The organism is Desulfitibacter sp. BRH_c19, from assembly GCA_001515945.1.
Classification (GTDB): Bacteria; Bacillota; DSM-16504; order Desulfitibacterales; family Desulfitibacteraceae; genus Desulfitibacter.
In genome coordinates, this window is sequence record LOER01000036.1 from 115,343 (window position 1) to 173,013 (window position 57,671).

The 57,671-nt window shown below is 35.4% G+C and carries 56 protein-coding genes and 1 other annotated feature (2 of these 57 running past the window's edge); of the genes, 43 read left to right on the forward strand and 13 right to left on the reverse strand.

From position 1 onward, the window contains the following. On the forward strand, positions 1–88 hold the 3' portion of the coding sequence (locus tag APF76_00820; protein ID KUO49819.1) for a flavodoxin. It extends 413 nt beyond the left edge of the window; the window shows 88 of its 501 coding nt (coding positions 414–501); its start codon lies off the left edge, out of view; it ends in the stop codon at positions 86–88. An 85-nt stretch (positions 89–173) separates the two neighbouring features. Here APF76_00820 and APF76_00825 read toward each other — a convergent pair whose 3' ends face one another. After that, positions 174–761, reverse strand: a complete 588-nt coding sequence (locus APF76_00825) for a hypothetical protein (protein ID KUO49820.1) — start codon at positions 759–761, stop codon at positions 174–176. Between the two features lie 264 nt (positions 762–1,025). On the opposite strand from APF76_00825, the gene APF76_00830 reads away from it, so the two are divergent. From APF76_00830 to APF76_00890, 13 genes are all read left to right on the forward strand, one after another. Continuing rightward, complete coding sequence (locus APF76_00830; protein KUO49884.1) at positions 1,026–1,229, forward strand: 4Fe-4S ferredoxin; 204 nt, start codon at positions 1,026–1,028, stop codon at positions 1,227–1,229. Beyond that, positions 1,222–1,410 (forward strand): hypothetical protein, encoded by a 189-nt coding sequence (locus APF76_00835; GenBank protein ID KUO49821.1) that lies wholly within the window; start codon positions 1,222–1,224, stop codon positions 1,408–1,410. The genes APF76_00830 and APF76_00835 overlap by 8 nt, the downstream gene beginning before the upstream one ends. A gap of 90 nt (positions 1,411–1,500) precedes the next feature. After that, positions 1,501–2,577, forward strand: coding sequence for a hypothetical protein (locus APF76_00840; GenBank protein KUO49822.1), 1,077 nt, complete (start codon positions 1,501–1,503; stop codon positions 2,575–2,577). Continuing rightward, on the forward strand, positions 2,574–3,629 hold the full coding sequence (locus APF76_00845; GenBank protein ID KUO49823.1) for a hypothetical protein: 1,056 nt from the start codon (positions 2,574–2,576) through the stop codon (positions 3,627–3,629). The genes APF76_00840 and APF76_00845 overlap by 4 nt, the downstream gene beginning before the upstream one ends. Then, complete coding sequence (locus APF76_00850; protein ID KUO49824.1) at positions 3,601–4,923, forward strand: hypothetical protein; 1,323 nt, start codon at positions 3,601–3,603, stop codon at positions 4,921–4,923. The genes APF76_00845 and APF76_00850 overlap by 29 nt, the downstream gene beginning before the upstream one ends. Further along, a complete protein-coding gene (locus APF76_00855) occupies positions 4,920–5,570 on the forward strand; it encodes a hypothetical protein (protein ID KUO49825.1) in 651 nt (216 codons plus the stop codon). The genes APF76_00850 and APF76_00855 overlap by 4 nt, the downstream gene beginning before the upstream one ends. Continuing rightward, positions 5,567–6,967 (forward strand): radical SAM protein, encoded by a 1,401-nt coding sequence (locus APF76_00860; GenBank protein ID KUO49826.1) that lies wholly within the window; start codon positions 5,567–5,569, stop codon positions 6,965–6,967. Before APF76_00855 ends, APF76_00860 begins: the two co-directional genes overlap by 4 nt. Further along, on the forward strand, positions 6,958–8,280 hold the full coding sequence (locus APF76_00865; protein ID KUO49827.1) for a radical SAM protein: 1,323 nt from the start codon (positions 6,958–6,960) through the stop codon (positions 8,278–8,280). The genes APF76_00860 and APF76_00865 overlap by 10 nt, the downstream gene beginning before the upstream one ends. Positions 8,281–8,426: 146 nt before the next feature. Continuing rightward, complete coding sequence (locus APF76_00870) at positions 8,427–9,788, forward strand: radical SAM protein (GenBank protein ID KUO49828.1); 1,362 nt, start codon at positions 8,427–8,429, stop codon at positions 9,786–9,788. Positions 9,789–9,833: 45 nt separating this feature from the next. Then, positions 9,834–11,039: a hypothetical protein gene (locus APF76_00875; protein ID KUO49829.1), complete on the forward strand. Its 1,206-nt coding sequence runs from the start codon at positions 9,834–9,836 to the stop codon at positions 11,037–11,039. A gap of 3 nt (positions 11,040–11,042) precedes the next feature. Continuing rightward, positions 11,043–11,585 carry a hypothetical protein gene (locus tag APF76_00880; GenBank protein ID KUO49830.1) on the forward strand — a complete coding sequence of 181 codons (543 nt, stop codon included), beginning with the start codon at positions 11,043–11,045 and terminating at the stop codon, positions 11,583–11,585. Between the two features lie 144 nt (positions 11,586–11,729). Beyond that, positions 11,730–12,953 carry a proteinase IV gene (locus APF76_00885; GenBank protein ID KUO49831.1) on the forward strand — a complete coding sequence of 408 codons (1,224 nt, stop codon included), beginning with the start codon at positions 11,730–11,732 and terminating at the stop codon, positions 12,951–12,953. 121 nt (positions 12,954–13,074) lie between these two features. Further along, positions 13,075–13,452 carry a hypothetical protein gene (locus APF76_00890; protein ID KUO49832.1) on the forward strand — a complete coding sequence of 126 codons (378 nt, stop codon included), beginning with the start codon at positions 13,075–13,077 and terminating at the stop codon, positions 13,450–13,452. A gap of 465 nt (positions 13,453–13,917) precedes the next feature. Here APF76_00890 and APF76_00895 read toward each other — a convergent pair whose 3' ends face one another. Further along, positions 13,918–15,483, reverse strand: a complete 1,566-nt coding sequence (locus tag APF76_00895) for a hypothetical protein (GenBank protein ID KUO49833.1) — start codon at positions 15,481–15,483, stop codon at positions 13,918–13,920. A gap of 359 nt (positions 15,484–15,842) precedes the next feature. On the opposite strand from APF76_00895, the gene APF76_00900 reads away from it, so the two are divergent. Together APF76_00900 and APF76_00905 are read left to right on the forward strand one after the other, a co-directional pair. Further along, complete coding sequence (locus tag APF76_00900; protein KUO49834.1) at positions 15,843–16,334, forward strand: hypothetical protein; 492 nt, start codon at positions 15,843–15,845, stop codon at positions 16,332–16,334. 124 nt (positions 16,335–16,458) lie between these two features. Continuing rightward, positions 16,459–17,325 (forward strand): radical SAM protein, encoded by an 867-nt coding sequence (locus tag APF76_00905; protein KUO49835.1) that lies wholly within the window; start codon positions 16,459–16,461, stop codon positions 17,323–17,325. Between the two features lie 44 nt (positions 17,326–17,369). On the opposite strand, the gene APF76_00910 is transcribed toward APF76_00905, so the two are convergent. The 4 genes from APF76_00910 to APF76_00925 all read right to left on the reverse strand — a co-directional run bounded on the left by APF76_00910 (position 17,370) and on the right by APF76_00925 (position 22,715). Then, a complete protein-coding gene (locus APF76_00910; GenBank protein ID KUO49836.1) occupies positions 17,370–18,287 on the reverse strand; it encodes a hypothetical protein in 918 nt (305 codons plus the stop codon). A gap of 141 nt (positions 18,288–18,428) precedes the next feature. Next, positions 18,429–19,985 (reverse strand): heme ABC transporter ATP-binding protein, encoded by a 1,557-nt coding sequence (locus APF76_00915; protein ID KUO49837.1) that lies wholly within the window; start codon positions 19,983–19,985, stop codon positions 18,429–18,431. A gap of 224 nt (positions 19,986–20,209) precedes the next feature. Continuing rightward, the gene (locus APF76_00920; protein ID KUO49838.1) at positions 20,210–20,677 is read right to left on the reverse strand and encodes a CarD family transcriptional regulator; all 468 of its coding nucleotides are present in this window, start codon (positions 20,675–20,677) and stop codon (positions 20,210–20,212) included. Positions 20,678–20,909: 232 nt separating this feature from the next. Further along, positions 20,910–22,715 (reverse strand): multifunctional 2',3'-cyclic-nucleotide 2'-phosphodiesterase/5'-nucleotidase/3'-nucleotidase, encoded by a 1,806-nt coding sequence (locus APF76_00925; GenBank protein KUO49839.1) that lies wholly within the window; start codon positions 22,713–22,715, stop codon positions 20,910–20,912. A 461-nt stretch (positions 22,716–23,176) separates the two neighbouring features. On the opposite strand from APF76_00925, the gene APF76_00930 reads away from it, so the two are divergent. Both APF76_00930 and APF76_00935 read left to right on the forward strand, forming a co-directional pair. After that, the gene (locus APF76_00930; GenBank protein ID KUO49885.1) at positions 23,177–24,130 is read left to right on the forward strand and encodes a trimethylamine methyltransferase; all 954 of its coding nucleotides are present in this window, start codon (positions 23,177–23,179) and stop codon (positions 24,128–24,130) included. 99 nt (positions 24,131–24,229) lie between these two features. After that, positions 24,230–24,622 (forward strand): trimethylamine methyltransferase, encoded by a 393-nt coding sequence (locus tag APF76_00935; GenBank protein KUO49886.1) that lies wholly within the window; start codon positions 24,230–24,232, stop codon positions 24,620–24,622. Positions 24,623–24,672: 50 nt separating this feature from the next. On the opposite strand, the gene APF76_00940 is transcribed toward APF76_00935, so the two are convergent. Continuing rightward, positions 24,673–24,888: a hypothetical protein gene (locus APF76_00940; protein KUO49840.1), complete on the reverse strand. Its 216-nt coding sequence runs from the start codon at positions 24,886–24,888 to the stop codon at positions 24,673–24,675. A 236-nt stretch (positions 24,889–25,124) separates the two neighbouring features. Between APF76_00940 and APF76_00945 the strand changes: the two genes are divergently transcribed. The 11 genes from APF76_00945 to APF76_00995 all read left to right on the forward strand — a co-directional run bounded on the left by APF76_00945 (position 25,125) and on the right by APF76_00995 (position 35,755). Continuing rightward, positions 25,125–25,310 carry a hypothetical protein gene (locus tag APF76_00945; protein KUO49841.1) on the forward strand — a complete coding sequence of 62 codons (186 nt, stop codon included), beginning with the start codon at positions 25,125–25,127 and terminating at the stop codon, positions 25,308–25,310. An 18-nt stretch (positions 25,311–25,328) separates the two neighbouring features. After that, the gene (locus tag APF76_00950) at positions 25,329–25,526 is read left to right on the forward strand and encodes a hypothetical protein (protein KUO49842.1); all 198 of its coding nucleotides are present in this window, start codon (positions 25,329–25,331) and stop codon (positions 25,524–25,526) included. Positions 25,527–25,847: 321 nt separating this feature from the next. Further along, positions 25,848–27,749 (forward strand): hypothetical protein, encoded by a 1,902-nt coding sequence (locus APF76_00955; GenBank protein KUO49843.1) that lies wholly within the window; start codon positions 25,848–25,850, stop codon positions 27,747–27,749. 207 nt (positions 27,750–27,956) lie between these two features. After that, positions 27,957–28,829, forward strand: coding sequence for a phosphate-binding protein (locus APF76_00960; GenBank protein KUO49844.1), 873 nt, complete (start codon positions 27,957–27,959; stop codon positions 28,827–28,829). A gap of 207 nt (positions 28,830–29,036) precedes the next feature. Beyond that, positions 29,037–29,942, forward strand: a complete 906-nt coding sequence (locus tag APF76_00965) for a phosphate ABC transporter permease (GenBank protein KUO49845.1) — start codon at positions 29,037–29,039, stop codon at positions 29,940–29,942. After that, positions 29,939–30,781, forward strand: coding sequence for a phosphate ABC transporter permease (locus tag APF76_00970; protein ID KUO49846.1), 843 nt, complete (start codon positions 29,939–29,941; stop codon positions 30,779–30,781). The genes APF76_00965 and APF76_00970 overlap by 4 nt, the downstream gene beginning before the upstream one ends. A gap of 74 nt (positions 30,782–30,855) precedes the next feature. Beyond that, positions 30,856–31,560 (forward strand): phosphate ABC transporter ATP-binding protein, encoded by a 705-nt coding sequence (gene pstB / locus APF76_00975; GenBank protein ID KUO49887.1) that lies wholly within the window; start codon positions 30,856–30,858, stop codon positions 31,558–31,560. Between the two features lie 68 nt (positions 31,561–31,628). Then, positions 31,629–32,381, forward strand: coding sequence for a phosphate ABC transporter ATP-binding protein (gene pstB, locus APF76_00980; GenBank protein KUO49888.1), 753 nt, complete (start codon positions 31,629–31,631; stop codon positions 32,379–32,381). Positions 32,382–32,476: 95 nt separating this feature from the next. Then, on the forward strand, positions 32,477–33,133 hold the full coding sequence (locus APF76_00985; GenBank protein KUO49847.1) for a PhoU family transcriptional regulator: 657 nt from the start codon (positions 32,477–32,479) through the stop codon (positions 33,131–33,133). Between the two features lie 108 nt (positions 33,134–33,241). Then, positions 33,242–33,934 carry a hypothetical protein gene (locus APF76_00990; protein KUO49848.1) on the forward strand — a complete coding sequence of 231 codons (693 nt, stop codon included), beginning with the start codon at positions 33,242–33,244 and terminating at the stop codon, positions 33,932–33,934. Positions 33,935–33,937: 3 nt separating this feature from the next. Beyond that, on the forward strand, positions 33,938–35,755 hold the full coding sequence (locus tag APF76_00995; protein KUO49849.1) for a hypothetical protein: 1,818 nt from the start codon (positions 33,938–33,940) through the stop codon (positions 35,753–35,755). A gap of 33 nt (positions 35,756–35,788) precedes the next feature. On the opposite strand, the gene APF76_01000 is transcribed toward APF76_00995, so the two are convergent. The 6 genes from APF76_01000 to APF76_01025 are packed head-to-tail and all read right to left on the reverse strand — an operon-like array spanning position 35,789 to position 43,319. Next, a complete protein-coding gene (locus APF76_01000; GenBank protein ID KUO49850.1) occupies positions 35,789–36,586 on the reverse strand; it encodes a hydrogenase in 798 nt (265 codons plus the stop codon). A gap of 13 nt (positions 36,587–36,599) precedes the next feature. After that, a complete protein-coding gene (locus tag APF76_01005) occupies positions 36,600–38,183 on the reverse strand; it encodes an NADH dehydrogenase (GenBank protein KUO49851.1) in 1,584 nt (527 codons plus the stop codon). Positions 38,184–38,188: 5 nt separating this feature from the next. Beyond that, on the reverse strand, positions 38,189–39,661 hold the full coding sequence (locus APF76_01010) for an NADH-ubiquinone oxidoreductase (protein KUO49852.1): 1,473 nt from the start codon (positions 39,659–39,661) through the stop codon (positions 38,189–38,191). 4 nt (positions 39,662–39,665) lie between these two features. Continuing rightward, complete coding sequence (locus APF76_01015) at positions 39,666–40,322, reverse strand: hydrogenase (protein KUO49853.1); 657 nt, start codon at positions 40,320–40,322, stop codon at positions 39,666–39,668. Between the two features lie 2 nt (positions 40,323–40,324). Beyond that, the gene (locus APF76_01020) at positions 40,325–41,272 is read right to left on the reverse strand and encodes a formate hydrogenlyase (GenBank protein ID KUO49854.1); all 948 of its coding nucleotides are present in this window, start codon (positions 41,270–41,272) and stop codon (positions 40,325–40,327) included. Positions 41,273–41,297: 25 nt separating this feature from the next. Beyond that, positions 41,298–43,319, reverse strand: coding sequence for a formate hydrogenlyase (locus APF76_01025; GenBank protein KUO49855.1), 2,022 nt, complete (start codon positions 43,317–43,319; stop codon positions 41,298–41,300). A gap of 146 nt (positions 43,320–43,465) precedes the next feature. Here APF76_01025 and APF76_01030 point away from each other — a divergent pair, with 146 nt between their 5' ends. From APF76_01030 to APF76_01095, 14 genes are all read left to right on the forward strand, one after another. Further along, positions 43,466–44,311, forward strand: a complete 846-nt coding sequence (locus tag APF76_01030) for a hypothetical protein (GenBank protein KUO49889.1) — start codon at positions 43,466–43,468, stop codon at positions 44,309–44,311. Between the two features lie 71 nt (positions 44,312–44,382). Continuing rightward, positions 44,383–44,637: a sequence feature (T-box leader), on the forward strand. Positions 44,638–44,674: 37 nt separating this feature from the next. Beyond that, entirely contained in the window at positions 44,675–46,222 is a 1,548-nt protein-coding gene (locus tag APF76_01035) for a 2-isopropylmalate synthase (protein ID KUO49856.1), read from the forward strand. 150 nt (positions 46,223–46,372) lie between these two features. Next, positions 46,373–46,921 (forward strand): hypothetical protein, encoded by a 549-nt coding sequence (locus APF76_01040; protein ID KUO49857.1) that lies wholly within the window; start codon positions 46,373–46,375, stop codon positions 46,919–46,921. A gap of 1 nt (position 46,922) precedes the next feature. Further along, the gene (locus tag APF76_01045; protein KUO49858.1) at positions 46,923–47,408 is read left to right on the forward strand and encodes a hypothetical protein; all 486 of its coding nucleotides are present in this window, start codon (positions 46,923–46,925) and stop codon (positions 47,406–47,408) included. Then, on the forward strand, positions 47,392–48,219 hold the full coding sequence (locus tag APF76_01050) for a hypothetical protein (GenBank protein ID KUO49859.1): 828 nt from the start codon (positions 47,392–47,394) through the stop codon (positions 48,217–48,219). Before APF76_01045 ends, APF76_01050 begins: the two co-directional genes overlap by 17 nt. Next, entirely contained in the window at positions 48,201–49,121 is a 921-nt protein-coding gene (locus APF76_01055) for a hypothetical protein (GenBank protein ID KUO49860.1), read from the forward strand. The genes APF76_01050 and APF76_01055 overlap by 19 nt, the downstream gene beginning before the upstream one ends. A 223-nt stretch (positions 49,122–49,344) precedes the next feature. Next, positions 49,345–50,265, forward strand: coding sequence for a bacitracin ABC transporter ATP-binding protein (locus APF76_01060; protein ID KUO49861.1), 921 nt, complete (start codon positions 49,345–49,347; stop codon positions 50,263–50,265). Next, the gene (locus tag APF76_01065) at positions 50,258–51,010 is read left to right on the forward strand and encodes a hypothetical protein (GenBank protein ID KUO49862.1); all 753 of its coding nucleotides are present in this window, start codon (positions 50,258–50,260) and stop codon (positions 51,008–51,010) included. The genes APF76_01060 and APF76_01065 overlap by 8 nt, the downstream gene beginning before the upstream one ends. Before the next feature lie 226 nt (positions 51,011–51,236). After that, positions 51,237–53,426: a DNA topoisomerase III gene (locus APF76_01070; GenBank protein ID KUO49863.1), complete on the forward strand. Its 2,190-nt coding sequence runs from the start codon at positions 51,237–51,239 to the stop codon at positions 53,424–53,426. A 109-nt stretch (positions 53,427–53,535) separates the two neighbouring features. Beyond that, positions 53,536–54,804, forward strand: a complete 1,269-nt coding sequence (locus APF76_01075; GenBank protein KUO49864.1) for a (Fe-S)-binding protein — start codon at positions 53,536–53,538, stop codon at positions 54,802–54,804. 38 nt (positions 54,805–54,842) lie between these two features. Beyond that, positions 54,843–55,322 (forward strand): aminoacyl-tRNA deacylase, encoded by a 480-nt coding sequence (locus APF76_01080; GenBank protein ID KUO49865.1) that lies wholly within the window; start codon positions 54,843–54,845, stop codon positions 55,320–55,322. Positions 55,323–56,173: 851 nt separating this feature from the next. Further along, entirely contained in the window at positions 56,174–56,380 is a 207-nt protein-coding gene (locus tag APF76_01085; GenBank protein KUO49866.1) for a hypothetical protein, read from the forward strand. A 129-nt stretch (positions 56,381–56,509) separates the two neighbouring features. Beyond that, on the forward strand, positions 56,510–57,133 hold the full coding sequence (locus tag APF76_01090; GenBank protein KUO49867.1) for a TetR family transcriptional regulator: 624 nt from the start codon (positions 56,510–56,512) through the stop codon (positions 57,131–57,133). A gap of 16 nt (positions 57,134–57,149) precedes the next feature. Further along, a protein-coding gene (locus tag APF76_01095) for an ABC transporter ATP-binding protein (GenBank protein ID KUO49868.1) crosses the window boundary here: on the forward strand, positions 57,150–57,671 show its 5' portion. Its footprint extends 378 nt past the window's final position; the window shows 522 of its 900 coding nt (coding positions 1–522); the start codon lies at positions 57,150–57,152; its stop codon lies beyond the right edge, outside the window.

The following is a 57,671-nucleotide window of genomic DNA, read 5'->3' on the forward strand; positions in this document are numbered from 1 at the left end:
AGAAGATACCTCTACTTTTAATGAAAATGCTATAAAGGATTTTGCTAATAATTTTACTGAGCTGGTAAAGCATAATTCAAAATCTTAAAGGAAATAAGTATTGTATAATGTAAATGAGCCTCATAATGTTTGAGTTAATTCTTATTGGACTCACTCATGGATGAGGCTTAAATCTACTTTATAACAAAGTCGAAATACTGTAAAAGTGATATTGCATCAGGTAACGTAACTATAGTTTTCTTTGTTTTATTATTTAGTGGATTTATTCTATAATCCTTAGCAAAAGAAAAATCTGCCTTTGATAAATTTGAATCACTAAATTTTGTTCCAGTTAAGATTGAATATGTAAAGTTACTTTCTGATAAGTCAGTATTGATGAAGTCACTTTCTAGTATCCTGCATTGTTGAAACATGCTTTTCTTTAAGTTAAGATTAGAAAAATTACAATTTTGAATTAAACAATCCTTGAAGTTTATACCAATAATAAAGGAATCAATCTTGTTAAAGCTTATACCTAATAACTTGCAGTTTTCAAACTCAACATTTCTTAACTTTGCATCTTTAAATTGTGATAAGCTTAAATTACACTCTTTAAATAAGCAATCTTCAAAAAATGCTAAAGAAAAATCTGCATGTGAGAAGTCACAGCTTGTAAATTGACAATTCGCAAATATTTTATTGGTCATATTTTGGTCAATGGCCTTTATACTTGTAAAAGCCATATCGTTATGTTCACTTTCGCATAATAATATATCTATCATTGTTATTCTCCTTTTTGCTTTCGATATCGTTTAGATTACATTTGTTGAAACATATCTCCTGTTAATTATATGATATTGAGTATTTCACCTAATTTTGTAGATCTCCTTTTATTATATACAGTAAACAAAAAAATTGACACCGCCTCGTCTGATCACCTCTAATGGTTTTGTTCCATTCATTGGTTTATCTTCAGGTAATGTTCACGATGGGGCACTTTCGGGTATTCCTGTTTCTATAGTGTGGTGGAAGGAAGTGTGATTGGTATGTCAGCGTTTGTCGTAGAAAAATTGTGCCAAGGTTGCCAGAGATGTATCAATGCTTGCCCAAATTGTGCAATTAGAATGCTTGCGGGCTTGGCAACTGTTGATCCCGAGAACTGTACAGAGTGTGAAGAGTGTATAGAAGTTTGTATGCATGGGGCTATCACATTTCGTAGAGATATAGGAGTTGAACAAAAAAATGGCTAAAAAAGAATTAGAACAATTAGAGAAGGAATTGCAGGAAGTGGAAAATCAATTGAAGGATTTAAAGGCTCGATGGCCTGCCCATTCTTTAAAACCTGTGATGTTTGCTCAGTTAGAGGATTTAGAAGAAGAAAGAGACAGGCTAAAGCGGTTAGTAAAATCTATTAAACTTTACCATAAGTAACGGTGAATTGAGCAGATTAGAGGAGCTTGTAAACCATATATAGAATTACTTATAGGAGCAAAATTTGTCTGTCATACATGAGGTGAAATAGTGGACATAAAAGTTGTTGATAGAAGAGCAATTGGTGAATATTTATCTTTATATAAAGGGGTATATAAAGATAATATCTATTTTAGAGATAGTATGAGCATTGTTTTAAAAGGTATATTGACAGGAAAATCCTTGATATGTAAAAGCAGCATAGTAAAACCGATTATAGTGATGGAATCGGGGAAGGTAGTAGCTGCTTGTATTTTTGCCATAGTTGATCGGATGAAAGATACCTTACAGCTCACCTTTTTTGAAGCTTTATCAAATCAGGAGAATGCGGTAGAGAAAATGATCGATTATGGAAGGAGGCTTGCACGGGAACAGGGTATTAATAAGATTTTAGTAGGATTAAATTTTCATGTTAATTATGGGCTGGGGTTATTGGCCGATAATTATAATTCTTTGCAAGGCTTTGGTACACAATATAATCCTCCCTATTATATTGACTATTTTAAAAAATATGCTACAGAAGAAATCAAACTTGTTAACTATATCGGTAAAATGGATAAATTTGATAGTATTCTTAACCATGAACTGTTAAACAGAATTGAGGATAAATATAGTGTTAGAAAGGCAGATTTTAGAAATATAGAAAAAGATGTGCAAATTTATACAGATCTAAATAATCAAGCCTTTAGTAATCATAAATTCTATTATGGAAGAAGAGTAGAAGAAGATGTCGAGCTATTTAAAGATTTAAGGCTGCTACTAAAAGAAGAAAATCTACTAATATTAGAATATGAAGGAACTCCAATAGGATTTATGCTATGGTATCCTGATTTTAATCAACTTATTAAGCCAGGTGAGCCCATAGGGATTAAAACTGTAATTAAGAATAAATTCTTTTCTCATAAAATAAAAACATTTAAGATTGTAGAATTAGGAGTACTGCCTGAATTTCAGAAAAAGGGAGGCGTACTCGCACTATTTAATAAATGCAGACATTTGGTTAAAGACCGATACGAATTTTGCGAATCAGGATGGGTACTAGAGGACAATCTTGATTCCAAAGGTTTTGGCCTTCGATGGGCGGATAAAGAGTACAAGCATTATAAAGTATTTCTTATTAACTTATGAAAGGCAATGGATATATGTTTAAAGTTTATCATAATGCGAGTAAATTACCCGATATATGGGATGAGATTGTTGCTGAAAACAGAGATGGAGAAAATATTTTTTTAAAAAAGCAAATCTTAGAAAAACTAGAGAAATTCAACCCTTGTGGTCAATTGTATCATCTTAATCTTGGAGAAAGGGTTGTTTTTGTTTCTTATCAGCTTAAGCTGAATATTTTAACCTTTGCTAAGTATCCTTGTATAAATGTCCCAACTAATATTATCGGGTTGCCAATCTCAGTTGCAAAAACAGGGTATTCAATTTGCAAAGAAGATAATACAGATGCTATGGTAGAATATATTAAGTGTCTTAAGGGGTTTTATATCATTCTCAATTCGGATGATATTTTTAATCTTGCTCAAGGCAATACTCTCTCCACCTGTAAAATGGATATTTACTGGAATTCCTTCGAGCAATATCTGTTGAGTATGAGAAGCCACTATAGTTACAGAATTAGGAAAGCCTTGAGAAGATTTTCTAATATAAAGGTGGAAGAGCTAGAGGATAACAATTTATTTGATCAGGCGATGTATCATCTATATGAAGATGTTTATGAGCACTCAAGCGAAAAACTGGAAAAACAGCCTATTGATTTTTTTAAAAAGTTTCCCGCGAAAATTATAAAATTTTCGCTTTGTGGAGATATAATTGCTTTCGTTCAGCTAGTGGAAGATAAGGATGAGTTGATATTTTTATTCGGTGGCTTTAAGTATAGCATGAATAAAAAATATGATTTATATATAAATATGCTTTTGCAAATCATTAGCTACGGTCTTAATAAGAAAGGTATCAAACGGATCGATTTCGGGCAGACGGCAGAGGAGACAAAGCTCAAACTAGGGGCTATACAGCATCCTAAATCTTTATATATTCATCATAGCAACCCCATAATAAATGGGATTTTAAGCAAGGTTGTCCATAAGTTTTCCTATAAACCATATATGATTGAGCATAATGTATTTAACGATTTTGAGGGGGATAGAAATGAAGGTTCTACTAGTGAAATGCCATAAAAAGACTCTTTTCTCTATCTTCGAGCCAATTGTAACGGAACCCTTAGAATTGGAATATCTCTCTGGACTCTTAACAAAGATGGACATCCATCATAGAATATTTAATTCGCTGATGGAGGATAGCACTTTTGAAAAGGTAATGGAAGAATATCATCCAGATGTCTTAGTGTTAACTGGATATATAACTGCAGTGGAAACCATGATTAGTTTCTCCCAATATGCAAAGAGCCTGGACAGGAATATGAAAGTAATCGTTGGCGGTGTTCATGCGGAAATAAATTACGAGGATTTTTTTGTTGAGACAATAGATTTTATTGTCCATTCTGATCCCATTCATACATTCGAGAAGCTGATAAACAATCATTTTTGCAAAGTAGAAGCTGAGAGTATTCAAGGGATAGCGTTTTATGATGGAAAGAAGTGGCAGGTTAACAGTAAGAGTCTAACTAAACTTGAGGATCTTCCATTTCCTAACCGAACTTATTTTAAAAAGTATAAGCATAAGACCAAGTATCTGCAGTATAGCCCGATAGCTATTATAAAAACGGCATTATCTTGTCCATTTCAATGTAATTTTTGTTATTGTAGGTTACTGAATATGGGAACTTATTCTAATAGAACAATTCGATCTGTAGTAGAGGAAATTAAAACTATCGATGCGGAGTATATCTGGATTGTGGATGATACATTTCTTTTGGATAGGGAAAGAATAGTAGATTTTATCCATGAAACAAAAAACCATAAACTTCATAAGAAATTTATTGCCTATTCAAGGGTAGATTTTGTGGCTAAAAATGAGGATATTATAAAGAAATTAGCAGAAATCGGTTTTGTCGAACTAATTATAGGGATGGAAGCCATAGAGGATCAAAAGCTGGAAATGCTTAATAAACAAAGCTCCTCAGATGAAAATATCCGGGCAGTAGAAATTCTTCGAAAATATGGTATTCGATTAACGGCATTGTTCATTGTGGGAATAGATTTTACTTTCACAGATTTTCGGAGACTTAGAAAATGGATTCGAACAATTGGTTTATGCTGTTATGCTGTTTCAATATTCACACCACTTAAGGGGACAGATCTCTATAAGGCTTATAAAGATAAAATTATTAATAATAAGTACGCCAGCTATGATTTTTTACATCTAACAATTAAGCCGACCAAAATACCTGCCGTTATTTTCTGTTTTCTTTTTTATCTGCTTTATGTTGAGCAATTCTTTAGGAGTAGCTATATTAGGGGTGCTATGATGAAAACGTTAAGAAGCATATTTGTTACTGGAGGAAAGCCATGAGTAGGCAGGAAATTTGGGATTTTTGGGCAAAGGCTTATGAAAGTCTATGGGTACAGAAGTACTCTTTAGAACCTACTAGGGGGAAAATTTTGCAGTACTTAAGAGAATATTTAGATCCAGATAAAGCCTATCGAATTCTCGACATTGGTTGTGGTACTGGACAGCTCCTTAGAGAAATAAGGGTAGAGTTTTCAGGATACAAGCTTGAACTACTAGGTATAGATTATTCTAAGCAAATGGTTAAGGTGGCAGAGGAGCATGGTGGAGGAATTGATTACCAACAAATGAATGTTAGCCAGATAGGTAATATATTAGGCAAGTTTGATATTATAATATGTACCCATTCATTTCCATATTATGAGGACCAAGCAAAGGCCATTGTCCAAATTAATGGTCTTCTGGATGTGGGAGGATACTTACTTTTAGCACAAGCTTCGCAAAACAATCTATATGATGGCATTGCCATGTTTTTTGTAAAGCTAACTACTGGTAAGGCAAAATACCTAAGTGTCAAGGAAGTTCAGCATATAACGGAAGAATGCTTTCAATGTGAAGATTTGATTAAGATTAAAGAAAGCCCTTATATGCCGTCTATCTATTTTTTCATATTAGCGAAAAGAGAATTTAAAGGAGACTATAAAGGATGAATGTTCTGCTGATTAGACCTAAACCTGACAAAGAAACTATTGGATTACAACATGTTATGGTCTGTGAACCCCTTGAACTTGAATATTTAGCTGCTAATATGGAACAAACTGATGCAAATATAGAAATTTTAGATATGATCTTAGAGAAAAAGCCTCTAGAATACTTCATGGAAAAATATAAGCCGGATGTTGTAGGGATGAGTGGCTATATTACCCATGTGAATGTTATCAAGGATTATGCATGTAGAATTAAGAGGGTGATTCCTCATTGCAGGATTGTTGTTGGCGGTGTCTATGCTGAAGTGGTGCCTGAGGATTTTATCAGTATCCATATAGACTTTATTGTTGAGGCCAATGGGCCAATAACCTTTAATGCCGTACTAAAACATCTAGATAAGAAAGAGCAAAGCATTGAAAAAAACATAGAGAAAAGCATTACAGATATAGATATCCAGGGGACGTATAAACCAGGGAGAAGGAGCTTAAAGGATACGTCTTTTCTCTATCTTTTCCCAGATCGCCAAAAGGTTGAACGCTATAGGCATAAGTATTATTATATGTTTCATAATCCATGTGCTTTAGTAAAAACAGCTTATGGTTGTCCCTATAATTGCAGTTTTTGCTTTTGCAAAGAGATTACTGATGGCAAGTACTTTACTAGGACCATTGATTCGGTAATTGAAGAACTAAAGGAAATACCCGAACCAGAAATCTATATCGTTGATGATGACTTTCTTTTTTCTAGAGAACGAATTTTAGAGTTTTGCCACAAACTAGCTGAAAATAAAATCAATAAGAAATTTCTTGTTTATGGGAGAACAGATTTCGTTAGCAAGAATGAAGATGTGATAAAAACTTTTCGCGATCATGGCTTGCGTGCTGTTATTGTTGGGCTGGAATCATTTAAAAATGAAGATTTAGATAAATACAATAAAATGACAAGTATCTATGAAAATGAAGCGGCTATTAGCATCTTAAAAAAATATGATATTGAGGTATATGGAACTTTAATACTAGGAATGGACTTTTCAAAAGAAGATTTTGTCCATCTATATCAATGGTTAAAAAAAATTGACATAACCTTTGTTAATTTACAACCACTTACCCCACTATATGGGACAGGAATTTTTCAAGAGTACGAAAAGGATTTAGTTATAGCTCGAGAAGAGTTTGAAAAATGGGATTTGGCCCATCTTGTACTAAAACCTCAGAAGATGAGTGTCCGCAGATATTATTTTGAAATGGTAAAGCTTTATTATAAAATAACCATGCGTCCTAAAAACATACTAAGACTTATTCGTAAATATGGATTATCTGAGGTATTGAAGTTGTCTATAGGTAGTAGTGCTGTGACTATCCAGTATATGCAAAAAATATTAAGAGGTAAATCAAGATGAAAAAACTGCTCCTAATTCAATCGACTCCCTATGATTTAAATAGAAAACCCATAAAAAAGAAAAAGTTATATTTTGTTGGTTTAGCGCTGCCACTTCTAGCTGCATTAACACCCCAAGATTGGCAAGTAGAAATCGTTTTAGAAACCATTGAAGATATTCCATTTGACACAGATGCTGATCTTATTGCTATCGGATCTATGGGCCATGCCATTATCCGTACAATTGATATTGCTGAAGAGTTTAAGAAAAGGGGTAAGACAGTAATCTTAGGAGGATATATGGTTAGCCTCATGGCAGAGGAAGCAGGTAAATACTGTGATAGTGTAGTTATTGGAGATGCTGAGAATGTTTGGGGTAGGGTAATTGAAGATTATCAAAAAGGTGAATTAAAAAGCTCCTATAAAGAAGAATTGACTTGCCTTAAGACTCCACTTCCCAGATTTGACTTGATTCTTAAAAAGAATATTGGTGATTTCCTGCCCATACAGGCAGGTAGAGGATGTCCCAATTCTTGTAGCTTCTGCTCTGTGTACTGCTTATACAAAAACAAGTATCTAAAAAGAGAGATTGCTGATGTTATTCGAGATATTACACAGATAAAGGAACTGGGATTTAGTAAATTTTTATTATTAGATGATAATATTATTGCTGATAGGATGTATCTATTAGAGCTATGTGGAGAAATTAAGAAGCTGAACATGCAGTGGGCATCACAGTGCTCTATAAAAATTGGTGATGATAAAGAATTATTAGAAATTGTTGCTGATAGTGGTTGCCTAGCGTTAAGTTTTGGCCTGGAGAGTATTTCAGTAGAAAGTCTAAAATACATGGATAAATCATGGGCAAAGCCCAAAGAGTACCCCGAACGCATTAAGAATATACAAGCAGCAGGGATTGATGTATCTACAGAAATGGTGGTGGGTGCCGATGGAGACACCCTCCAATCTATTCAGGATACAGCTAAATTTATTAGTGATAATAAAATTGTTATCCCGAGATTTTATATCCTTACTCCTATACCCGGAACTAAATATTATGAGGATTTAAGAGCCCATCATCGAATATATAAAGAGGATATCTATTCCTATAATGGAAGTGAGGCAGTTCATATTCCTAAACATATGACTCCTGAGGAATTAACAAAGGCATATTGGGATTTATACAATGAAGTATTTTCTATTTCATCAATTGCAAAGCGTACACTATTTAGAAAAGATTTTTTTACAAAAATGGACAGATATATATTTTATTTCATGATTAATATATATTACAGATATCAGATTAAGCGAAAGATAACACCGAATATCATATAGAGTGAAACTTCTATCAGTAGGGGGAACTTCATATCCTACTGAAGATTAGTTGAACTAATCGGGGTGTTAGCGTCCGTTATCCACCACTTTAGATATTGAAGTGGGGCCCTTACGAACGATCGCACCGGGATAATGAGGAGAAGTGAATGAAAGTACTTTTAGTAAGACCTCCAAGAATTAAACAAGCAATTACACTAGGAGAATTCATGTATAGTGAGCCTATTGGTCTAGAAATTATCTACGCCATGCTAGAACATAGGCATCAAGTGGAAATTTTAGACCTAATGTCCGATAAAGTGAAAATTGAGGATAAGCTAAAAGAATATAAACCCCAAGTAGTGGGCATCACCACACTATGCATAGATGTTCCAATAGTCAATGCTATAACAGAAGAAGTTAAGAAGTATGACCCAGCCATAGTGACACTCATAGGAGGAACCCAGGCTTTTTTGAATCCTCAGGCATTTTTCATTAGTTCTGTTGATCATGTCATGAAATATACTACTACTAAAAACATAACAGAGCTGTTTTATTATCTTGAAAACTGGGCTAATGTACCACTTATTGACGGTATCTTTAGTCGTGGAAATAATTTCGAAGCTACCAATTCTCAAGGAATTAACGAATACATTCATCCTAACAGGACAGCAACCGCCAAATATAGAAATTACTATTCCTACTTTGGATATAGACCTGCTGCTATTATGGCAACTGCTCAAGGATGCTCGAAAACATGTCGCTTTTGCTTAAGGTGGAAAATTGAAGGACATAGAGAAAAGTATTTTCCTATGGATTTTGTGATGGAAGAAATTCGCAGTATTAAAGAAGGAACTATTATGGTTTTTGATAATGATTTTCTACATAATGCAGATAGGATCAACACACTCTGTGATTTTCTTGAAAGCGAGAATATTAAGAAGAAGTTTATCTGTTATGCTAGTGTGCACAGTATCCTAAAAAATAAAAATATGGTAAGAAGATTCAAAAGCTTAGGCTTAAAGGCAGTATTGGTCGGATATGAATCTTTTAATGATGAAGAAATGCAGAGCTATCAGAAGAAATCAACAATTGAGGATAACTTTGAGGCAAGTAAATTCATGAAATCAATTGGTCTTGATGTATGGGCCTCCTTTATGTTTCATCCCGATTGGACTGGCGCAGATTTCAAAGCATTTAGAAGATATATACAACTCTTAAGTCCTGAGCTTAGTTCTCTTTCACCACTTACACCTTTTCCTAATTTGCCACTATATAAAGAATATAAAGATAGAGTGCTAGTAAAGAAGGAGGACTACGAAAAATGGAGCTTCGGACAAGTTACAATTATACCTTCCAACATGAGCTTAAGAAGATATTATTTTGAAATTTTAAAAACCAACCTATATGTCAATATACCATTAAAGAATGTTGCTTATATGGTGAGAAAATTCGGGTTTTTAACAGTATTTAGGCTCTTTAAGGGATCATCTAACTTATTTATGAGGTATGTTAAGATAATGATTGAATAAAGTCGGTAGCGTAAAAAATTTTCTCTAAGGAGATTACTAAAGAATATGAATATTGATAAAGAATTTAAAATATTACAACCAAAATATTATAGTAGGTTTCAGTGTGACCCAATCAAATGTCATGAGACCTGTTGTGAACGATGGAAGATAATCGTGGATAAAAGTACTTTTGAGAAATATTTCCAGAGTGAAAATGCGACCATTAAAGAGATTGTAAAAACAGGACTTTCTATAAATGAAACATCTATCAATGACGATGACTTTGCCATCATCAATCTAAATAACGAAATGGTGTGTCCGTTTTTAAATCAGAATAATCTTTGCGAAATATTTATCAACATGGGAGAGAGCAGTTTGTCAAAAACATGCAAAAATTACCCTCGAACAATCATCTTAGTAAACGATGTGATGGAACGTGGATTAGAAATGTCTTGTTCGGTTGCTGCTGAACGGGCTTTGCTAGATGAGAATGGTATAGAATTCGAGCACGTTTTGGATACTGTAAAGTTGAATGACATTTATGTAGTTTCACCTAGTATTGAAGACTTGAAGCAAATAGAAATCGTCAAAGAAATCAGAACAACGGTTATTGACCTCTTGCAAACTCGAACAATTGAGTTAAGTGACCGAGTAGCACTTGTAGGTTATTTTTTGAATCAAGTCATAGGTGACATTGATTTTTCAGATCTCCATTACGAAGAAGCACTATTCAGAATAAAAGAGGCAAAACTTCTCATTAACTTGCAAAACAGCCGTCAGTTTCATCATTTAAATACAATACTTTCAATGAAGTTTAAAGAAGGCGACAGTATCAGTTTTTTTTCGAAGCGATACATAGAATGTTTAATGCAAGTCTTAGATGTCTTCGCAAGTGTCAAAGGTAAGGAGTTGGAAAAGCACTATAAGAGAAACTATGAAAAATATCTAAAGCCTTATTTAGATAAAAAATCCTATGTCTTAGAGAACTTTCTTGTAAATTATATTTTTATTTATAGTGACGAATTCTTCAAATTGAATGACATTTGGACTTCATATTTGAAATTAAGTGTGGTTTACGGCTTGCTCAAATTTAACCTAGTTGGGCTAGCTACCTATAATAAAGGAATGAATGATGACTTGGCACTTAAATTGATTCAATCGTTATCAAAAACTATTATTTCTGATAAGACATATTTGGAAGCTGTTATTAAATACTTAGAAGAAGAAAAATTAGTGGAGTATGCTGAGTTAATAACACTTATTGTGGATTGATAGATGGCAGAAACGGCATATCTAGGGGACTATAATTTCATACTTAATTATAAAGATAAAGGAGAAATGTTTATAATGAATAATAAGAAAAAATTAATACAAAAGTATCAACAAACTTTAGCAGGAACTAAAGAGGAGATATTTCCGCTGTTATGTCCTGTTCGTGAGAAGGAATGGCTCCAGGACTGGGACTATAATATGATTTACTCAGAAAGTGGATATGCAGAAAAAGGCTGCATGTTTGAGACAAATAATAATTACGGTAGCTATCGTTGGATAATGACAAAACATGATAGTGATAATTTTGGAATACAATTTGTGAAGACTACTAAGGAGAATATAGTCGTAATAATAGATATTGATTTAAAAGAAAAAAATGAAAGATTAACTTATTGTAAAATTCAATATACATTTATAGCCATAGGGGAGGAAGCTTCAGAGCATATGTATAAAGAAAATACTGAAGAGCACTTTAATGAACATATGAAAAAATGGGAAGATTCATTGAATTATTATTTGAAGCATGGTGAAATGTTAATAGATTGACCTATAGTATTATATGCTTACTAACCGCCTATTGTCCCGTAAATACAGGTTCTTTGTAATCGATTATATAAAGTAGGAACCTTTAATAGTAATAAACGTCAAATAAATAAAAGGATATATAAAACTTACAAGGAGTTAAAATCTATGAAAAGAACAATATTAAGGCTACTTGTTATTTGCTTCTTGGTGTTTAGTTTAGGAGGATGTAGCACAGATTCTAATGGTGGAAAATACAGCTACAACAAAGAAAAGATAGATTATAGAGTTGTAGAGGGTAATACCGAGTTTTCCTTTGATCTTTTCCGGGAACTTAATAAGGAAGATGAGAATAATAATATTTTCATATCACCTCTTAGTGTTTCTACCGCTCTTACAATGACCTATCAAGGCGCTAGGAATTCAACACGTGACGGGATGGGTGAAGCTTTAAATTATAAAGATATAGATAATCAACTTCTTAATGAAAGCTATCAAAACCTTTTGGGATATTTAGGTCAGATAGATGATAGAATTGAGCTAAATATCAATAATTCGATTTGGATAAGGGAAGGGGAAGCAATAAAGCAAGATTTCATTGAGATTAATAAAAATGTGTTTGATGCTTATGTTGCTGAACTGGATTTTTCCAAGAAGGATTCTGCTGATAAAATAAATCGATGGATTAAGGATTCAACTAATGGCAAAATTGAAAAAATGATTGATGATCAAATTTCCTCTAATGTAATAATGTACTTAATAAATGCCATCTATTTTAAAGGAGAATGGACTGAACAATTCGAAAAGGAAAACACCTTTGAAACTGAATTTCAGGCGGGTGACGGGGAAACTCAAGAAGTTAAGATGATGAGTAAAAAAGGTGAGATAGAGTATGGTGCAGGAGATGACTTCGAGGCAGTAAAGCTTTCTTATGGAAATGAAAAAACCTCGATGTATCTTATACTTCCCAAAGGAGATGCATCAATTAATACCTTTATAAATAACATGGACTCAGTCAAGTGGGAGAAAATAAGGAGTAGTATTTCAAAAAGAGAGGATGTTATCCTCCAGATACCTCGTTTTAAAATTGAATATGGAATTAAGAAATTAAATGATAGTCTGACTAATCTAGGTATGGGAGAAGCTTTTACTGATTCTGCAGATTTTTCTGGAATAAGGGATAGTATATTTATTAATAGAGTTCTTCATAAGGCAGTTATAGAGGTTAATGAGGAGGGAAGTGAGGCGGCAGGAGTTACAGTAGTGGAGATGGTTGAATCAGCAGCCATGGAACCAATAACCTTTATCGCAGATAAACCTTTTACATTTATAATTGCAGATGAGGATTTTGGAACTATACTCTTTATGGGTAAGATGTATAATGTGGATTGACATAGGTGTTCAAATAATTTTGCCGGCAAACTATTTAGAAGATCATACTATGGAGGTACTAGCTTCTTTATAGTATTTACTAGCAAGAGAACGTCTGGATTTAACCTACTATTACAATAAAGTGATACTAGATCCTAACCTTGATATAGAGACCCCCCATCACTCCGACTGTGGAACTAGTGGTGTTTGTAAATCACCGTTGATGGAACAGCTTCAAATCTTTGGTTCAAAAAGTATTTATATAGGTGATGGATTCTCAGATTTTTGTCCTAGTAAAAAAGCTGATATGGTTTTTGCCAAGAATATACTGTATAAGCGTCCCAGATTAACAGAAGGTATGGTTATTACAATAGAACCTATGATAAATGAGGGGACGTGGTTTTGCCGAATGAATTCCAATGGATGGACAGCAAGAACTGTTGACGGTAAGTTATCAGCACAATACGAGCATACAGCAGCGATAACCAAAGATGGACCATTAGTATTAACTCAACAGTAATCAAGATGAGATTGTCTAACCAAAAAACTGTATTATAGATAATCTTCCAATTCCTAAGACATGAAATACTTTAAGAAGGGTGAGGTGTAAAATGAAAAAAGTAACTATGTTTACTACTAAGACATGACCACACTGTAAAACTGCGAAAGAGTTTCTTTCGAGTCGAGGTATTATTTTTGAAGAAAAGGATATAAACGAGGACCCTATAGCAAGGGCTGAGTTTTCACGAAGAAATTTACAAGGGGTACCAGCATTTTTAATAGGTGACCAAGTAGTTGTTGGACTAGACAAACAAAAAATTGAGAGTCTATTGGATTATACTGTTTTTAGTTGTGAAAAGTGTGGCACGCGTATGAGAGTACCAAAGAATAAAGGTAAAATTATAGTCACCTGTCCCAAATGTTTGAATAAGTTTAATATGTCAACCTAAAGGTTTAGGAACTGCAAATAGCATCTTCCTAGGAATTAATCTTTTTTTAGATAACTCTTTTCAGCCTCTTCAATTATTCTTTGAATAGTAGATTTAAACAAAGGTTTGTGAAAAGGCATCATCAGTTTCCAATATAAAAGGCCAAAAAATCCAAAGGGTTCAAAGTAAGCTCTTAGGGTTAATTTATACTGTCCTATTGATTGGCTCATACCAAGGGTATCAGTAATCGACTTTCCCATACTTGAAGAGATCCAGTTATCTTGACACATTGTCTGACCTTGGTGTTGGGGTTTCAAGGAAAATTCTAGCCAGCCACGGCCTGGTATCTTAAAATCCACCTGTAAGCGCAACAATTGGCCTTCCTCTAAAGCTTCCACACGAAAAAAGTCTAATTGATCTCCTACTCGTAAGGAGGTTTGGCTACGACGTCCCCTCTGCAGTCCGGAACCACCCAAAAACTGATCTGCTAAACCTCTCAATGCCCACATAAATTTATAGGAAGGCCATCCCCTGCTTCCACCAACACATTTTATCACTTGGAATACTTCACGAGGATCTGCCCATGTCAAGCCAGAGATTTCCTTAACAAAAAGACCTTCACGCTGACTAAGTGTTACTGGAGAAAAATGCCTATTGTCTATGGAATAGTAGGTACCTGCCCAATGGGTTTCTATCTTATTAAATCGTTGCTCTTTTAAAGCTATATCTATAGACTTCTGAACAGACAAAGGCTTATGGTCAAATAATTTTGAGGCAGTATGATTTTGAACTACCACATCATTTTTCAAACCTTCTATTAAAGGTGTGGCGATATTACGAGGAATGGGCGTGATAAAATTAACAAAATACGAGAGGAATCTTGTTGGCAAAAAAGGCAGTATAAGAATTCTTCTTTTTAAATTACGTGAACGGGCATAGGTCCTAAATAGCTCCTCATAGGTCAACTTGGTACTACCGCCGATTTCTATTGTTTGGCCAGCAGTTTCTGGGATTTTTAGTGCTGTTGATAGATAGTATAGTATATCTTCAATGGCAATAGGTTGTGTCCAGCTCTTTATCCATTTAGGAGCAATAATAATAGGTAATCTCTCTGTCAAATAACGCACTAGCTCGAAAGAAACACTACCGGATCCAATGATCTGTGCAGCTCTAAACTCAGTAACTGGAACTCCATATTGAGCCAGCACTTTTCCCGTTTTTTGTCGACTATGCAAATGCTCAGATAAGGCCTTGTCATCTTTACTGCCTAGTCCACTAAGATAAATAATACGCTTTATACCGCATTTTTTGGCAATGCCTCCAAAATTATGGGCTGCCTTCAAATCTCTTTGATGAAAATCCTTGCCCTTAGCCATGGAATGAATAAGATAGTATGCATAATCTATACCTTCCATAGCTTTTTCTAAGGTTTCCGGCTCAAATACGTCTCCCTTGAAAATCTCAACGCTTTGCCAGTTGCGAGAGCTTACATCTTCGTAGTTTCTTATAAAACATCGTACCTGATAGTCTTGATTCAGGAGATAAGGAATGAGTCGTCCTCCAACATAACCAGTAGCACCAGTTACCAATACTCGTGGACTTACTTCTTTTTTAATCACCATAGACATATGCCCCATTCCTTTTTAGAATTGTAGTGATTACTATAATCATACCTGTAGTTGATTACCAAGACAATTATAAAGTTATAGATGCGGCAAAATAAAAAAGTGTGGTAGATGGATAGTTACCCTTTATTGTATAATAAGTGAAGATAAACTACCAGATATTTATAATAAACTATAGAGTAAATTTTAGAGCTTAAATTTTAGAAGAAACTTGAATATAATGGTTAGCCCTTGAGTAATGTTCATACATATGCAATAATACCTTAAATAGCAATAATTGGAGACGATCTCTAGAGTATTGTGTAGTCCTAGGTAAAAATGAATGTTATTTAAATATAAAGGAGATGTGTACGGATATGGCTAAAGCAGAAACTTTTGATGTTGTGTCCAGGGTAGATATGCAAGAGGTGGACAATGCCATTAATCAAACAAATAAGGAAATACAGCAAAGGTATGACTTTAAAAACAGTAAGTCTATAGTGAGTTTAGAAGAAGACAATGTAAAAGTAATTGCAGATGATGATTTTAAGCTAAGGAGCGTTATTGATATTCTACAGACAAAGTTAGTACGTAGAAAGGTGCCAATCAAGAATTTGGAATATGGTAAAGCGGAAGACGCAAGTAGTGGAACAGTACGTCAACTAATAAAACTTAAGCAAGGTATTGAATCAGAAACAGCAAAAAAAATAGTTAAGGATATTAAAGGAATGAAGATTAAAGTACAGGCTCAGATTATGGATGATCAAGTTCGCGTGTCAGGTAAAAACAGAGATGATTTACAAACTGTAATTGCTTTTCTGAAGGAACAGGATTATAAACTAGATCTGCAATTTACTAATTATCGCTAATTTAGAGAGAACTCGTTGAGCAAAAGCTTAATATTGGAGAATTATAGTGTTTCGTAATAATATGGCCGCAGTATGCTGCGGCTTTTTGCTATAATATATATAATTAAAAAAGGGGTGTGTCTAAATGGTATGTTTTGATAACACAGAGGGTAATATCTATCGGCCGCCTAGTGAAGCAGATAGCTTCATTTTGCGATTGACAATAGGTTGTAGTCACAATCAGTGTGTTTTTTGTAGCATGTATAAGGATGTATCTTTTAAGATTCAAACACCAGCTGCTATAATGGCCCAAATTAACCAGGCTGCTTCCTATTTTCCTGATTTACATAGGGTTTTTCTAGCTGACGGTAATGCCTTGATGCTTCCTACACCAAACTTGTTGGAAATACTAGACCGTCTAAAGGCTACCTTCCCCAAACTAAATAGGGTAACATCCTATGGTAGTCCCCGGGATTTGTTAAATAAAACTCCTGAAGAGTTAGAACTGCTTGCTAAAAGTGGACTTAAAATGATTTATATGGGAATTGAGAGTGGTGATGACCGGGTACTGTCCCTAATGAATAAAGGAGTGACAGCAACAGAAATTATTATAGCTGGAGAGAAGGTCATTAAAGCAGGAATTAAGTTATCAGCTATGATTATCCTAGGCTTAGGAGGTAAAGAACTTACGAAAACCCATGCAATAAATACTGGTAGAATAGTGGGAGAGATTAGCCCTGAAAGACTAGGCATATTAACCTTAATGCGCGAGGAAGGAACACTTCTTGAGAGGTTGATTGGTGAAGGGAAGTTTACTCCATTAACACCACTAGCAACCATATTAGAGCTTGAGCAAATGATTACGGAGATGAATGTGAGAAAACCTTGTATCGTTAGAAGTAACCATGTATCTAATCTTTTGCCTCTTGCAGGTACTTTGCCCAGGAATAAAGGGGAATTACTTCAACAAGTGAGGCAAGTTATTGGGGTACTTAATAAAAGAGAGATTTAAGGCCTCTCCCAGAGCTAAATCTGAAAAAGGCCTTTGTATTTTTATTAAACTTTCTTCATGCTAATTAGAGCATTACGAAAGTCCACATCTATATAGTAATCAAAAAGAACTTCATCTTGTTCATTAAAATCAGTTAATACCATCTCTTCTGGAATTGCAAAAGCTTTATATTCCCCATCCACTTTGATTTCAATGGAGTTACTATCAATTAACCCTGTAAAAATTCCTGTAACATTGCTAATTACATTAGATGTATCTGGATTTTCAAACTTCCAGATTTGTAACTGGCCAGCTTCATTCTCCATATAGAGAATCCTGACCATATCTCCTGTATCTAGGTGTTCATCAATAACCCACTTATATTCTTGGGGATATAGATACGCTTTAGCTTCACCAGCTACTTCAATCTCGATAAAGCTGTTATCAATCTGACCAATATAAACTCCAGTTTTTTCAGTCAAGTCTGGCTGATCAACATTTCCTCCAGGTATACCAGCACCAGAAGTAATGTTAACGGTTTTAGTACTAGCTTCCCAGTTCACCTGTGCACCTAAGGTTTCGGCAATAAAGCGACCAGGTACCATGGTTCGGTTATTGAATATTTTTGCTGCCACATCTATTTCTAAAGGTTGCCCATTAACCAATGTGGTTTTGTCTCCTATGTGTAGAATAACTACTTTTGAGTCCTTTGTTCCTGTAACCCTTCTGGCGGCTTCATTCCAAGACACATTAGCACCTAATCCTTCAAAAATTGCTCGCATTGGCACAAGAGTTCTGCCGTCCTCAATAATTGGATCTGTATCAGTTTTTAGCACTTGTCCGTCAATAATAATTGTAATGTCAGATGCAGCTTCACTACGGATGGATCCTAAGCTTAGAAAGATTACTCCAATTAAAATTAAGGTGATTAATAAATAAGATAGCTTAAATGACTTTGATTGATTAATAGCTATTAATTGCATGTAAAAAATTCCTCCTTTATTTTGATAGTTTTAGTATAGGTCCATTTTATTACAATGGTCTTAAGAGAATGTTAAGATTTTGTTAAAGTTTTATGTCACTATAAAATAGACCATTTGTGCTTTATGGAGAGAGGGTATAGTCTACACTATTTTAGTTGTCCAGGATTCACAATTCCAAACTTCGGTAACCACATCATTGTAAAATTCAGGCTCATGGCATATTAATAAAATGCAACCCTTATATGCTTTAAGTGCTCGTTTTAATTCATCCTTAGCTTCAACATCTAGATGGTTTGTTGGCTCATCTAGGATGAGTAAATTAGTTTCTTTGTTTATAAGTGTACATAAACGTATCTTGGTTTGCTCACCGCCGCTTAATACAAGAACTTTACTTTCTATATGCTTTGTGGTGAGCCCGCATTTAGCTAGGGCTGATCTTACCTCATATTGCGTAAAGGCTGGATAATGCGCCCAAAATTCTTCAATACATGTTTTGTAATTTGCTTCTTTTATTTCCTGCTCATAATAACCAATCTGAAGATTATCTCCAAACTCTACAGATCCAGAAATAGGCTCAATTTGTCCGAGTATACTCTTTAGAAGTGTTGTTTTTCCTAAACCGTTTGCTCCCATTATAGCTATTTTTTGACCCCGATTCATTTCAATATTTAAAGGCTTGGAAAGGGGTTCATTATACCCAATTACTAAATCCTTTGTTTCAAAGACAAGTTTGCTAGAAGCTTTTGCCTCCTTAAAATTAAACATTGGCTTTGGTTTTTCTTTTATTAATTCAATACGTTCTATTTTATCAAGCTTCTTTTGACGCGACATTGCCATGTTTCGAGTAGAAACCCTAGCCTTATTTCTAGCAACAAAATCCTCAAGTGCAGCAATTTCCTGTTGTTGTTTCTTGAAGGCAGATTGCACTTGAAGTTTTTTTGCTTCGTAGACATTCATAAAGTTTTCATAGTCACCCACATACCGATTCAATTCCTGGTTGTCCATATGATAGATTAGGTTAATAACACTATTTAGAAATGGAATGTCATGGGATATAAGAATGAATGCATTTTCATACCGTTGAAGATAGATTTTTAACCATTCAATATGTTCCTCATCAAGATAGTTGCTAGGTTCATCCAGAAGGAGAATATCTGGTTTTTCAAGGAGTAGCTTTGCCAGAAGAATCTTTGTTCTCTGACCTCCACTTAAGTCATTAACATAGTTATTAAGGTCCATATCTTTTAAACCTAAACCATGGCACACCTCTTCGATCTTTGCATCTAGTACATAAAAATCGTTATTTTCTAGAAGCTCTTGGATTGTGCCCATCCTTTCAAGTAGGTCTTCTAATTCTTTCGGCTCAGCTTCTGCCATTTTATTACATATACAATTCATCTCAGTTTCCAAATCAAATAGGTACTTAAAAGCACCCCTAAGAAGTTCGCGAATAGTTAAGCCTTTTTCAATAAGAGTATGTTGGTCAAGGTAGCCGACTCTAACATTTTTGGCCCATTCAACTTGCCCTTCATCAGGCTCCAATTCTCCTATAATTATATTCATAAAGGTAGATTTGCCTTCACCATTAGCACCAATAAGTCCTATATGCTCTCCCTTTAATAATCTAAAAGAAATATTATTAAAAATAGCCCTATCACCAAAACCATGACTTAGATTTTTTACAGTTAAAATACTCATTTTTCTTTCCCCTTTATTGTTTGTCCGGTATATTAATACCTGTAAACCTTAAAACCAATGCTACCATTATACTATAACATTGGTTTTATTGGGGTAGTATATTTTGGGGTCTCTTGTAGACGATTTTAATGAATTGTCAAATAGCTAAGCAAAAGAGAATAGGACCAGCCCACAAATTAGTTGTGAACTGGTCCTTCTAAAATCAATTTAATTTTTCACAAAAATTAATTAGCCAAAAAATCATCTAGTAAATCATCAGCTTGCTCTGGAGCAATTCCTTTTACTAATACGAGCTCACTAATTAGAATTTGTCGAGCATTATCTAACATATTTTTATCGCCTGTAGCAAGTGCTCTCTTTTTACTCATGTGTATTAACTCACGGATGACCTGAGCTCCTTGATAAATATCGCCAGTTTTCATCTTATTCATATTACTACGGTACCTTTGACTAGGGTTGAGGGTTGGGTCTGATACATCATCATTAAAACCTTTTAATACATCTTCTATTGTATCTGAATCAACAATCTGTCTTATTCCTAAATTAGACTCCATAGGAAACATAACTAGCATATTTCTTATGTTCATTATATAGTAATTCTGTTTATCACCTAATATTTCTTTTTCCTCAATAGCTTCAATGATACCGGCACCATGCATCGGATAAACAACTTTATCGCCAATTTCAAACATTAAGTTCACCCCCTAAGAGTAACTTAATAAGTATACCATACAATTAATATAAATACAAATCATCATGTTACCACAAGCAAATGTTAGAGTCAATATATTTTATGAATTCGCCTCTGGTTTCGCCTCTGGTACATTTCATTTTATAATGAAGCGTTAATTAGTAAAGTTAGTAAAGTAAATAGTAGTAAAACATAAAGCTTCAGACCATTTCGGTCTGAAGCTTTTATACAAATTATTCAACTGGTATGACAATTTCTTGATAGGGGAATATTAAATGAGGATTTTTTAACTGATTAACTTCTTGTAATTTTTGCCAAGTAGTGCCGAATTTGGCGGCTATGGTTGATAACCAATCTCCTTCTTTAACAATATATATAGTTGTATTCATTTCCTTTTCAAGCTCGACAATGGCAGCAGCTTCTTCTTCTTCTTCAATTGCCTCCTCAATTACTTCCTCTACTGCTTCTTCAACTTCATCCAATTCTTCGACTTCCTCGACTGCTGCTGGTTCAACTTCAGTGATTCTACCTTCTACCTTTGGTTCAATTACTTCATGTTTCTCTATATAAGCGATTAATGCTTCGTCCATGGCCATATACTGTCGCACGCTTGGAGCATCAATTAACCATGAATAGTCATCTCCACCTGCTGCTAAAAAGTCATTTGTTGCTAGGATATATTCTTTATCTAATTCTAGTGGGGCTCCACTAACCATAATATCAACAACACGGTCACCCGCAGTCTTTGATACATCTATTTTAAATGTCATTCCAGCAACGTGAGGGAAAGCACCCTTTAATTCTGGATACACGTCTGTACCATGCTCTAACATTGCTTTAAGATCTGCACCTTTAACTTGTTTAGTTTCAATGGAATTACCAAATGGGAATACCGAGATAATACTATCTCTAGAAATGTCTCCCGCTGGAATGGATCCTCTAATTCCTCCCCCATTTGTTAATGCAACATCAGCACCTGTTACATCTAAGAATACATCTGTAAGAAGGTTTCCTAGATTTGTTTCACCCTTTCTAACCATTTCTCTTTCACCATCTAAGTCTACGGCAGTCCTACCAATAATTTCTGAAAGAACAAGCTCTTGGGCCTCAGAAATTTCACTAATTAGATCCGTTATTTCAGATTTTTCTTCGAGTTCTGCAACATCATCTTTAGTAATTAACCGAGCTTTTTTATCTACGATAACTCCTTCCTTAATTGATATGTCCACGATACCGAGGAATTTTCCATACTCGCCAGAACTAACGATTAAGGTGTCACCATGCAGCATTCCTTCAGTAAGAACAGTATGACTGTGGCCATCTACAAGTATATCTATTCCTTCAACTTCTGCTACCTTTAAACTAGTATGGATGCTTTCTTCATCCATTCCTAGATGTGCTAGTGCTATAATAATGTCACTTTCATCTTTTAACTCATCTACCATCTTTTTTGCAGATTCAACTGGATCAATAAAATCTAGTCCAACCACACCTTTTGGATGAGATTTAAAGAGTGTCTCAGGAGTTGCTAAACCAAAAATAGCTATCCTTAATCCGGCCATCTCTTTAACAATGTAGGGTTGTAAAAGATTTGTTCCGTCTTCTTTCATGACATTTGCAGCAAGAATTGGAAATGTAGCCATTTCATCCAATTCCAATAGTCTTTCCTGACCATAATTAAAGTCATGGTTACCAGGTACCATGGCATCATAGCCAATAGTATTCATGATTGAAATTATACTCTCGCCCTCTACCATTGTTGCAAAGGGCAACCCATGTACAGCATCCCCAGCGTCCAGTAGAATACTGTTAGGGTTTTCTTCCATTAACTGATCTACTAGGGTAGCAATTTTACCAAACCCCATACCATCATAAGCACCTTCAACAACACGTCCATGTAGATCATTGGTATGAATAATTGTAATGCTTACATCGTTTACTTCTTCTGCAAATATGGGTAATCCGCCAAAACTTAAGAATATTAATGTAAGTACTAATACTGCCGTCAGAGTAAAACGGTTAAATCTAGATCGTTTCATTTTTAACATGACCTCCTTTATTTTAAAAACTTAATACAGGAAATATTCGCCAGTACTTTCCAGATATCCTCTTAGTTTACAAAATTTATAACAAAACAACTATAAACTTCTTCAATGGTTGACCCCATAAAAGGTTGGCAGTATAATTTGTGGAAGATGAAGAGATATATAATGTTTAATAAATACACAATGCCGAAAAATAAGCTGTAAATGCCAAATAACAGGCACCTAGGGAACCTGATATTGTAAGAAGACCAGACTTTAAGGAGAAAAATGTGTTTAGTGGTAATTTAAAATTTGGCTTAATTTTTGCAAGAATTAAAAGAGCAAACAATAAAACCAATAAACACGAGGTTTTCTGTAGGCACAAGCGTTAAATGCCCAAAAATGAGCTATTTGTAAGCTTAAACTAATAAGGAGGGACCATTTTGAGTCGAAGAAATATCTATGCTGGAAATAGTATGTTAGCTGGGTTTGGATTAAATGTGTTATCTGATGATGCGTTAGATATGATACATAATGCAACGTTAGAAATACTATGGTATGAAGGGGTAAAGATTAATAGTGCTCTTGCTTTGGATATCTATGATGGCGGTGGATGTACAGTCGATAAGAAGAATAAAAAGGTGTACATACCATCTCATGTTGTGGAGGATTGTATAAAATCTGCACCATCAACGATTTTGCTTGCTGGTAGAGATGCTAAAAATGATATAGTCTTAGATGGATCAAGAGTAAACTTCTGTAACTTCAGTAAAGGAGTTAATGTAATAGACCCTTATACAGGAGATTTGAGAAAATCTACTAAGCAGGATAAAGTTAATGTTTCTATTCTAGTGGATTATTTAGGCCAGTATGATTTGTTGGATGTTGCTGTAGAAGCTAGGGATGTGGATCCCAAAACTGCAAATCTTGAGTGTTATGAGGCTATGGTTTCTAACTCAACTAAACACTCAACACAATCACCGCATAGTACCGCAGAAGCACAAAAGCTGATAGATATGGCTACAACTGTAGTAGGGGGTAAGGAAGAGTTAAGGAAGCGGCCCATAACCTCAGCTACTGTATGTCCGTCAAGTCCATTAAGTATTGATCCAGAAACATGTGAACCCATTATTACCTATGCAAAAAATGGTGTTCCATTGACTGTGCTTTCTATGGCCATGGCAGGGGGAACATCTCCGGTAACTCTGGCAGGAACTTTAGTAACTCATAATGCTGAAGTTCTTAGCGGAATTGTATTGGCACAGTTGACAAATAAGGGTACACCTAATATGTATGGAAGTTCCACAACAATTATGGATTTAAGATTAGCCTCTGCTACTATTGGATGCCCTGAGTTAGGGATGATTAGTGCAGCAGTTAGTAAAATGGCTCAATATTATAACTTACCTAGTTTTGTTGCAGGGACATAGACTGACAGTAAATTAGGTGATCAACAGGCCGGACATGAAAAAACCATGTCAATGCTGTTAGCCGCATTAGCAGGTGCTAATATGATATATGGCTTAGGCATGATTGACTTGGGAATGACTTTAGACTTTGGCCAATTAGTGACCGATAATGAAATGGCCAAAATGGTAAGACAGGTTCTAAATGGTATACCTGTTAATGAAGAAACTCTCGCTATGGATGTTATCCGTTCGGTAGGATCCGAAGGACACTTCTTAATGCAAGAGCATACATTGGCACACATGAAAACAGTTCAATCTCAGAGCAAAATTTTTGATAGAAATACTAGACAAGCTTGGCAGGCAAATGGTGGTAAAGATCTTGCTACTAGAGCTACTGAAGAAGCCAGATACATTTTAGAAAATCATAAGCCAACACCACTTCCTGAAAGCACGGCTAAGACATTAAGAGAAATGATAGAAGAAGCCGAAAAGGAATGGGGAGTAAAAAAATAATACTTGCTGATAGTGGCAAAAAAAGAAACCATCCTAATTGGGATGGTTTTCTATATTTCTATAACTGAAAAGCCTTCTTCCATAATTGTACCCTTGATGTCAACTAAGTTAATTTTAGTATCATCATAAGTCACTTTTACTTTTTTGGATTTTTGATCTATATTATAATTATTAACACCGTCAATACCATTCAACTTTTTTTCGATGACAGCTTTATATTCATCATTACTTTTTCCTTCCACTTGAAGCTCGGCTTTTAATGACACTTTAGCACCTCCATCCTTTAGAATCCTGTGTTTATTTTATTGTTTGCAAAAAGTAAGCTGTTTATCCTCTGGTAAAGACTCTAATAGGCTATGCATCTGACATTAAAAGGAAAATAATGACTATATCTATTTTAATTAAGAAATTACTTATTGGGCACCCTAAGTTTAGCTTATATAATATGGCTTCTTTGATTCTAGATTAGGCATATTAATCTTTAGAAAAGGTGGTGAATAATTTGACAGTTAGTGATGTAGATATTCAGAACTGTATTGACAAGTGTACACGGACCTCACAAAGAATTAGAAGTATTGCGGGAGATATGGTTGATCATAGGTCAAGATATGCTTTGACAGAGGCTGAACGTCATATAGAACTCTGTATTCATGGTTGTTTTGATGCAAAGACACTAGCAAAATCTTAAAATGAAAGGGGTAGCACTATGTCAAATATGAATCCGCAACAACAAATGCAACAGCTTCAAGAATGTATTCAAGACTGCAAGGGCGTAGTTAAGGAGATTCAAAACATTACACAAAAAGCTAACCAGACCGAATTAAAATCTACCTTAAAAGAATCAGCCCATCATCTTGAAATGTGTATCCATGAATGTGATTTTGCAACTAAAGCAGTTAACTAAACTAGCACAATCTATTAAGAGAATATAGCAATAGATATACTATTAAAGAAATTCTTTAAGAGAGGCATCCTGTTTATAAAGCCTCTCTTTTGTATTGCCCTTAGAAATTATAATCTTCAGAGGATATATCTCATTAGGTCATTGTAAAATCTTTTTCCCAGGAGTATAATCAAGTTACTGTGTAAATTTTACAGAAGAATAGATATAGTCGCAAAACCTGACTCAAAAAGAGAACTTTTTAATAAAGGTTCTCTTTCCATATTTACTATAGAATTAGAAAAACGAAGAATTAAGCCCTAGGGAGTAAGGAAGGAATAAATCATGAGTATACTTTCTGTTGAAAATCTCTTAAAAACATATGGTGAAAAAACCTTGTTTGATCATATTTCTTTTAGTATTTCAGAAAAACAACGCATTGGATTAATTGGAGTTAATGGTACAGGAAAATCCACATTATTAAGAACAATTGCAGGTATAGAAACAGCTGAAGAAGGAAAAATACTCCACGCCAATCAATTTCATATTGAATACTTGTCCCAATACCCAGTATTGGATGAGGAATTAACAGTACTTGAACAAATCTACTATGGAGATTCAATTTTAATGCAAGTGCTTAGGGATTATGAAAAAGCCTTAAGTGAACTAGAAAGTGAACCGGAAAATAGCATTAAGCAGAAACGTCTATATGCTATTCAAGAGAAAATGGATGAGATAGGCGCATGGAATCCGAGTACTATTGCAAAAACGGTGTTAACTCGTTTAGGAGTAAAGAATTTTTCTCAGCCTGTGAAAGAGTTGTCTGGAGGACAAAGGAAAAGGGTGGCTATTGCAAAAGCGCTAATCCAACCAGCTGATTTATTAATACTAGATGAGCCAACTAACCATTTGGATAATGAAATAATTGAGTGGTTAGAGGGATACTTGAAGCAATATAAAGGGGCTCTCTTGGTAGTAACCCATGATCGTTACTTTTTAAATAGAGTGACTAACCGTATTTTTGAACTAGATAAAGGAAAACTTTATACTTATGACGGCAATTATGAGGTCTTTTTAGAGAAAAAGGCTTTAAGAGAAGAACAGGCAATAGCTTCAGAAACAAAACGGCAAAATATTCTGCGTAGAGAGTTAGAGTGGTTACGACGTGGTGCCAAAGCAAGAACAACAAAGCAAAAAGCACGAATCAAACGGGTACATGAAATCCAAGACAATGAAATAGAAATATCTAATGATAAGTTAGACATTGCCATAGGATCAAGTCGTTTGGGGAAAAGAGTGTTGGAACTTAAAGGTATAACTAAATGTTATGGACAAAACAAACTTATAGAAGACTTTTCCTATCTTATCAGTCCCAATGAGAGAATTGGTATTATAGGACCTAACGGAAGTGGAAAGACTACTTTATTAAACATAATAGCAGGACAAATTGATCCTGATTCTGGCGTTCTCGAAATAGGGGAAACTGTGAAAATTGGCTATTACGCCCAGGATTATCTGGACATGAATCCAGACTTACGGGTTATTGAGTATATTAGAGAAACAGCTGAAGTAATTAGAGCGGTAAACGGTAAAATGATAACGGCGGAACAAATGCTAGAAAGGTTCCTGTTTCCTCGCAATATGCAACGGGTATATATTGATAGATTATCTGGAGGAGAGAGACGTCGTTTATACTTGTTAAGTACACTAATGGAAGAACCAAATGTGCTATTACTCGATGAACCTACCAATGATCTAGATACTAAAACATTAACAATTCTAGAAGATTATCTAGAAGAGTTTCCAGGTGTGGTAATAACAGTGTCCCATGATCGATACTTTTTGGATCGTGTAGTAGACCAACTAATTACTTTAGAAGGGGATGGAGTAATTAGCACTTTTCAGGGTGATTATAGTGATTATCTAGAGATGAGGAAAAAAGAGAAAGAACAGGAAAGTGCTGTGAACAAAAAGAGTGAAATTCAAAACTCTGAACAAAAAAAAGAGCGTCCAAGGAAGCTGTCGTATAAGGAAAAGCTTGAATGGGATGAAATTGAAGATAGAATTGCTGGTTTAGAAGAACGACAAGCAGAAATTCAGGGGGAAATGGTACGGGTAGGAAGTGATGCCGAACAAGTTCAAAAGCTATATACGGAGCAGCAGTTAATTGAAAAAGAACTAGAACAAGCCCTTGAGAGATGGACTGAACTGTCTATTTTAATTGAAGAATTCGAGCTAAATAAATAATAGAAAGAATGTGTAGTACAAACTTATTATTCAAGTAGCACCCAGGGGGGTGTTATTTTTTTTGGTTGAATTGCTACTTCTTAACCTTATTTTAACCTAACCTTTGCAAAAAGTTAGTTTAGGTTAACTTGACCTTTACTTAAAGAAGGTATTATTAGCATGTAAATTATTAAAAAATTTGTTCTAAAAAATGGAGGGCAAAATTTAATGGCAACTGTTACATCAAGAAAGATAATTTTACTTTTAGCTGTAGTTTTAATGGCGGGACTATTTGCCATGGGGTGTGGACAGAGCAATCAAGATTCTGGAACAAAAAATGAAAATGATACTCTAGAAGAAGCAAGACTAAGTGGAACAATTACAATTGCAGGGTCAACTTCTGTACAACCTATATCTGAAGAATTAGCAAGTGTATTTATGGATCTTAATTCAGATGTAAGAATTGAAGTATCTGGTGGAGGATCAAGTGCTGGTGTAAGGGCAGCCGAATCAGGAGCAGCAGACATTGGAGCAGCTTCTAGAAAATTAAAAGATGAAGAGTCTAGTGTTTCAGGAATTGTCATTGCAATAGATGGTATTGCAGTAGTAGTTACACCTGAGAATCCAGTAAATGACCTTTCTTTCGAAGAAATCCAGAAAATTTTTAGAGGAGAAATAACTAATTGGAGTGAAGTCGGTGGAGCCGATGCTAACATAGTCGTTGTAAATAGGGAAGAGGGTTCCGGCACTCGTGGTGCATTTCATGAAATAGTTGTTGGTGACAAAAATGATTTCGTTAATACTGCTATAATCCAGAACTCAACGGGAGCTGTTAGAGAAGCTGTTTCCAATGATGTAAACGCAATAGGATATGTGTCACTTGGTGGAATTAATGATAGTGTTAAACCACTAATGGTTGATGGAGTAGAAGCAACAATAGACAATATTAAGTCAGATAAATACCCTGTTGCACGTCCATTTAACTATGTAGTTAAGAACGGTACCCAATTGAGTGACATAGCACAAGCTTTTGTAGATTTTATTCTAAGTGCTGACGGTCAAGCAATAGTTGGGGAAAACGGTTTTGTACCTGTAAACTAGAAGACAAAAAGACTTATTAAATACTTACCATAGATGAGTAAGGAATGGATACGAAAGTTCATTCTTTACTTTTTTAATTAACAAACTATTCAACATGTATATAAGTTAACCTAATCTTAACCTGATACTAACTTCAGGTTAATTAGGGATAAATACAATTAGCTTGTAATGTGTTTAAGTTGCGATGCACAAGGGGTGTGTTAAATAATGAATCATACTTCAAGAGAAAAAATTGTAAAGGTTTTTTTGTTTTTGGCTGCTTTTACCGCAGTATTAAGTGTAATCCTAATTGCATTTTTTGTATTTAAGGAAGGAATGCCTATTTTCATTACCTATGGTATTTCAGAGGTAATATTTGGGCAAAATTGGAACCCGACAAATCAAGTATATGGTATTTTACCAATGATAATCGGGACCATTTTTGTAACCATTTTTGCAATTTTTATTGGAGCTCCAATGGGAATTTCTGTGGCTATATTTTTAGCAGAAATATCTCCACAGCAGATTTCTAAGATAGTAAGACCTGCTGTAGAATTATTAGCTGGTATACCTTCTGTTATTTATGGTCTATTTGGAATGGTTATTATAAGGAGCATTCTTGCTGACATATCTAGGGGCCCTTTGGGTGAGCATTTACCAGCAAGTTACCAAACGGGATATTCAATATTAGGTGCAGGTATTATTCTTGCGATAATGATTTTACCTACCGTTATTAATATTTCAGAAGATGCTATAAGATCTGTTCCTAAGGAGTATAAGGAGGGTGCATTAGCCTTAGGGGCATCAAAATGGCAAACTATTTACAATGTTATTCTTCCTGCTGCTAAATCGGGAATTGCGACCTCTGTCATACTAGGGACAGGTAGGGCTCTTGGTGAGACTATGGCAGTTATTATGATTGCAGGAAATACAGCACTAATACCTGAAATAAGCTGGAAGGGTCTATTTGCCCCAGTAAGAACATTAACAGGAAATATAGCTTTAGAAATGGGATATGCTGGTCCTGAGCATCAACAAGCTCTCTTTGCAACAGGAATTGTTTTATTTTTGTTTATTATGGTTTTAAATGTGTTAACAACTCTTATTGCTAAAAGGGGGTTTAATAGAGGATGACAAAAGTTGAGAAACAGCAAGCAGTAGCTTATGGAGTTCTAAGCTTTGCAGCAATGTTGACGGTATTGATACTTGGCTTAATAGTGTTCTATGTATTAAGCAAAGGATTGGGTATGATTAGTATAGAGTTTTTATTAGATAAACCTAAAAAAATGGGTTCTGAAGGGGGAATTTTTCCCGCTATAATAGGTACTATTTACCTAGTATTTATTACAATGATTGTTGCTACCCCAATTGGTGTAGGGGCTGCTATTTACCTTAATGAATATACAAAGGAAGGTCCTATAACAAATACTATCCGATTTGCTACTGAAGCATTGGCTGGTATTCCTTCAATAATCTTTGGGCTGTTTGGTTTTGCATTTTTCGTAATTCTATTAAAACCGATTACAGGGGGTTGGTCAATTATCTCTGGTGCTTTAACAGGTGTGACAATGATATTGCCTACTATAGTTCGTTCTTCAGAAGAAGCCCTAAAAGCAGTTCCTAGTATTTTAAGAGAGGGCAGCTTAGCTTTAGGCACTACTAGGTGGCAAACTATAAAGAGAGTTATACTGCCAACTGCATTCCCGGGTATTTTAACAGGTTTAATTTTATCAATTGGTAGAGTTATAGGTGAGACTGCTGCATTTTTACTAACCTTAGGTGGTAGTTTGCTTATCCCTAGTTCCATATTTGATGGTAGTCGTACATTATCACTTCATTTATATATGGTAGCCATGGAAACAGGTGCCATGGATATTGCATTTGGGACAGGTGCAGTCTTGATATTTTTAATCATAATCATAAACGCTACATCAAGATTCTTATTAAAGAAATTTATAAGAAAAATGTCATAGGTGGAGGGATATAAGTGAAAAATGGTCAAAGCAAAATTCAGGTACAAAATTTAAATCTGTATTACGGCAGCTTAATGGCATTAAAAAATATATCCATTCAGCTGCCTAGCAACCAGATATCTGCTTTAATTGGTCCATCAGGATGCGGAAAATCCACCTTTTTGAGAACTTTAAACAGAATGAATGATCTAATTCCCCGTGTTACCATTGAAGGAAATGTCTTGATTGATAATCATAATATCTATGAAAAGGATATAGATGTTGTTGAGCTGCGAAAGCAAATCGGCATGGTTTTTCAAAAACCAAATCCTTTCCCCATGAGTATTTATGAAAACGTTGTATATGGACCAAAATGCCATGGAGTTAAGGATAAGAAGAAGCTAAATGAAATTGCCGAAAAAAGCTTGAAGAAAGCCGTTTTATGGGATGAAGTAAAGGATAGATTGAAGGATTCGGCATTAAGTCTTTCTGGAGGTCAGCAACAGAGACTTTGTATTGCTCGTGTATTAGCAGTAGAGCCGGGCATAGTTCTCATGGATGAACCAACATCTGCGTTGGATCCAATAGCTACTTTGAAAATAGAAGAATTGGTTACGAACTTGAAGGAAGATTATACAATTGTAATTGTAACTCATAATATGGAACAAGCTGCTCGTGTTTCTGATAATACTTCCTTTTTCCTAAATGGTGAGGTAATAGAAACTGGAGCTACTGAAATCATATTCACCAACCCCGAGCATAAAAAAACAGAGGATTATATTACAGGTAGATTTGGTTAATTTGTTAACGAAATTAAATTTATTTTTAAGTATGATAGTTATTAAGTGAGGTGAATAGTTTGGAAAGCATGCCAATTTGTACTATTGAAGATTTAAATCTATGGTATGGTAATAACCATGCCTTAAAGGATGTTAATTTGAATATTATTAGGAAAAATGTAACTGCTATTATTGGACCATCAGGTTGTGGAAAATCCACCTTTATAAAGGTGCTAAATAGAATGATAGATTTAATTCCTGATGTAAAAATTACTGGAAGCGTTTATATTGATGGTAAAAGCATTTTATCTGATGAAATAAATTTGATTAATCTACGTACTGAAGTAGGCATGGTTTTTCAAAAACCAAACCCATTTCCTAAATCTGTTTTTGAAAATGTAGCATTTGCTCCCAAAATGCAGGGCGTAAAGTCAAAAGAGGAGCTCTATAATATAGTAGAACGTAGCTTAAAGCAGGCTGCTCTGTGGGAAGAAGTAAAAGATAGATTACATGCTCCAGGCTTAGGTTTATCTGGGGGACAGCAGCAAAGATTATGCATTGCTAGAGCTTTAGCTATGGAACCCGAAGTACTACTAATGGATGAACCAACGTCAGCTTTAGATCCAATAGCGACTCTCAAAATAGAAGAATTGCTGCATGAGTTAAAGGATAAGTACCAAATAGTTATAGTTACCCACAATATGCACCAGGCTGCTCGTGTATCTGATAGGACAGTCTTCTTTTTGAATGGCGAAATTATTGAGACAGGTGATACAGAAATGATTTTTACGAGACCAAAGGAACAAAAAACAGAAGATTATATTACTGGAAGGTTTAGCTAAAAGCTAGAGGGCAGAATTTTAGAAGCCAGGAGTCAGAATAAAAGCTTTAATGTACTAAGTTCTTAAAAAAACCAGGTAGGGGAGTGTGAAGTAGAGTGATAAGAGCGAATTTCCAGCAGTCTCTTGAAGAACTTCAAAAAGAGATACTAAAGATGGGTAGTTTAGTGGAGGACATGATTACAGACTCAATAAAATCACTTGCAAAACAAGATTTGGACCTTGCAGAAGTTGTTTTACAAAAAGATAATATTGTTAACAAATTTGACTTAGAAATTGAGGATAGATGTATGAAGTTAATTGCAACTCAACAGCCAATGGGTAAGGATTTAAGAATGATTGGTATTACCTTTAATGTTATAAAGGACTTAGAAAGAATGGCTGATTTGTCCTGTGATATTGCCAAAATTGTAAAAAGAATTGGTAAGGAGCCACTTATCAAACCTCTTATAGACATTCCAAGAATGGCTGAGCTCTCAAAAAAAATGGTTAAGAAAGCCTTGGACAGTTATGTTAGCCAAGATATTGTATTGGCAGAGGAAATATCTTTAGACGATGATCAGGTAGATAATCTGCATAACCAGATTTTTAGGGAATTATTGATTATAATGATGGAGAATCCAAAAACTATTACCCAAGCCACACATCTATTATTTATTAGCAGATACTTGGAAAGAATAGCAGATTATGCTACAAACATCTGTGAAAGTGTAATATTTTTAGTAACAGGGGAAAGAAAAGACTTAAATCCCTAAGGTAAACTACTTTCAAAAAAAGCACATGCTATAAATTTTCATAAAAGTATGGTATTTTTAAAGAAGATCTATTGGGATACTATGTACAAATGGTAGGAGGTTAGAATCATGAAAGGTAAAATCCTAATAATTGATGACGAGCAAAACATTCTAGACTTGGTTTCCTACAATCTTCAAGAGGTTGGTTTTAATACCATAACTGCCGTAAATGGAACGGAAGCTTTGGAAAAGGTCAGGGGCGAAAAGCCCGATTTAATAATATTAGATGTGATGTTACCTGAGATTGACGGATTTGAGCTTTTGAGTATTCTACGCAAAGAAACCAAGGTTCCAGTAATAATGTTAACAGCTAAAAAAGAGGAGATAGACACAGTATTAGGTTTAGAGATGGGGGCAGATGACTATATAACTAAACCTTTTAGTCCTAGAGAACTTACTGCAAGGGTAAAGGCTGTATATAGAAGGCTATCAGAAAAAAGCTCCACACCACCTAATGAAGGAATGCTCAAAAGTGGAAAACTAAAAATAGATGCAGTTCGACACCAAGTGTTCAATGGAGATAAAGAGGTAGATTTGACCGCAAAAGAATTTGATCTCCTAATACTGCTTTCTGCAAATCCTGGAAAGGTATTTAGTAGAGAAAATCTGCTTCAAAGTCTCTGGAACTACGATTATTGTGGAGATACCAAAACAATTGATGTTCATATTAGACACTTACGACAAAAAATCGAACAAGACCCATCTAACCCAAGGTTCGTTAAGACAGTCAGGGGTGTGGGTTATAAGTTTCAGGAGCAATAAAATATGAGGAGACTAATTAGAAGTATTAAGGGTCGATTGCTGCTTACCTACATTATTCTGATAACTTTTTCTTTCATCTTGCTTGGTACTAGTTTGAAATATCCTATGGAAAGATATTTTATGGAAAATATTGAGGAGCATCTCCTCACAGAGACTATGATTGTAAAGGGTTTCTTAACGCAAGAGAAATCCTTTTCACAAAAGTGGAAAGGAAATCACCATCAACTTGATCGATTAATAAAAGAAATTGCAAAAGATATTGAGACAAGAATTACGATTATTGCCTTAGATGGTGAAGTTTTGGCCGATTCTCATGAAGCAGCAGCAGTCATGGAAAATCATAGAACCAGACCGGAAGTAATGGAGGCTATTGATAGAAGAGATGCAGCTACCTACGAGCGATATAGTACTACTGTGGAGTCACAGATGCTCTATTTGGCATTACCCGTAGAGGAAGACGGGCAGCTGTTTGGGGTAATAAGGTTAGCATTGCCCTTAAGTAGCATCCATGAGGCCCTGGCCAGAATGAGAAATACAATTAACCTTAGTATCTTATTCATTACAGTCATTGCTATCTTAATTAGTGTGAGGCTTGCAAGTTCTATTACAAAACCAATTGAGGAATTAAATGTCACTGCTAAGGACATTGCAAAGGGAAACTGGAGTAAGCGAGCTTTTCCTAGAACTGATGACGAAGTTGGAGATTTAGCTAACTCTCTAAACTACATGACAGATACTCTTCAAGAAAAAATAGGGGAACTAGAAACAAGTAAAGCAAAGTTAGAGGCTATTTTAAATAACATGTCAAGTGGGGTCTTAGTGCTGAATTCCCGGGGAAAAATTGAAATGGTAAACCCAGCAGCAATCAGACTCTTAAACATAAATCTTAAAAATCTTAAGGAGAAACAAAGTTTTCGGGTCTTTAGAAATTATGAGTTGAATTCTAAAATAGAAGAAGCCTTAGCTAGTCAACAACGCTTAAAATGTGAATTAAACATTTCCCATCCATATGACAGAATATTAGAAGCTGATTTAATTCCTGTAGTGACTAATAATAAACTGACCGCATTAATTGTTGTCATACATGATATCACAGAATTGCAGAATCTAGCTCAGATGAAGACTGAGTTTGTGGGAAATGCTTCTCATGAGTTACGTACACCCCTAACATCTATTAAAGGCTTTGCAGAAACCTTATTAAATGGCGCCATGGAAGATCCAGTTATCAGAGAGAAATTCATTAAAATTATTGACTCTGAGGCTGATAGGTTAATTAGAGTTACAGATGGATTGCTTGACCTTTCTAAAGCAGAGGCCCAAAAAGGAGTACTTGTAAAAGAACCTATTGATATATTAAGAACGATTGAAAATACTTTGTCCAGTATAAATCCTAAAATTATTGAGGAAGACTTAGAGGTTGTGCTTGAAATTCCTAAGGAAATGCCAATGGTTGAGGCCAATGAAGATGCATTGACTAGAATATTATTAAATCTACTGGACAATGCAATCAAGTATACTAGTAATCAAGCTTCTGGGAAAGAGAAGGGGAAGATAGGAGTAAAGGTAGTACCTACTCAAAAGGAAGTTAAAATACATGTTTGGGATACTGGGGTAGGTATTCCAAAGGAGGACCAGCCTAGGGTATTTGAAAGGTTTTACCGGGTAGATAAGGCAAGATCAAGGGTCTTGGGTGGTACAGGCTTGGGATTAGCCATAGCAAAGCATCTTGTTGAAGCTCACAATGGAAAAATCGGGGTGAAAAGCACACCAGGTAAAGGAAGCACCTTCTGGTTCTCGTTGCCACTAAAATGCCCAACGTAAAGCTGGGGCATTTTTAATATATTTTTTGGCAACTTATAGTTTATCCTGTTTATCTAAAGCTTTTAATATACCGTACATGATTGACTGTGGTCTGGGAGGGCAACCGGGAATATAGACATCCACAGGTACGATACAATCAATGCCATTTCTTGTGGCATAATTATCCTTAAAAATCCCACCACTACAGGCACATGCTCCAACAGCTACAACAAATTTGGCATCAGGTGCTGCATTATACGTTTTAACCAGGGCAAGCTCCATGTTTCTTGTGGCGGTACCTGTTACCAGCAGCATATCCGCATGTCTTGGAGATGCAACAAAATGAATCCCTAATCTTTCCAAATCATTAAATGGATTGTTTAATGCATTAATTTCATAATCACAACCATTACATGAACCTGCATCAACTTCTCTAATTTGAAGGCTTCTTTGATAAACTTGGGCAATTTTCTTTTTAACTCTTTCACATATTACCTCATAAGATTCATCAGGTAATTCCCTTTCCTCAATAACTGCAGGTGTTTTTCTCAGGGCATTCCTAATCTTTTCCGCAAGTTCAAACTCATGGCTCATCTGTGCTGCACCTGTCGGGCATATGTCTTCGCATAATGAACAAAACAAACACTCATCAATGTTTATTCCAATATCCTTATTACCTTTGTCCATGATAATGGCAGAGGAAGGGCATCTTGAAACACACTCACCGCAGAGTATGCATTTTGACTTATCTATTTCAGGTTTTCCTACAAAAAGACTTGAATCTATAGTCTTATTAGGGTATTCCACAGTAAGCCTAGGATACTTAATTATTTTTTTCAGCATATTAAACATATTTTACCCACCTTTATAAGTCATTTCCTGCATATGAAAGGTTAAAACTCTTATTGATTAAAGGAAAGTCTGGTACCGTATTGCCCTTTACTGCATGGCATACCGCTGGCCAGTTGCAGAAAGAAGGCGTTCTTACTTTGTACCTGAATAGGCTATTGTTTTTTCCAGTCATGACCCAGTGAATATTTTCTCCTCTAGGAGACTCTGTCATCCCGAAAGCAAACTGAAAGGGTTGAACTTCCTTAACAGGTTCCAGAATTTTTCCTTCGGGCATCGCTTCCATAGCTTTAATGATCAAACCTATTGATTCAAAACTTTCTTCTATCTTGAGATTCATTCTACAGTTGACATCTCCATTATTATGCTCAGGTACTGTGAACTCAAGCTTTGCATATGCCTCATATGGAAATGATTTTCTCACATCATAACGTACACCTGCTGAACGTCCACCTGGACCAACAGCATTTAAATCAACAGCGATATTATGGTGAAGAACTCCTGTATTCTCCACCCTGTCAATAAACATACTCTTTGATTTTATAATCTTGACAGTATCATCAAGTTCCTTTTTTATCTTTGTTAAATGTTCAAGTATCCTTTTTTCCTTCCCTGCCACAAAATCTTTTCTTACTCCTCCAAGTGTGTTAACACTTCTTAAAAACCTCATTCCACAAAGCTCATCAGCAATTATATACGCCCATCCTCGTAGCATTCTAAACTGGAAGGCTGCAAATCCATACGCTGTATCTAGACATATTCCAGCAAGATCTCCAAGATGGCTGGTAAGCCTCTCAAGCTCAGCAAAGATAACCCTTGTGTATTGTGCCCGTTCTGGGATTAAGACTCCGGCGATTTTTTCTATTGCTTGGCAGTATGCTAGTGAGTTTGAGAAAGTTTCATCTCCAGATATGCGTTCCGACACGAATAGGCACCGTTCAATACTTGATCCTTCACACATTTTTTCGATTCCCTTGTGAACAAAATATAGCTGTGCTTCCAGATTTATGATGGGCTCTCCTGCCACACTAAACCTAAAATGGCCTGGTTCAATAATTCCCGCATGGACAGGTCCTACCGGAATCTCAAAAATTCCATCACCTGTTATCTTCGTAAAAGGTATAACTTTTTTTACAAAGGTTGGTTTGCATTTCAAATCGAAATCCTTCCGCAATGGAAAGTTTTCATCCGGCCAGTTACTGTGAAATACAAGTCTTTTTGGATCGGGATGTCCTAATGGAATTAACCCAAACATATCATTAATTTCCCTTTCATATAGAGCCGCTGCATGGACTTTATCACTAATTGACTGAAAGGTCTGCACCTCTGGGTCAACTGTGGCTTTAATAACCAGTAATAGACCATTGTCCCTTGCGGCAAAAGTATAATAAACCGCATACTTTCCTGAAAGGCTTCTCTCATCGTTTGCAAAAAGGGATACAAGGGGAAATAATAATTCCCTGTTGATAAAAATGCAGATATCTTCTATTTTATTAGCATTAACATCTAGATAAAGTTCATTTGAGTTAGCGATAATACTATTGTATATATCATCAGAGAATATTTCTGATAGTTTCTTGTTCAATGCCTTACATTTCATCTACGTTACCCCCCAAGTATAATTGTTTGAGCCTTAATAATCAGATCACCTAATTCATTTGGAATATATATCCCGGAAATAGATATCACGAGAAGAAGTAAAACTATAGCGGCAGTACCAGGAATATTGAACTCTCCAGGTTTTAAATCCTGTGTACCTCGGTCACCGTAAAACATCCTAAATAGATTCAGTACAATTCCCATAAAAACAATTGATAGAAGAGTTACCAGAAGCACCCCTAAAATGGGAGTATCATTTTCAAAAGCTGATAGTATGATGTTGAACTTACTGGCAAAAACACTAAAAGGAGGAGTCCCTGCTATAGCAAACAAACCTAGCATAAAGGCGGTACCTGTAACAGGAAGTATCTTGAGGACGCCTTTGATTTTCGAAATCTTTCCCGAATGATATTTTTGCATAATACTCCCTGAACAAAGAAAAAGCATTGATTTTGTAAATGAATGGTTGATCATATGGAATAACGCTGCAAATATTGATCCAGGAGTAAAGATGCCTATTGCAAATGCGATAATCCCCATATGTTCAATGCTGGAGTATGCCAGCAGAGTTTTATATTCTTTTTGGGTAAGGATGACTATGGCAGCAAGTGCTACAGATAATAATCCCAAGGCTATTAAAAGTCTTCCGGTAAAAATGCTGCTTCCTAGATTTTTATTTACTATAGCCACAGTCCTGATAATTCCATACATGGCACTATTTAATAAAACACCTGACAAGAGTGCACTAATTGGTGCGGGAGCTTGGCTGTGTGCACCGGGAAGCCATGTATGCATTGGAGAAAGCCCTGCCTTGGTTCCAAATCCTATAAGAATAAACATAAAGGCTAGTCTTAATATGGAACTTTCTAGGAGTGTTGCATGATCAAACAATGCTGTCCAGTCAAGTAGTTGTGAATCTTGTAATACATTTAGGGAAGATAGATGTAAGAAAATAATACCCAAAAGGGCAAAGGCAATTCCTACAGAACAGATGATTATATACTTCCATGCTGCTTCTAAAGACTGCTTATTATTATAAAACCCTACCAGGAATGCTGAAGCCAAAGTAGTTGCTTCGATTGCAATCCACATGATACCCATATTTTTCACCGTCAAAGCAAGGACCATGGTAAACATGAAAGAATACATCAAAATATAGTAAAGTCTTAATCTTGCGGTGTCTATCTTTCCATGTTTTAATTCCTCATTCAGATAACCAATTGAATAGATACTCACGATGAAACCTAAAACTATTACTATATCAAGCACAATAATGCTTAAAGCATCAACGTAATAGAACCCCCAAAAGGCGGAATATTCAACTGTATCGTATAGAATTACACTTTTGGTTAAGAATACTGATACAATCAGCAAAATAGTTGAAGATGCTATGCTTAATCCGTGTAGCAAGCGTCTTCCCCTAAAAAGCATAAATAGAATAACTGTAATAACTGGTAAAGCCAGCAGAATAAATCCCATATTGCTATCCTCTCAAATTCTTTAGTTTGTTTATGTCAATCGAGTCAAATTCTTCATTGATCTTAAATACCATGATTCCCATAATTAATACTGCTGTTAAAATGTCTATAAAAATACCCAAATCCACAATGAATGGCATCCCATGTGTAGCAAATATGGCTGTAACAAAAAGTCCGTTTTCAATTACAAGAAATCCTACAATCTGACCAATGGCTTTCTTGCGAGTAATCATAAAGTATAATCCTATGAGGACTACAGAAACCATATTCACTACTTGCATATTTACGGTACCAGCGTTGATATCTTTAATGGTTGAAAGCGAAAAGAATGAGAATACTACTAGAATGCAGCATACAAAGACATGCAACGGTATATTGAAAAAGAAGTCCTTTTCTACTTTATACTGAACTTTGTCATAAGCTTTATTTAAAAGGTTTGGTATATAGATTACCTTCAAAACAATCATGATCAAACAAACCACAAGTATATCAATGTGGCCTTCAGTTTGCAGGCTTTGAATGCCCATGATTCCTGTTGCAAAAGCAATTAGAATGGATTGTATTCTGAAGGTCCTTATATACGACTTAACCCTTTTATTAGCTACAAGAATAAAGGATGAAAATAAGATTAATACTGATAGTGCATCAAGATAATTAGCCATTGCTACCTCCAAAGAACAAGATAATTTAGAAATCCTAAAAAAGATAAAATAAATGATAGGGCCGCTAGGTTAGGTACACTTAAAAGACGAAACTTGACTGTACTGATCTCTATAACGGCAATTAATACAGATATAACAATAACTTTGAGCACATAAATTAGAAGCGAAAGCATAATCGCACCTATACCGACCATTCCAATAAGCTGGTCATGGGGCATAAAGATATTAACTACAAATGTAATAAACACCAGCTGTTTGATTACGGCACTAAGTTCCATCAAGGCTAGGTGCCTTCCTGAATATTCAAGAATCATTGCTTCATGAACCATAGTAAGTTCAAGATGTGTTGCTGGGTCATCCACAGGAATTCTCGAGGATTCAGTAACAATGATGACAAGAAATGCAAGAAAAACTACTAAATATACAGGATGAGCTAGCGGCAGACCTGCAAATTGGGCGGTGGTCATCATCTGATATACGGAAGTTGACTTAGAGATAAGGCCAATTGTTATTACTGAAACAATTATCGATGGTTCCATCAAAGATGAAATCATGGCCTCCCTGCTACTTCCCATACCCCCAAATGTACTAGCTGTGTCCAGTCCAGCAAGCACCATAAAAAATCTACCCAAGGCTAGGAGGTAAATAAGCATGATTGCATCTCCTGGAAAGGCTGCTGGTGTGATCATCGTTGATACTGGTACAAATAAGGCTGCAGTAACTGCAGTAGAAAACACGATATAGGGTGTTGCTTTAAAAATCCATGAAGACACCTCTGAAACAACTGCACTCTTGTGAAACAATTTCCTCAAATCAAAGTACATTTGTAGTAAAGGTGCTCCCTTTCTTTTCTGTGTAAGAGCTTTCACTTTCTGTATCACACCGTTGACCAAAGGTGCCAGTAAAATTATTACTAGTATTTGAACCAATATATAAACAAAAGTGCTCATGATAAGTCTCTCCTTTTACTTCTTCCTAAACAAGCCTGTTATATAACATTAGTGCCAGTACGGTTACTAGAATATACAAAAGATACATGTGAATGCTTCCTGTTTGGATCGAAAGCTTTGTTTTGATTGAAAAGTTATTAATGAAGTGAAGCATTGGGTTATATAAGTACTTTTCAAATATCGGCTCTGTAGAAACTTTATATTTTATTGAGGTAGGAAAATATGGTGATCGTCCTTGCTCAATTTCAAATTCTCTTTTTGGACGATATAAAATTCGAAAGATGATTCTAAGCGGCTTGGTAAACCCAGTAGCACTATATTGCATTCTGGAATTGTGTTTTCCGAAGCCGCAGTCCCAGGTTCCAGATTTTCTTTCTACATACTTTCCTCCAATGAGTCGCATTAACAAAAATGCGAACAAAATGATTAAAGGTACAATAATTAATATTGATATAGGAGATATGCTACTACCTGAAATATCCAAAGGATAATAAGCAATAAAAAATCCTCCTTGTAGCTGGTCTGCTATGGAGATGCCAGTCAAATCTAAAGCGACCTTGTCAACCATCTTTAGGAAAACTATAGGAAAAATACCTGCAGCAAGGCAAAATGTTGCAAGTATACCCATTCCAATATTCATTGTTACAGGAATCTTTTTCACGTCCACAGCATAATCGCTTCTGGGAAGGCCTAAAAAGGAAATTCCAAACAGTTTGACAAAGCATGCTGCTGCCAAAGCTCCAGACAGAGCGAGGGCTGTAATGGATAAAATAGATACAATATTCATCCCGGCTTGTCCAGGGCTAATATTTGCAAAAAGTGACTGGTAGGTCAGCCATTCGCTTACAAAGCCGTTAAAAGGAACAACTGCCGATATGGCAAGAGAAAAGCACAACATAAAAAACGCTGTAACGGGCAACTTTTTGATTAAGCCACCAAGTTGCTCCATATCTTTAGTATGAGTGGAATATTGGATTGCCCCTGCTCCAAGGAACAGGCCGCCTTTAAATAGTGTATGGTTAAAAGTATGAAAAAGAGATGCTGTAAGTGCTAAACCACCTAAAAATAAATTATTTTGAGCAAATGCAATAAAACTTACACCTAAACCAATCAGTATGACACCGATATTTTCAATACTACTGAATGCCAGAAGTCTCTTAATGTTATTTTCCATCAGAGCGTAAGCAATTCCCAACACAGCTGATACAACTCCAATACATAGGATCAAAATTCCCCACCATGTATGTTGGATATGCAAATAAAAAAGCAAAAATCGAATTAGTCCATAGATAGCTGTTTTTATCATAATGCCAGACATCAGAGCAGATACATTGCTTGAAGCAGCTGGATGTGCGGAAGGTAGCCAGATGTGGAATGGAATCACTCCTGCTTTTGTACCAAACCCAATCAGAAACAGGACAAACATAATATTCTTAGCAAATCCAGGTATAGCATCCGAACTTCCAAATATGTCAAAGGAGTGAGTATAGCTGAACATGACCATGAAACCAATCAATAAAAATGCTGTACCTAGATGTGTCATGATAATGTATAGTGTTCCAGCCCTTTGGTTTTCTTCTTGCTCAGATTCAAATACTACTAGAAAATATGATAGTACAGCCATTGTCTCCCATGCGATAAAGAAAAAAACCGCATTGCCCGCAGTAATGACTAAAAACATGGATAAAATAAAAGTTGCATACAGAAAATTATAAAGTCCTACGTTTCGTTTATCGTAATAATGGGAATTATACCCAATAGAGTAGATGGAGACGCATAACACAAGTATGGACAATCCAAGCACAAAAAAGGCAGATAGATGGTCAATAACAAGATTTATAGAAATGAAAGGTATTTGGGAATCAAATATCGCCAGATTAATGACATCATGACCAGAGATGATTTGTATAATAGAAGCTGCAGTCCCTAATAAGGCTGCAGCTATACATATTATGTTTGAAACAATGTTGACTAATTTGTGGTTTTTCATTAATACAAGGGAAATTACAGCAGCGCATAAATATAATAAAATAGTTACTTGAAACAAATTACTAACCTTCTCTCTATTCTGTTTAAAAAGGGTTGATAGGTTATAATATAAGCATTATACTAGGTGTTAATGTCCACTATTTGCTAGATTAACATGTCCACTAATATTCGTCAACAGTTAAGGGGGTTCAATTTTTGAATAACATGAGAAATGTCTCCTCGAAAGGTATGGAGATTATTGATTTGTTTATTGACTCACTTAGAGGAAGAAATTTAAACTCCAGAACCATTCAGGAATACGCAGCTGATTTAAAGCACTTTATGGGTTGGCATGAATATCAAGGCATGGAGACTTGTCAAAACGTGCTTATCTTTTCCTTTGATCAGATAACCCTTAAAGAACTTGTCACTTATAAAGAAGCTATGAAAAAAGTAGATCTGAAGCCCTCCACAATAAACAGAAGGCTCTCTACGATAAAGTTGTTATTTCATTGGGCACATCATCATGGGTTTGTTCGAAAGGACTCTTCCAAACATATAAAACTTCTTCCATTACCAAAAAGTCCGCCGCACATGATTAATAATGAAGAGGAAAAACGTTTGTTAGATGCAGTAAAGGCTCATGGGAACCTAAGGGATCAGGTAATATTGAAACTGATGATTTTTACGGGAATTAGGGCTGGGGAAATCTGTAATCTTAAAGTGGTAGATGTTAAGACTTTTCAAAAGAGCGGAGTTATTATAGTTGGAGCGGAAAACCAAAGACGTAAGGTTCCCCTAAATAATATGTGTAAATCGATTCTTGAAAAATATATGGCTACGAACACCAACTACCTATTTTTATCTAAGAAAACTGGAGAGCGACTTACGGAGAGAGCTTTAAGACATCTCGTGAAAAAATATCTGGATATTGCTGGACTTGAAGGATTAAGTGCATATTCTCTGCGGCATAATTTCGGATATAGAAAGGCTGCAAAGACCTCAATGCATAAATTGGCTCGAATTATGGGACATAACAGTCTAAATACTACAATGACTTACTTTAAATAAATTTTAAGTAATTACAATTCTGTATTTACAAGTGCAATCTCATATGATAATATATGTGGCAATACAATAATATAAATGCTATGAAGAGGAATAGTAGTCACTTGGAGAATTACAGAGAACTGTTGGCTGGTGCGAAACAGGATTCAAAATGTGATGAACTCGCCTATGAGCTGTCCGCTGAAAATAAGTAGGTGGGAACGGATGCCAATCGTTAAAGTGGCGGGATATCGGTGATATTAAAATAATATCTACCCGTATCTTTTAAGTGATTTTTTGCTTTATAGCAAAAAGAGTGGTACAGCGGAATTTAACCTTCCGTCTCTTAGAGACGGAAGGTTTTTTATTTTCAAGGAGGGAAGTTTAATGTCAAGAAAGATTTATATTTTCGACACAACATTAAGAGATGGAGAACAGGTTCCTGGGGCAAAATTAAACTTATATGAGAAATTAGAGATTGCAAAACAGCTAAAAAGACTTAAGGTGGATATGATAGAGGTTGGATTTCCTGCATCCTCTAAAGGGGACTTTGATTCAGTTAAAAGGATTTCAGAGGAAGTAGGTAAAGATGTTGTTATTACAGCTCTGGGAAGAGCAGTAAAAAGTGATATTGATGCAGTCTATCATAGTATTAAAAATGCTGAAAAACCAATGATCCATATGGTTCTGGGCACTTCAGATCTACATGTAGAAAAGAAGTTTAAGCAATCCAGGGATTCTATATTGGAAATGGGAGTTGAGGCTGTTAAGTATGCTAAAACTCTTCTTCCAGAAGTGCAGTATTCCCCAGAGGATGCTACTCGCTCAGACTTTGAGTATTTATGGAAGACAGTAGAAGCGGTAGTTAAGGCAGGTGCTACCTGCATTAATATTGCAGATACTGTTGGCTATGCAGTACCAGAGCAGTTTGGTGAGTTAATTAAAAACATAAACTATCGATTAAAAAACCTAAATGACAAAGTTATTTTGAGTGTACATTCCCACAATGATACAGGTCTTGCTGTAGCTAATTCACTAGCTGCTATAAGAAATGGAGCAGATAAAGTAGAATGTACTATTAATGGACTTGGTGAAAGAGCTGGTAATGCTTCTCTAGAGGAAGTAGTCATGGGACTTAAGGTACACCCTGAGTATTATGGTGGATATAGTGATGTGAAAACCACCGAAATACTAAGAACTTCTAAGCTTGTAAGTGCAATGATGGGCTTGGACGTACAGGTAAACAAAGCTATAACAGGAGAGAATGCCTTTGCCCACTCATCTGGAATTCATCAAGATGGCCTATTAAAATCTAGAGATGTATATGAAGTTATCCGTCCTGAGGATGTAGGTGCTCAGGAGATGGAATTGGTATTAACAGCTCGCTCAGGACGTCATGCTTTCAAGCATGTGTTAGGAAATCTAGGATATGAAAATATGGAAGAAGATATCTTCGATACCATATATGATAGTTTTTTAGAATTAGCAGACAGAAAAAAAGAAGTATATGATCATGATGTTTACTATCTGTTGAAGGAATATTATAGAGGACAGAATCAAGCTTTTGTAGGAAATGGAATTGAGCTATATGGGTTAGTGGATTTTCAAGTAATAAGCAACACTCTATTTCCAACAGCTACAGTCAAATTAAGAAAGGGTGAAGAAAACCTAGTGCAAAGTGCTACTGGAAATGGTCCTATAGATGCCTTGTGTAGTGCTATTACAAGTATAGTTGGTAAAGACATACAGCTAAAGGAATACCGAATCAACAGTATTTCTAGAGGAAAAGATGCCTTGGGTCGGGTTTGTATTCAATTTGAATTTAACGGAAAAATATATAATGCCAAGGCAGTAGATACAGACGTAATTAAAGCAAGTGTGCTGGCATTCTTAAATGGAGTAAATAAAATTGCATTAGAAACTAAAACCTCCTAAAAACTTCTAAAAAATGTTAGAATATTGATGGGCAATAAATACTTAGTATTTATTGCCTTTTTTTACGATAAGTTTAAAAAAATTGCAAAAAACTTGCAGTAGATTGAGAGTTTATTACGTCTATTATTGTGTAGGGGAAAGGAGGGTTATATGAAAGCGGAGGAAAATCTCATAAAAGCAGCTTTAGCGAGGGATCAGAAAGCATTTCGAGATATAGTAGAGAAGTATCAGAACTATGTATTTGCAATTATTTTTAATATAGTAAGAGACCACCAGGAAACAGAAAATTTGGCCCAAGAAACTTTCATACAAATTTACCGTTCCCTACACAGTTATAATTTTAAAGGCTTTAAAACATGGATTGGTAGAATTGCAACAAATAAGGCCATTGACTATAAAAGAAAGCATAAAGTGGAAGAAGAGTTGCAGGTAGTATATTCTGAGCAAATAATTAACCAAAATTTATCGAATAATGAGCTGGTGGAAGATCAAATTATCAAAAAGGAAGAATTTGAGTCCATAAAAAATCTTTATTGCCGTTTACCTGTAAAATATAGTGAGGTTATTATCAAACACTTTTTAGAAGCTAAAAGTTGTAAGCAAATAGCAGATGAAGAAGGGGTTAGTATCAGAACGGTAGAATCCAGGGTTTTTCGAGCAAAAAAGCTTCTTCAACAATATGCGGAGGAGGGAGGATAATATGAGCCACTACAACCATAGGCAATGGAAACGTTATGCTGATAATATAATTGATGAACAGCAACAAAAGGAAATGGAATGCCATTTAGTTGATTGTGATGATTGTTTAGAGACATATTTGTCTATAATAGAGGGGACAAAAATAAACGAAGTGGTTAGTTTGGTAAATATGGATTTTGCTAATAATGTAATGAGACAAATCAATACTCAAGAAATTAAAACATCCATAAAGTCAAACAAAAAAAGAAAGAAGTCTTCCGATATCCTCTTGTACTATGTTGCAGCTGCTTGTATTACTCTAGCCTTTTTCAGTAGTGGGGTTTTTGATTTTATTGGTTATTATATTCCTAAAACAACTGTTCAACTGGTAGATACTACAAGGTCCAGAGAGCTACTAGCAAGTGGATGGACAGAAAGGCTAATAGATTTAGATTTAGAAGATTTAACTAAACAAGATTGGGGTGATAGATTTGAAAAGAAAGAGTAAATTCTTGACTTTTATACTTTCTTTTATACCAGGTTTGGGTCAAATGTACTTAGGTCAGGTTATGAGGGGGTGGATATTTTTATTAACAACCATAGGTACTTTTTTAGGAATATTTGTCTTAATGGAAATACTGTTTATTCATAGTGCAGGTGTTTTGTTCATCATAATACCACTTATTTGGCTGATTTCTTTGGTGGATAGTATGATAATAGCTAACAGAATTAACAATATGGATGTGGAAGATGGGAATGAAAAGAGGCAAGTGAATTCTTTGGAACTTACTAAGCAAAATAAAAAACTAATAGCCTTAGCATTTTCTATAATACCTGGGGCGGGACATATGTATTTAGGACTACAACGTCAAGGATTACAATTAATGACCATGTTTTTCTTTATACTCTTTTTTACAGATGCTTTACGTCTAAGCTTCCTAATGTTTATTCTCCCAGTTATTTGGTTCTTTGGGGTGTTTGACACTTTAAAGAAAGTATCGGATGAGGGTGCTTCAAAAGATGAAGATATTATATTTTTCTCTTGGATAAATGGAGACAGACATTGGGAAATTGGTAAAAACAAAATTTTAGGATATGGATTAATAATATTAGGTCTAATTCTAATATTTAATAGAGTGGCCTTACCATTAATTGGTCAATACATTAGCTGGACAATAAGTAACTACTTACAAACAGCGTTGATAGCTTTCTTGTTTATTCTTGGAGGAATAAAATTGCTGCTAGGTAGCAAGGAAGAAAAAAGTGGAGAAAAAGGTGAAGAAAATGGAGGGAGCAGCCTATGCGAAAGTGGCGAGTAGGTAGTATGTCCATGGGAGTATTGCTTATCTCCCTCGGAGTTATTCTATTAGCAGCACTTATAAAGGAAACTGCAATAATTACTCAGATACTAAACTGGTGGCCTATTGTCTTAATTATATTGGGATTAGAAATAGTACTCTATCTTTTTTTAGCAAAAGATGATCAGCCCAAAATCAAATATGATCTTGTAAGTATCTTCTTAATAATAGTTTTAGCACTTTTTAGTATTGGTGTATATACAGTCTCTAGTATTGGGGTTATTCCCAAAATTACCGCTGTTATAGCTAGCCAAGAATATGCTGTAGTGGTTCCAGAGACTAGAGCGAATATACCGGAAACAGTAAGTAAAGTAATTATTGAACTTCCAAAAGCATCAGTAAGTTTTAAAAAAGGAGAGTCTGATTCTTTAATTGTCTTTGCTAGAGGGGAAATTAACGCTGAAACAAAGGAAAGAGCTGAGGATTTTGCTAATCAAATAGAAGTTTTAACTAACCAGGTTGGAGATGTGTTATTTGTTCAGATTACAGATATACCAAGGGCAAGAGACCTGAATCTAGGTGTTAATAGTCTTAGTTATACAATTTTTATGCCTAATGATAAACAGGTAGAGATAAAGAGACAAAATAATTATTACTATTATGATACAGAAATTGATAGTGATGCCGTTACAAATACCTGGCTTGTAGAAAACCAGGGGAAAGTAAAGTTGAATGTAAAAAGTGATAACATTGCTATTAAAGCCATGGTTAATAACCAGTATTCCCTAGGTGGAAATGTAGAGTGGGACATTTCAGCGGAAACAGAGGATAATCAGGCTACCGGAAATGTTAGTTTTGGTTCAGGCTCCAATAGAATTAACATTATTAATCAAGGTGATGTGGAAGTAGTTTACTTTGAATAATTAAAGTCAAAACTAAAACAGAATTCAAAAGGATTTTTTAACCCTATTAATTGACTAATTTGAAAAGTCTTTGATAGGGTTTTAGCTTTGTAATCAAATGAAGCAATTCTTAATAAATACTTAAGGAATTGTTAAGAAAGGACTAATAAACGATTGTGCGCCAGGTGTTATACTACAGACAATATATAATCAGCAATGCTGGATTTTATGAGGAGATGAAGATATGGAAACCGCTATAAAAACATATAACTTATCAAAACATTACAGCACTCAAAAAGCTGTAGATCAGTTAAATATGACAGTTCGCAAGGGAGAGATTTTTGGATTTCTTGGTCGTAACGGTGCTGGAAAAACAACAACAATCCGTATGCTTTTAGGACTGATAAAACCTACTGAAGGAAATATTGAGATATTTGGAATGGATTTAAAAAAGAACAAAAACAGAATTTTAAATAGAGTTGGGGCCATAGTTGAGTATTCAGGTTTCTATCCTAACTTAACTGGAACTGAAAACTTACAAGTTTATGCAAGACTTATGGGTTTGAAAAAACAAAAGGCTATTCAGGAAGCCTTAGAAATAGTAGGTTTAGCTGATGAAACAACTAAGCTGGTAGGCAATTATTCAATGGGTATGAAACAGCGCCTAGGAATAGCTAGAGCTATTATGCATCACCCTGAATTATTGATATTTGATGAACCTACTAATGGTCTAGATCCAATTGGCATTAAAGAGATGCGTAAACTGATAAAGAAGTTAGCTAATGAGAGAGATATTACAATATTGGTGTCAAGTCACATTCTTAGTGAAATTGAGCAATTGGCCGATCGTGTTGGTATAATTCACCATGGAGTTCTTCTAGAAGAAATTGACCTAAAGGCTTTAAAGAATGCTAATAGAAAATATTTACAGATAAGAACATCAAGCATATCCCAAGCAATTAAACTTATGGAAAATAACTTGAATATTTTTGAACATGAGCTTGTAGAAGAAAATGTACTAAGGATTTACAACCTAGATACTCCACCAGCCCAAATAAATAGGTTGTTAGTAGAGAGTCAGCTGGAGGTTATGGAGTTAGTTATGAAAGAAGATAATTTAGAAGACTACTTTATTGGCATTACAGGAGGTGGCTCCATTGGTTAGGTTACTCTATACTGAAATTTTAAAACTAAAGCGCTCATATATGCTTCTTATTACATTGGCTGGTGCTAGTGTTTCACCTTTTATTAATTTCTTAATGTTTAAAGCCATTGAAAGACTTGATATGGATGAGGTCAACAATGTAGCGGTTATTGACTTCCCTACCTATGCTGATCAGACAAATTTCTTTATCATTCTAATTATTGGAGTTATGCTGTATGGCTTACTAACAACTTATTCATTTAGCCGAGAGTACCAAGATGATACCTTAAAAAGCTTACTTATCATACCTATCAACAGAACTATGTTTATCATAAGCAAATGCCTTTTAGTATTTATTTGGATAATGTTTCTTACCATTTACACACTAGGTCTTTCTATGGTTTTTGCTCTGCTTGGAGGGTTTGCAGGTATTAATGTGACTAATATTTTACAGGTAGGAAAAGTCTATCTTTTGACTGGGTTTATGATGTTTTTGCTTGTGATGCCGTTGATGCTGTTAACAAGCATTTTAAAAAGTTATGTAGCTTCTGTAGCTTTTACCATTGGTATCGTAATTGTTAACTTAGTGATAATGAATTCTGAATTTCTAGCAATTTATCCATGGTCAGCTCCCTTACGTATTGTAAATCCATTGATTAATGTTGCAACTTTTCCATACTGGTATTCATGGGTAGCTATATTAATAACAGGTTTTCTAGGAATTTTATTGACTATTATATATTTTAATCGCCAGGACATTCAGTAGCTATTAAAAGTAAAAGTTTAATGAAAAGATACCCTCCATTGAAAGATTTGGAGGGTTTTTTCGTACACTATTGCTTCTTGACCATTTTGCTAAATTACCCATATCTAGTATACTAGAAGAGTAAAAGGCGCTACTATAGTAGAATAAGTAACAATCTATCGTAAGCTGGTTATAGATTAAATTCATTTACTATTATATAAAATGATATTTGGAGAGGATTATTTAAATGAGTAAAACATTAGTATTATCTGAAAAGCCATCAGTAGCAAGAGATATAGCAAGAGTTCTGGGTTGTAATAATAAAGGCAATGGATACCTCGAAGGAAAATCACATATAGTTACCTGGGCATTAGGTCATTTAGTTACTTTGGCTGACCCTGAAGCGTATGATGATAAATACAAGGCATGGAGAATTGAAGACTTGCCAATGCTTCCAACCCAGCTAAAGCTTATTGTTATAAAGCAGACTAGTAAGCAGTATAATACTGTTAAAACGCAAATGAACCGCAAGGATGTTAGTGACATTGTTATTGCCACAGATGCAGGACGTGAGGGGGAGCTTGTTGCTAGGTGGATAATAGAAAAAGCACATATAAGAAAGCCTATTAAGCGTCTTTGGATCTCTTCAGTCACAGATAGGGCGATTAGGGATGGTTTTAATAAACTAAAGAACGGCAAAGAGTATGAAAATCTTTATGCATCAGCTGCTGCTCGTGCCGAAGGTGACTGGATTGTCGGCATTAATGCCACTAGAGCATTAACGTGTAAATATAATGCTCAACTTTCTTGCGGGAGAGTTCAGACTCCAACACTTGCTATCATCGCCAAAAGGGAAAAAGAGATTAGAAACTTTACACCCAAAACCTTTTATGGGATTACTGCTGTTACTGACAAGTTAAAACTCATCTGGCAGGATGGTAGATCCAAAGATACCAGAACATTCGATAAGGATAAAAGCGATACAACGCTAACATCTATTATGAAATATAAGGATGCCAAGGTTATAGAGGTTGATAAAACCCGTAAAAAAACATTACCACCACAGTTATACAACTTGACTGACCTTCAAAGAGAGGCTAATAAACTTTTTGGTTACTCAGCAAAGGAAACCTTATCTATTATTCAAAAATTGTATGAACAGCATAAGGTTTTAACTTACCCAAGAACGGACTCTAGACATATATCTAGAGATATTGTTGATACTTTAAAAGATAGAATTAAGGCATGTAATATTCATCCATTCTCCAAATCAGCTATGAAAATATTAAACAAGCCAATAACTCCAAACAAAGCTTTTGTTGATGATACCAAGGTTACAGACCATCATGCTATTATCCCAACTGAGCAGACCGTGCTCCTTAGTTCTTTGAGTAGTAAGGAATTAAAAATATATAGCTTAGCTGTGAAACGGTTTTTAGCTGTTTTATTTCCACCCTTTGAATATGAGCAAATAAATATCAAAGCTAAAATTGGAGAAGAGAATTTTATAGCCAAGGGTAAGGTCGTGATTGCCCAAGGTTGGAAAGAAGTTTATGATAATAGTTTTGAGGAAGAGGAATCAAAGGATAACATCTCAGATCAAATACTTCCTGATCTAAATAAAGGTGATACGCTAAAGGTATTAAACATTTCCCAGACAAGAGGAGAAACCAAGCCGCCTGCTCCTTTTAATGAAGGAACTCTACTTTCGGCTATGGAAAACCCAACAAAGTATATGGATACTGGGGATAAAGGGCTAATAAAAACCATGGGTGAAACAGGTGGGTTGGGAACTGTAGCTACAAGGGCAGACATTATGGAGAAGCTTTTTAATAGTTTCTTAGTTGAAAAAAGGGGCAAGGATATTTTTATAACTTCAAAGGGAAGGCAGCTCCTAGAATTAGTTCCAGAGGATTTAAAGTCACCAGTATTAACTGCAGAGTGGGAGCAGAAGTTAAGTACTATAGCTAGAGGTTCGTTAAATAAAAATACTTTTCTTAATGAGATGAAGGATTATACAAAATTAATAGTTGGAGAGATCAAAAATAGCAAAGAGAAGTTTAAGCATGACAATGTTACAGGAAATAGATGCCCTGAATGTGGCAAGTATATGCTTGAGGTCAATAGCAAAAGAGGTAAAATGCTTGTTTGTGAAGATAGGGAATGTGGTCATAGAAAGGGTATTTCCAAAGTAACCAATGCACGGTGCCCAACTTGTCACAAAAAGTTAGAGTTACGCGGTGAAGGAGAAGGACAAATATTTGTGTGTAAATGTGGACATCGGGAAAAGCTTTCATCCTTTGAAAAAAGGAAAACGGGAAATGCTAAAGTTTCAAAAAAGGATGTAATAAATTTCATGAGGCAACAGAATAAAGCAGATGACGCACCAATCAATACAGCCCTTGCAGATGCCCTTGCCAAGCTTAAGAATAAGTAACTTTTTGAATATAGATATAGAATACAGTAGTCAGTAGTCAGAATAAGAGCTAGGGGCTAAGCTCATTCTTCTTAATTCTGACTTAAATAGTATGAAATGGGGTAAAAGAATGTCGCATCAATCACTTAAGGCTAGCTATAAAAGCTTAGAGGAGAGGTTGAATAGGTTTCCTCAGGGTGCTCCTCCATCAGAAACACTATATAAAATATTAAAAATACTGTTTACTGAAAAAGAAGCAAGCCTTGTAGCTCAGTTGCCAATTAAGCCATTTAGTGCAAAACTGGCGGCAAAGATTTGGGGAATGAGTGAAATGGAGGCCCATGAGATACTCAATGGGCTAGCAAGCAGAGCAATCTTATTAGATTCTGAAGTAAAGGGAACAACCATCTATACCCTACCCCCACCAATGGCTGGGTTTTTCGAATTTGCCCTAATGAGATTAAGGGGAGATGTAGACCAAAAGCTCCTTAGTGAGCTTTATCATCAATACTTAAATGTGGAAGAGGACTTTGTAACGGAACTATTTTTTGGTAGTGAGACCAAATTGGGCAGAGTATTTGTTCAAGAAGAAGTCCTTACAAATGACAATGCAATTCATGTTCTTGATTATGAAAAGGCAAGTCATATTATTAGAACTTCAAATCATATTGGTGTTAGTATGTGCTACTGTCGACATAAGATGGAGCATTTAAATAAAGCATGTGATGCACCAATGGAGATATGTTTAACTTTTAACAATGCCGCCGCATCGTTAGCAAAATATGAGTATGCACGGCAAATAGATGTATCAGAAGCTCTTGAGCTTTTACATCAAGCATATGAAAACAACCTGGTACAATGTGGTGAAAATGTTCGAGAAGGGGTCAGCTTCATTTGCAATTGCTGTGGGTGTTGCTGTGAGGCTTTAATTGCGGCACGGAAATTCGGAAGTCTTCAGCCTGTTCATACTACAAACTATCTACCTGCAATTACGAAGGATACTTGTAATGGATGTGGCAGATGTGTAAGTGCTTGTCCTATTGGAGCAATTTCATTTACAAATGAGTCAAAAGGCAATGCTAAAAAGGTTATAGTTGATGAAAACATATGTCTTGGCTGTGGAGTTTGCGTAAGGTCATGCATCAAGAAAAGTATCATTTTAGAATCTAGAAAAGAGCGTGTCATTACTCCTGTGAACTCAGTTCATCGGATAGTTTTAATGGCAATAGAAAAGGGAAAGCTTCAGGAGTTAATTTTTGATAATAAGGCCTTTAAAAGTCACAGAGCAATGGCAGCTGTTCTATCTGCCATTCTCAAAATGCCACCAATTAAACAAGTTATGGCAAGTAAGCAAATGAAGTCTGTCTATCTGGAGAAATTGGTAAAGAAGTTTACGTAGTTAAGGCTAACAACAAACCATAAGCGAGGGGATAGAAATTGGCGAATTTGAAGACAAATGCTATGAGAATTCTTGATAAAGCAGGAATTTCATATAATACATATAGCTATAATCATAGTGATGGATTGATTGATGGGATTACAGTTGCAAAAAAGATAGGGCGTCCTGTTGATCAGGTCTATAAAACCCTTGTTGCCCAGGGAACAAGCAGAGACTATTATGTTTTTATCATTCCCGTTTCCAACGAGCTTGATTTAAAAGCAGCGGCTAGGGCAGTAGGTGAAAAAGCGGTAAATATGATTAAGATTGCAGATATTAATAAGGTTACTGGATACATTCGTGGAGGCTGCTCTCCTATAGGAATGAAGAAAGAATATAGAACGGTAATTGATAATTCTTGCCACATGTTAGAAACAATAATTATAAGTGCAGGGAAGGTAGGATATCAAATTGAACTTACGCCTAACGATTTAATCAAGTTAATTAAGTGTAAGACTGAAAAATTAATGTCTTCATAATGGCAGAAATCAGACAAAAAAGCAATGAGTATTGTAAATGTAGTAATCTATTTGTATATCGAATAAAAGATAATATAATTGAAATATCCCAATGCAGGGGACATTATGATAATAAATAATAAAGTGAATTGTTATGAACAAGGCCTTCAAATAACTATAATTTGAGGGTTTTGTTGATTATAATATAAAAACAATTATTCAATAAAGCAAAGCCTATTACAGGAGAAGGTCTATGGTGAGTCAAAATTGATAAAACAGCTTGCCATCAAGGGGGTAATATCGACCAATGACATCATTATTATCCTCTCAAGGCACGGGGAGACGGTGGTGCTGATAGAGAAGAAATAGGCTAGGCACTCATATTTGAGCTTAGCTTCTACTGGCACTATTATAAGGTGATTGTTCCCCTATAGGTGAGTAACTGTACTTAGTATAAAGATAGATTATAATTTCTTATAAATCCTCATTGCAAATATATACGCAACAACTATTATTGCTATACACCAAGCCAAAGCAGTCCATATCTCATTTCCTACTGACTGGTTTGCTAATAAGTTACGAATAGCTTCTACGATTACGTCCTTTGTGACTCAATCAAGCAGAAATGGGGGGATAGGAATCGAGTATCCACCACGTTTACAATGTGATTTACTATTTTATATAAGACTAATGTGCTACTGTGGAGACAGTAGTATTAATGTCAAGGGTGTCAGTATTTAAAGGAATATTTCTGACAATAAAGGTTAGTGTAAGAACATATGAAGTGGGAAGCTGTCTAGCTCTGACTCTTAAGGAATTGTTTAGACTGGCTGATAAACTGTTATCGAAAAAATGAATAGGGGGAAAGCACGATGGAAAAGAAAGCAGATGTTCTAAAAAACATTGACGAGTACATTGCGCAGTTTCCGATTGAGGTCCAGGAAAAATTACAAAGGATTAGGAAGGTAGTGCTGGAGGCGGCACCGGATGCCACGGAGAAAACAAGAATACAGGCCCTTGAGAATGGTGTATTTACAGTATTTTCAGGGGTTGTTATATTTTTAAGGTTAATCTCCTAAGGATAACAATAAGTGACTATTGATATAAATTAGAAAATAATTGCGCAAAAGCATTGACCTAACAGGTAAATGCAATGTATAATTAAATTGACCTAACAGGTAAATACAATTCTAATGGAGTTGATTAAAATGTTTTCAAAATTTTTAAGTCTAGAATCTGAAAGAAAGAATGCTATTTTGAATGCTGCATTAAGAGAATTTGCAAACAGGGGATTTGACGATGCCTCAACAAATGTTATTGCCAAGGAATCAGGTATTTCAAAGCCGTTAATGTTTCACTACGTGAATAATAAAAAGGACTTTTTTCTATTCCTGTATGACTACTGCCTTGAAATTCTACAAACAGAGTATTTTGACAAGGTCAATCTCGATGAAAGAGATTTGTTTGAACGGTTACGTCAAACATCATTACTGAAAATCAAGGTTATTCAAAAATATCCCTGGATTTTTGATTTCGTCAAAATGGCCGTTCTTACTGAATCAGTAGCAGTAAAGGCTGAACTGCTGGAGAGGCGAAAAAAGGTAGAAAACAATAGTCTGGCAAAATTCTATAGTGACATTGATGTATCACGATTCAGAGACAATTTGGATATTGAAAAGGCTAAGCAATTAATTTTTTGGGCTGTTGGAGGGTATGCAGAACAAGTATTAGACAGACTTAAAGGTTCAAAACTAGAAAACATTAATTTAAATGGAATTCAAAGTGAGTTTGACGAATATTTGAATGAATTACGAAAAGTATACTATAAATGATTGGAGGGAAAGGTTGATGAATGTAATTGAAACAATAAAACTTACTAAGTCCTATGGCAAGCAGGAGGCTTTACGCGGAGTCGATCTTACTGTAAAGCAAGGCGAGGCGTACGGCTTCATCGGACCAAATGGTTCAGGAAAATCCACAACTATTCGTATTCTTCTGGGGATGCTCCGTAAGAATGGCGGAGAAGCAAAGCTGCTGGGCGGCGATCCTTGGCAGGATGCGGTTAGTCTTCATCAGCGGCTCGTCTATGTGCCTGGAGATGTGACCTTATGGCCCAACTTGACGGGCGGAGAAGTGATTGATTTCTTAGGACGTTTGCAGGGGAAAATCGACCCATCTCGTCGTAAGGAGTTGCTGGACAGATTCCAGCTTGACCCCAGAAAAAAATGCCGTAGCTATTCCAAAGGGAACCGTCAGAAAGTAGCACTAGTATCCGCTTTTCTCTCCGATGCGGAACTACTGATTTTAGATGAGCCTACCAGCGGCCTTGATCCTTTAATGGAGCAGGTTTTTCAGGAATTTATCTTCGAA

Bases quoted from the DNA above. Each gene is read 5' to 3' on its own strand.
- APF76_00950 (KUO49842.1), top strand. From the start codon at position 25,329: ATGTCAAATATGAATCCGCAACAACAAATGCAACAGCTTCAAGAATGT.
- APF76_00960 (KUO49844.1), top strand. From the start codon at position 27,957: ATGGCAACTGTTACATCAAGAAAGATAATTTTACTTTTAGCTGTAGTT.
- APF76_00880 (KUO49830.1), top strand. From the start codon at position 11,043: ATGGCAGAAACGGCATATCTAGGGGACTATAATTTCATACTTAATTAT.
- APF76_00860 (KUO49826.1), top strand. From the start codon at position 5,567: ATGAATGTTCTGCTGATTAGACCTAAACCTGACAAAGAAACTATTGGA.
- APF76_00870 (KUO49828.1), top strand. From the start codon at position 8,427: ATGAAAGTACTTTTAGTAAGACCTCCAAGAATTAAACAAGCAATTACA.
- APF76_00935 (KUO49886.1), top strand. From the start codon at position 24,230: ATGATTGACTTGGGAATGACTTTAGACTTTGGCCAATTAGTGACCGAT.
- APF76_00995 (KUO49849.1), top strand. From the start codon at position 33,938: ATGAGGAGACTAATTAGAAGTATTAAGGGTCGATTGCTGCTTACCTAC.
- APF76_01030 (KUO49889.1), top strand. From the start codon at position 43,466: ATGAGAAATGTCTCCTCGAAAGGTATGGAGATTATTGATTTGTTTATT.
- APF76_00835 (KUO49821.1), top strand. From the start codon at position 1,222: ATGGCTAAAAAAGAATTAGAACAATTAGAGAAGGAATTGCAGGAAGTG.
- APF76_00825 (KUO49820.1), bottom strand. From the start codon at position 761: ATGATAGATATATTATTATGCGAAAGTGAACATAACGATATGGCTTTT.
- APF76_01085 (KUO49866.1), top strand. From the start codon at position 56,174: ATGGAAAAGAAAGCAGATGTTCTAAAAAACATTGACGAGTACATTGCG.
- APF76_00875 (KUO49829.1), top strand. From the start codon at position 9,834: ATGAATATTGATAAAGAATTTAAAATATTACAACCAAAATATTATAGT.
- APF76_01090 (KUO49867.1), top strand. From the start codon at position 56,510: ATGTTTTCAAAATTTTTAAGTCTAGAATCTGAAAGAAAGAATGCTATT.
- APF76_01045 (KUO49858.1), top strand. From the start codon at position 46,923: ATGAGCCACTACAACCATAGGCAATGGAAACGTTATGCTGATAATATA.
- APF76_01015 (KUO49853.1), bottom strand. From the start codon at position 40,322: ATGGCTAATTATCTTGATGCACTATCAGTATTAATCTTATTTTCATCC.
- APF76_01070 (KUO49863.1), top strand. From the start codon at position 51,237: ATGAGTAAAACATTAGTATTATCTGAAAAGCCATCAGTAGCAAGAGAT.
- APF76_00855 (KUO49825.1), top strand. From the start codon at position 4,920: ATGAGTAGGCAGGAAATTTGGGATTTTTGGGCAAAGGCTTATGAAAGT.
- APF76_01060 (KUO49861.1), top strand. From the start codon at position 49,345: ATGGAAACCGCTATAAAAACATATAACTTATCAAAACATTACAGCACT.
- APF76_00900 (KUO49834.1), top strand. From the start codon at position 15,843: ATGGCTAAAGCAGAAACTTTTGATGTTGTGTCCAGGGTAGATATGCAA.
- APF76_00920 (KUO49838.1), bottom strand. From the start codon at position 20,677: ATGTTTGAAATTGGCGATAAAGTTGTTTATCCGATGCATGGTGCCGGT.
- APF76_00965 (KUO49845.1), top strand. From the start codon at position 29,037: ATGAATCATACTTCAAGAGAAAAAATTGTAAAGGTTTTTTTGTTTTTG.
- APF76_00930 (KUO49885.1), top strand. From the start codon at position 23,177: ATGTTAGCTGGGTTTGGATTAAATGTGTTATCTGATGATGCGTTAGAT.
- APF76_00915 (KUO49837.1), bottom strand. From the start codon at position 19,985: ATGAGTATTTTAACTGTAAAAAATCTAAGTCATGGTTTTGGTGATAGG.
- APF76_01040 (KUO49857.1), top strand. From the start codon at position 46,373: ATGAAAGCGGAGGAAAATCTCATAAAAGCAGCTTTAGCGAGGGATCAG.
- APF76_00885 (KUO49831.1), top strand. From the start codon at position 11,730: ATGAAAAGAACAATATTAAGGCTACTTGTTATTTGCTTCTTGGTGTTT.
- APF76_01005 (KUO49851.1), bottom strand. From the start codon at position 38,183: ATGAAATGTAAGGCATTGAACAAGAAACTATCAGAAATATTCTCTGAT.
- APF76_01020 (KUO49854.1), bottom strand. From the start codon at position 41,272: ATGAGCACTTTTGTTTATATATTGGTTCAAATACTAGTAATAATTTTA.
- APF76_01075 (KUO49864.1), top strand. From the start codon at position 53,536: ATGTCGCATCAATCACTTAAGGCTAGCTATAAAAGCTTAGAGGAGAGG.
- APF76_00955 (KUO49843.1), top strand. From the start codon at position 25,848: ATGAGTATACTTTCTGTTGAAAATCTCTTAAAAACATATGGTGAAAAA.
- APF76_00970 (KUO49846.1), top strand. From the start codon at position 29,939: ATGACAAAAGTTGAGAAACAGCAAGCAGTAGCTTATGGAGTTCTAAGC.
- APF76_00905 (KUO49835.1), top strand. From the start codon at position 16,459: ATGGTATGTTTTGATAACACAGAGGGTAATATCTATCGGCCGCCTAGT.
- APF76_01035 (KUO49856.1), top strand. From the start codon at position 44,675: ATGTCAAGAAAGATTTATATTTTCGACACAACATTAAGAGATGGAGAA.
- APF76_00925 (KUO49839.1), bottom strand. From the start codon at position 22,715: ATGAAACGATCTAGATTTAACCGTTTTACTCTGACGGCAGTATTAGTA.
- pstB (KUO49887.1), top strand. From the start codon at position 30,856: ATGGCATTAAAAAATATATCCATTCAGCTGCCTAGCAACCAGATATCT.
- APF76_00845 (KUO49823.1), top strand. From the start codon at position 2,574: ATGAAAGGCAATGGATATATGTTTAAAGTTTATCATAATGCGAGTAAA.
- APF76_00895 (KUO49833.1), bottom strand. From the start codon at position 15,483: ATGGTGATTAAAAAAGAAGTAAGTCCACGAGTATTGGTAACTGGTGCT.
- APF76_00910 (KUO49836.1), bottom strand. From the start codon at position 18,287: ATGCAATTAATAGCTATTAATCAATCAAAGTCATTTAAGCTATCTTAT.
- APF76_00990 (KUO49848.1), top strand. From the start codon at position 33,242: ATGAAAGGTAAAATCCTAATAATTGATGACGAGCAAAACATTCTAGAC.
- APF76_00830 (KUO49884.1), top strand. From the start codon at position 1,026: ATGTCAGCGTTTGTCGTAGAAAAATTGTGCCAAGGTTGCCAGAGATGT.
- APF76_01055 (KUO49860.1), top strand. From the start codon at position 48,201: ATGCGAAAGTGGCGAGTAGGTAGTATGTCCATGGGAGTATTGCTTATC.
- APF76_00850 (KUO49824.1), top strand. From the start codon at position 3,601: ATGAAGGTTCTACTAGTGAAATGCCATAAAAAGACTCTTTTCTCTATC.
- APF76_01010 (KUO49852.1), bottom strand. From the start codon at position 39,661: ATGGGATTTATTCTGCTGGCTTTACCAGTTATTACAGTTATTCTATTT.
- APF76_01000 (KUO49850.1), bottom strand. From the start codon at position 36,586: ATGTTTAATATGCTGAAAAAAATAATTAAGTATCCTAGGCTTACTGTG.
- pstB (KUO49888.1), top strand. From the start codon at position 31,629: ATGCCAATTTGTACTATTGAAGATTTAAATCTATGGTATGGTAATAAC.